The organism is Streptomyces sp. NPDC051105, assembly GCF_040682795.1.
In the GTDB taxonomy this organism is placed as follows: domain Bacteria; phylum Actinomycetota; class Actinomycetes; order Streptomycetales; family Streptomycetaceae; genus Streptomyces.
In genome coordinates, this window is sequence record NZ_JBFBBR010000008.1 from 286,960 (window position 1) to 343,056 (window position 56,097).

Below are 56,097 nucleotides of genomic sequence, written 5' to 3' on the forward strand. Positions count from 1 at the left end.
CACCTTCGACGGCCCCCGCGGCGCCACCCTCCTCGTCAACAACCACGAGCTGGCCGGACCCCGCGCCAACTGGACCCACCCGGTGCCGCTCACCGAGGGCCTCGTCTACGACCCCGCGGCCGCCGGCGGCTGCACGGTCGTCGAGGTACGCCACGACAAGGTCGCCGAGTGGGTCGGCATCGCCGGCACCGCCACCAACTGCGCGGGCGGCACCACCCCTTGGGGCACCTGGCTCACCTGCGAGGAGACCGAGGACAAGGCCGGCACCAACGGCTTCACCAAGGACCACGGCTATGTCTTCGAGGTCGACCCCGAGGACCGCCGGGCCAACCGGAACCCCAAGCCGATCAAGGCGCTGGGCCGGTACGCGCACGAGGCCGTCGTCGTCGACCCCAAGCGCGGCCACCTGTACCTGACGGAGGACGCGTCCAACCCGAACGGCCTGCTCTACCGCTGGACCCCGCCCGAGAACTTCCACCACGGCCGTGGCCGGCTGCGCACCCTCGCCGACGACGCGGGCACGCTCCAGGCCTTCAAGTGCTTCGACTCCGGCGGCGTCTTCGTCGACGACCTCTCCCGCGCCACCAAGATCGGCACCGTGTACGGCGTCGACTGGGCGGACGTCCCGGACCGCGACGCGAGGACCACCTCGGTCCGCAAGCAGTTCACCGCCGGCCAGGTCACCCGCGCCCGCAAGCTGGAGGGCATGTGGTGGGGCGACGGCGGCGTGTACATCGTCTCCTCCTACGCCCGCGCGGAGAGCCCCGTCCAGCACGACGGCGCCGTCTGGTTCTACGACCCCAAGCGCCGCACCCTCACCCTGAAGGTCCTCATCGGCGTCAACCCGGACCCGTCCGTGGACGGCGCCTTCGACGGCCCGGACAACATCACCGTCTCCCCGTACGGCGGCCTGGTCATCGCCGAGGACGGCGAGGGCATCCAGCACCTGTTCGGCGCCACCGACAGCGGCCGCACCTACCCGATCGCCCGCAACGAACTGAACGCCGGCACCGAAGAGGAGCCCGAATACAGCGAGTTCACCGGCGTCACCTTCTCGCCCGACGGCCGGACCCTGTACGCCAACATCCAGACGCCGGGCATCATGCTCGCGATCACGGGGCCCTGGAAGCGGCAGCAGCGCTGACAAGATCGAGTCGCTCGAACGAGTGACCCTGGATTCGATTTGCTGAATTCACCCCCGCCTCGAAATAGCGTTTGCATCTCGGGCTGGTTTGCGGTCGAGGCGGGGGATGGGTATGGGCACGGAATCGCGCGGAGGAATCGCCGAGGGCTCTCGGGTGTGGCTTCCCGATGGCTCGGTGCGTTCGATCGAGGAAGTGGTGGCGCGGCGCCTCCCTGTGCTTTCCTTCAACAAGGAATGGGACACAAGGCCCGTCCGGTACGGAGCGAACCAGGGGGCGCGGGATCATTCGGTTGGCGAGGTAGTTCCAGTAGTTCCCAGCATCTGGTTCGACGGCGCTGTCCGCGAGGTGCGCCGCATCGGCTTCGTTTCCGGCAGAGTGATCGAATCCGCACTTGATCAGCGATGGATGACGCAAAGGCGGACTGGGCGGCAGGCGTGGGAATGGAAAGCAACGGAAGCACTGGTGCTGGGTGATCGAGTGCCGCTCTCGTTGACTGCTGCTTACTTTGGGGCGGAGGGGCGGGCTCGCGAAGGGTATTTCGTCGGTGCCATGCTCGGCGACGGGGGTATGACGTCCTGCACGCCGGAGTTCCACGGTGATCCATTGGATGGCGCCGTGCAGTTCATGCGTGAGTTCGCGGTAGAAAATGGGTGCGGCGTACGAGAGATTCCACAGGGAGCGATCGTGCGTCTGCGCTTCCCGTTCAGGCTGGGGCATCGCAATCCGCTCACGGACCGCCTTCGACACTTCAGGGTGTGGGGGCAGCGGTGCGACGAAAAACAACTTCCTGACCTACAGCTGAGTCGTGACTTCTGGGTTGGCTGTCTCTCGGGGCTGATTGATACCGATGGTTGCGTTCGGCAGAGAGTGAATCCGAGGGGCACTCTGCATGGCTCCGTCGAGTTCGCCACCGTATCGCCTGTGCTGGCGAAGCAAGTGTCCGATGCGCTCATGCGGTTCGGGATCATCAGCAGGGTTCGCGTTGATCAGCGGCAGCAGAAGCGTGGCCACTTGGTCAACGGACACGTAGTCATGAGTCGACGGCCGATCTATATCGTGGAGGTTTCGCGGGCCACAGCGCTCGTCCGTCTCGCGAAAGTGCTGGACCTTCGTATCGGCTACAAGGCATTCAGGTTGAAGGAACTGGTGAACACGGTCCGGCATATTTCCCCGGCAAGCAGCGAAATGCACGGGTATGACGAGTCGGTGGGTTTGGATCGCGTAAAAAGCATTTCTCTGGCAGGCGCCCGACCTGTGTACGGCGTCACGACAAGCCCTTCCGGGCTGCTCCTGGTGGATGGTCTTGTTCTCGGTGCTGACTGAACGCCCTTCTGGCAGCGCTGCTGCTAAAGGGCGTTCAGAGGAGTCGCGCCTTGAGTTGACGTGCAGACGGCTGGTTACTTCTGGCGGCCAATCCACTTGAGGATTGCCCTGGAAAGGGCCTTGCGGCAACAGAACGCGGCCGCGATCAGCATGACGATGAGGTACGCCACGTTCCCCGATGCGTTGACATCAATTTCGAGCACGAGTGCCATCCAGATGTGTTGGAGGAGGGCCTCATGCCTGAGATCAGGGTGAGCTTGCCAAGCTCTGCGCACCAGCCATGAAGGTGAAGATCAAACCACGGAACAAGAAGTAGGCATGCCGGACGATACCAGACATCGCCCCGCCGACTTTCCCGGTCGGCTGGCGGTCTTGGTGGTCGCTCATCCACCTACCCTTGCCCGTGAGGCAAACTAACATCTAACATTTCAGTTCATGGAGGCCCTGCGACCCGTCCCCCGCCCCCTGCTACGCGACCGCGCCTACGCGGCCATCCGCGATGCCATCGTCGCCGGGGAGATCGAACCCGGTGCGGTGGTGCGGGACGCCGAGTTCGCGGAGCGGCTCGGGCTGTCCCGGGCGCCGGTGCGGGAGGCGTTCGCCCGGCTGGTCGACGAGGGGCTTCTGGAGAGCAAACCTCAGAGCTACACCCGGGTCACCCCGGTGGTGGCCGCCGACGTACGGGACGCGGCGGCCGTGGTCGGCGCCATGCACGAACTGGCCACCCGGGCCGCCGTACCCCGGCTGCGGGACGCCGACCTCGACGTGATGCGCGCGGCCAACGACCGGTTCGCCGCCGCCGTGGGCGCCGGTGACGTGGACGCGGCCCTGCGCGCCGACGACGAGCTGCACCACGTCCTGATCCAGGTGGCTGGCAATCGCGCGGCCGCCGCCACCGTCGCCCGCTACACCCCGCTGATCCGGCGGCTGGAGCGCCGCCGCTTCGGCGAGGGCGGCTCCTGCCGTTCGGCAGGCCTGCACGAACGGCTCATCGAGGCATGCGCGGACGGCGACACGGAGGCGGCGCTCCGGATCACGGCCGCCATCTGGCACACCCTCGCAGACCTGGTCGACGACACCACCGACTGACCGCCCCGCCGGGAGGCACCCCATGTCCCTTTCCTCATACGACCGTTACCCCCTCCTCTTCGGCCCCTCGCCCGTGCATCCGCTGGAGCGGCTCACCGCCCACCTCGGCGGTGCCGCGCTGTGGGCCAAGCGGGAGGACTGCAACTCCGGGATCGCGTACGGCGGGAACAAGACGCGCAAGCTGGAGTACCTGGTGGCGGACGCGCTCGCGAAGGGCTGCGACACGCTCGTCTCCATCGGCGGGGTGCAGTCCAACCACACCCGCCAGGTCGCCGCCGTCGCCGCCCGCGCCGGGCTCAAGTGCGTCCTGGTGCAGGAGAGCTGGGTCGAGTGGCCGGACTCCGTGTACGACAAGGTCGGCAACATCCTGATCAGCAGGCTGGCCGGGGCCGACGTACGTCTCGTCCGGGCCGGGTTCGGGATCGGGTTCAAGGAGAGCTGGGAAGGGGCGCTGCGCGAGGTCGAGGAGTCGGGCGGCAAGCCGTACGCCATCCCGGCCGGCGCCTCCGACCACCCGCTCGGCGGGCTCGGCTTCGCCAACTGGGCGTACGAGGTCGCCGAGCAGGAGGAGCAGCTGGGCGTCTTCTTCGACACGGTGATCGTCTGCTCGGTGACCGGGTCGACGCAGGCCGGCATGGTCGCCGGGTTCGCCGCGCTGGAAGAGGCGGGCGGCCGCGAGCGCCGGGTCATCGGCATCGACGCCTCGGCCAAGCCGGCCGAGACCCGCGAGCAGGTGGCTCGGATAGCCCGGCGCACCGGCGAACTCATCGGGGTCAAGGGTGAGTTGACCGTGGAGCTGGACGACCGTTACCACGCCGGCATCTACGGGATCCCGGACGACACCACCCTCGCGGCGATGCGGCTCGCCGCCCGCACCGAGGGCATGGTCACCGACCCGGTGTACGAGGGCAAGTCGATGGCCGGGATGGTCGACCTGGTCGAGCGGGGGGAGATCGCCGCCGACGCCACGGTGCTCTACGCCCACCTGGGCGGCCAGCCGGCACTGAACGCGTACAGCGCTTTGTTCTAGACGGTTTGCCGATCGTCCGGCCGGTGCGCGCCGGTTGTCGACTACGGGTGCGTTGTGGCTGGTCGCGCAGTTCCCCGCGCCCCTGAGGGGCGCCGGCGGAATCGGGGCGATAGGGATCCAAGCGGGTCCGGCGAAGTCCGCTGCGGTTCGCCAGCGCCCTGAAGGGGCGCGGGGCTGTATCGCTATGCGGTTCCGCCGCGGGGGCGCGACCAGCCACGACGGCGCCGCACCCGAGGCGGCATATCGCGGCGGTTCCAGCGGAGCGCTCAGTCTCCCTGCCGCCGCGGACTCGTGATCACGAACGCCGTCACCAGCAGCGCGGCGACCGCGACCAGCGCGCCGATACCGAAGGCACGTGCGGCCCCGTGGGTGAGGATCTCGGCCGGAGTGCCGGTCGCGTGCCTGGTCACCGTGCCGTACACGGTGACCAGGACGGCGAGTCCGAGGGTGCCGCCCAGCCACTGCAGCGTCTGCAGCAGGCCGGAGGCGGCGCCGGCCTCCCGGGACTCGATGCGGGCCAGGATGGTCGCGTTGAGCGGCATGAAACTCAGGCCGATGCCCACGCCGAGCAACAGCAGCGGGCCGAGCAGCCCGGTGACGTACCCGTCGCCGGGCCGCAGTCGCCAGAGCCAGCCGGCGGCGACGACCAGCAGGGTGATGCCGGTGAGCAGCACCGGCTTGGCTCCGGAGCGGGCCAGCAGCCGCGGCACCAGACGCACCGCCGTGAACATCGCCAGGGTCATCGGCAGGAACGCGAACCCGGCGCGCAACGGGCTGTATTCCAGGGCCTGCTGGCAGACGAGGGTGAGGAAGTAGAAGGCGCCGAACATGCCCGCTGGCAGCAGCATGATGGTGAGATAGCCGCCCGCCCGGTCGCGGTCGGCGAACAGCCGCAGCGGCAGGACCGGCTGGTCGGCCCGGGACTCGACCAGGGTGAAGCCGAGGAGCAGCGCGACCGCGCAGCCGAAGCCGGACAGGGCCTGGGTGTCGGACCAGCCCGCCTCGGAGACCCGGATGAACGCGTAGACGAGGGAGGTCATCCCGGCCGTTCCGGTCAGCGCGCCCGCCAGGTCGAAGCGGCCGGCGTGGCGCGGGGTCTCGGCGACGAAGCGGGGCAGGGCCAGGAACAGGGCGATGCCGATGGGCACGTTGATGAGCAGGGCCCAGCGCCAGGACGCCCACGAGGTGAGCATGCCGCCCAGGACCAGGCCGATGGAGCTGCCGATGCCGGCCATGGAGGAGTAGATGCTCAGGGCGTGGTTGCGGCGGGGGCCCTGGGGGAAGTTGGTGGTGATCAGGGCCAGGGTGCTGGGGGCGATAAGCGCAGCGCCGACGCCCTGCAGCGCGCGTGCCGTGAGCAGCCAGCCGCCCTCCGTGGCGACCCCGCCGAGCAGCGAGGTCAGTGCGAACAGCAGCGCTCCGGCGCCGAGCGTGCGACGGCGGCCGAGGATGTCGCCGACCCGCCCGCCGAGCAGTAACAGACCGCCGAAGGTGAGGGTGTAGGCGTTGAGCACCCAGGACAGGCCGGTCCGGCTGAACCCCAGGCCCTGCTGGATGTCGGGCAGCGCGACGTTGACGACGGTGGAGTCGACGCCGACCATCAGGTAGGCGGTGACGATGACGAGAAGAGCGGAACCGAGCCTGGCGGGGTGCGGAGGGGCCGATGAGGTGTCGGCCGCGGTGGACGGGCTGGACGGGGCGGACATGAGGTTCTCCCGGTCTGTGCGTCCCCGGCGCGGGCATGGTGAAGTACGGGCAGGCGGACTGCCCGTGGAGCACACGGCGATAAGTGGGGACTGTCTCCGTTTGGTGTTCGATAAGATACGGAGAGAGTCCCCGGTTCGCAAGGAGTAACTGGATGACGCAGGTCAGACCCATGCGTGCGGATGCCCGCCGCAACTACGAGCGACTGTTGCAGGTGGCCGCCGAGGCCTTCGCCGAGCACGGGGAGAACGCGTCGCTGGATGACATCGCCAAGCGGGCGGGCGTCGGCTCCGGCACGCTCTACCGGCACTTCCCGACGCGGCAGGCGCTGCTGGAGGCCGCGTTCGTGGGCCGGCTGGAGGGGCTGGCGGCGTTGGCCGACGAGTTCGCCGCGGAACTGCCGCCGAGCGCGGCGCTGACGGAGTGGCTGAACGAACTGTGCGTCGCCACCATCCAGGTACGCGGCCTGAAGGCGCTGCTGGGCTCGGCGGTCACGGACGGCAGCTCGGCCGCGGTCACCGCTTGCGGCACCACGGTCCGCGGCGCGGCGACCCGGCTGGTGGAGGCGGCGAAGGCGGAGGGCACCCTGCGCCCGGACATCGAGCCGATCGAACTCCTGCGCCTGGCACACGGACTGGCCACGGCATCGGAACTGGCCAACGGGCAGGGCAAGGAGATCCGGCGGTATCTGTCGCTGCTCACGGAGGGGTTGCGGCCGTAGTGCCCACGGCCGCGCGCTCCTCCCCGGATCTGCGTGAGCGAGCCTTCGTCAGAGTGCCTGCGCCCCCGGCTTCACCATGTTCCGTACCGTCCGGGCCTTCACGAACTCGCCCAGAGCCGTCATGTCCCACTCGCCGGAGAACTGGCGGACCAGCTTGGCCATCATCATGCCGGTCTGCGATTCCGCGTTGGTGAGGTCGAAGCGGACCAGTTCCTCGTCGGTCGCCGCGTCCAGGAGGCGGCAGTAGGCCTTGGCGACCTCCGTGAACTTCTGGCCGGAGAAGGAGTTGACGGTGAAGACCAGGCCGGTGACCTCCGGGGGGATCCGGCCGAGGTCGACCACGATCACCTCGTCGTCGCCGCCTCCCTCACCGGTGAGGTTGTCGCCGGAGTGCTTGATCGCGCCGTTGAGGATGGACAGCTTGCCGAAGTAGCAGCTGTCGACGTGGTCGCGCTGCGGGCCGTAGGCGATGACCGAGGCGTCCAGGTCGATGTCCTTGCCGCGGAACGCCGGCTCCCAGCCCAGGCCCATCTTCACCTGGGAGAGCAGCGGGCTGCCGCCCTTGACCAGGGACACGGTCTGGTTCTTCTGGAGGCTGACCCGGCCCTTGTCGAGGTTGATCTTCCCGGCGCCCGGGGCGGGCGGGGCCACGACCGGGGGAGCCGTCGGCTGCGGGGCCGCCGGCTGGGGAGCCGTCGGCTGGGGGGCCGGGGCGGCCGCCGGTTCCTCCACCGTGACACCGAAGTCGGTCGCGATGCCGGCCAGCCCGTTCGCGTACCCCTGGCCGACCGCGCGGGCCTTCCACGCGCCGTTGCGCAGGTAGATCTCGACGACCACCAGGGCCGTCTCGGCGCCCAGCTGCGGCGGCGTGAACGTGCCCAGCACCGAGCCGTCGTCCGCGTTGCGGATCGTCGCCGTCGGCTCGATGCCCTGGAAGGTCTGCCCTGCGGCGTCGGGGCTCGCGGTGACGACGATCTTCTCGATGCCCGGGGGCACGGCGGCCGTGTCGACGGTGATCGCGTCCGGGGACGCACCGCCGCCGGAGCGGTACGTCACACCCGGGCCGTTCGGCTGGTTGTAGAAGATGAAGTCGTCGTCGGAGCGCACCTTGCCGTCGCCGGTGAGCAGCAGGCCCGACACGTCGAGCCGCACCGGGGCGGCGACGTCCACCGCCACCCGGGAGACGGGGAGAGGGATGTTCGAGCCAGGGGTCATAGCTGTCATGCCCCGTGAACGAACGACCCCGCTTTACCGTTCCCTTACTGTTGGGCGGGCCCCGGAACCCCCCGATCGGCTCAAGGGGACGGGGACCACCCGCGGTCCGGCTCAGGGGACGACGACGATCTTCCGCCCCACCCCCGCCGCGAACTGCTCCAGCGCCTGCGGGTAGCTGTCGAGCGGGAGACGGTCGCTGATGAAGATCTCCGGGTCCAGGACCCCGTTCGCGAACAGCTCCGCCGCGCGTTCGTAGCTGTGCAGGACGGCCATGGAGCCGGTGATGGTGATCTCCTGGTTGTAGATGCGGTACGGGTCGATCGTCACCCGGGTCGCGTAGTCGGCGACGCCGAACTGGAGGAACGTCCCGGCCTTCGCCACCCGCTCCAGGCCGTCCTGAATCGCCGCCGCGTTGCCGGTCGCGTCGATCACCACCTCCCAGCCCCGAGGGCGGTCCAGCTCGTCCGCGTTCGCGGCGGTCGCCGAGACGCCCAGCTGCCGGGCGGTCTCCAGGCGGGCCGGATTCAGGTCGACCACGTCGACGCTGGCCGCGCCGGTCCGTTTGGCGAGTTCCAGCATCATCAGGCCCATGGTCCCGGAGCCGTAGATCAGGACGTGGGCGCCCAGCCGGGACTTGAGGACGTCGTAGCCGCGTACCGCGCAGGACAGCGGCTCGACCAGGGCCGCGTCCTGGGTGCGGACGTGCTCGGGGAGCTTCACGCAGTTGGCGACCGGGGCGACCGCGTACTGCGCGGCCCCGCCCGGCACGGTCACGCCGATCGCGGCCCACCGTTCGCAGAGGTTGTTGTGGCCGTCCCGGCAGTAGCGGCACTCGTGGCAGTACAGGGACGGGTCGACCGCGACCTGGTCGCCGATCGCCACCTCGGTCACCTGGGCGCCGACGCCGACCACCTCGCCGGCGAACTCGTGGCCCGGCACGATCGGCAGCTTGGGCGCGAACTCGCCCTGGAGGATGTGGAGATCGGTTCCGCACAGGCCGCAGGCGGCCACTTCCACCACGACCTCGCGGGGGCCCGGTGTCGGGTCGGGGACCTCGGTGACGACGGCACGGCCCACGGACTCGATGACGGCGGCCTTCATTTCACGGCTCCCAACGACAGGCCCTGGACCAGCTTGTCCTGGGCGGCGAACCCCGCGGCGAGCACCGGCAGGGAGACGACGAGCGACGCGGCGCACACCTTGGCCAGGAACAGGCCCTGGCTGGTGATGAAGCCGGTCAGGAAGACGGGGGCGGTCTCGGCGACCACGCCCGTCAGGACTCGGGCGAAGAGAAGTTCGTTCCAGCTGAAGATGAAGCAGATCAGGGAGGTGGCGGCGATGCCGGGCAGGGCGATCGGGGCGACCACGCGCGCGAGGATCGTCGGCAGGCGGGCGCCGTCGATCTGCGCCGCCTCGATCACCGCGACCGGGACCTCGGCGAGGAAGGACTGCATCATCCACACCGCGATCGGCAGGTTCATGGAGGTGTAGAGGATGACCAGGAACCAGATGTTGTCCAGCATCCCGGTGTTCTTCGCGAACAGGTAGATCGGCAGCAGGCCGGCCACCACCGGCAGCATCTTGGTGGAGAGGAAGAAGAACAGGACGTCCGTCCACTTCTTGACCCGCCGGATCGACAGCGCGTACGCCGCCGGGAAGGCCAGGACGAGGACCAGGAGGGTCGAGACGATCGAGGCGACCGCCGAGTTGACCAGCGCCGGCCAGGGGCTCGCGCCGCCGGCCGCCCCGAAGAACTCGCGGTAGCCGTCCAGGGTGAGGGCGGCGCCGAAGGAGGGCGGGTTGGTCGCCGCGTCCGCCTCGGAGTGGAAGGACGTCAGCGCCATCCAGGCGATGGGGAAGAAGAAGACGATGCCGACCAGCCAGGCCACCAGCCCGACGCTGCGGCCCCGGTGCTTCCTGACGTGTAGGGCGAGGCTGCTCATGCGCGGGACGCCTCCTCTCGGAACAGGGACGACACCACGCGCAGGGCGAAGGTCGCGATGATGATCGAACCGATGACGACCAGGACGCCGGCGGCCGAGGCGAGGCCGTTCTCGTGGGCCTGGTAGAAGCTCTGGTACACGGTGTAGGGAAGGTTGGCGGTGCCCAGGCCGCCGGACGTGATCGTGAAGACCGCGTCGAAGTTCTGGACGATGTAGATGCTGCCCAGCAGGGCGCCTAGCTCGAGATAGCGGCGCAGGTGCGGGAGCGTGAGATAGCGGAAGACCTGCCAGTCGCTGGCGCCGTCCACCCGGGCGGCCTCGATCTGCTCGGGGTCCCGGCTCTGCAGCCCGGCGAGCAGGATCAGCATCATGAACGGCGTCCACTGCCACACCAGGGCGGCCTCGACCGCCAGCAGCGGGGTGCTGGAGATCCAGTCCGGCTGAGGTCCGCCGACGTAGTGCAACAGACCGTTGAGCAGACCGTATTCGGGGTTGTAGAGGACGTGCTTCCAGAGCAGGGCGGCGGCCACCGGGACCACCAGGAAGGGGGCGATCAGCAGGGTGCGGACGATGCCCCGGCCGCGGAACCTGTTGTTCAGGAGCAGCGCCAGCGCGAGGCCGAGGACCAGGCTGACCAGCACCACCGTGACCGTGAGGAGCACGGTCGTCCACACCGAGTGGCGCAGGTCGGCGTCGGTGAGGACCTGGCGGTAGTTGTCGACGCCGGCGAAGTGGCGGGCCTTCGGGTAGAGGGCGTTCCAGTCGAAGAAGGAGATGACCACCGTGGCCACGAACGGTAGCTGGGTCACGACGATCATGAAGACCAGGGCGGGCAGGAGGGGGGCCCGGGTGGCCCAGGCGCGCAGGCGGGCGGAGGGCGGCCGCGTGGCGTGTACGGGTGTCGCTGCGTAGGGGGCTGTCGTCGCGGTCATCGTCCCTCGTACTCCTTGGAGATCTTCTCGGCCAGCTGCTGGGACTTCTTCAGGGCCGAGTCGACGGACTGACGTCCGGCGATGGCCGAACTGATCTCCTGGGAGACCTTGGTGCCGAGATCGGTGAACTCGGGGATGTCGACGAACTGGATGCCGGGCGCGGGGCGCGGCTGGACGCCGGGGTCGTTCGGGCGGGCGCTCTCGATGGCCTCCTTGGTCATCTCCTGGAACGCGGCGGCCGACTTCACGTAGTCGGGATTCGTGTACGTCGACGCCCGCTTGCCCGCCGGGACGTTGGACCAGCCGCTGGTCTGTCCGACCAGTTCCTCGTACTGCTTGCTGGACGCCCAGGACACGAACTTCCACGCCTTGTCGGGGTTGCGGGAGGCCTTCTGGATGCCCCAGGCCCAGGTGTAGAGCCAGCCGGCGGACTTGGTCTGCTCGACGGGGGCGGGGGCGTAGCCGAGCTTGCCCTTGACCGGGGAGCCGTTCGCCTCCAGGAGGCCGGCCGCGGAGGTGGCGTCGTACCACATGGCGACCTTGCCCTGGGTCATGTTGTTGAGGCACTCGGCGAAGCCGGACTGGGGGGCACCGGACTCGCCGTGCTTGCGGACGAGGTCGACATAGAACTTCGTCGCCTTCTCGAAGCCGGACCCGGTCAGCTGGGCCTTCCAGTCCTTGTCGAACCAGGTGCCCCCGTAGGTGTTCACGACCGTGGTCAGCGGTGCCATCAGCTCGCCCCAGCCGGGCAGGCCGCGCAGGCAGATGCCGCGCATGCCGGACTGGGCGCCGTCCACCTTGGCGGCGAGGTCGGCGACCTGCTGCCAGGTGGGGTGCGCGGGCATCGTCAGGCCCTTGGCCGTGAAGACGTCCTTGCGGTACATCAGGAAGGACGACTCGCCGTAGAAGGGCTCTCCGTAGAGCTTGCCGTCGTCGGCGGTCAGGGACTCGCGCATCGGCTGGAGGATGTCCTTCTGGTCGAAGTCCGGGTCCTTCGCGACGTAGGAGTCCATCTCGTGCAGCCAGCCGTTGCGGGCGTAGATCGGTATCTCGTAGTTGGACAGGGTGGCCACGTCGTACTGGCCGGCCTGGTTGGCGAAGTCCTGGCTGATCTTGTCGCGGACGTCGTTCTCGGGCAGGACGGTGAAGTTGACCTTGATGCCGGTCTCCTTGGTGAAGCGCGGGGCGAGCTTCTGGAGTTCCGTCATCTGGGGGTTGTTGACCATCAGCACGTTGATCGAATCGCCGCCGGACCCGGACCCGCCCGCACCGACCCAGCAGCCGGAGAGCAGCGGGGCGAGCAGCGTCCCTGCGGCGGCCATGGCGAGTGTGACTCGCGGCCTCCGTCGGCTCGGGGTTCGCATGGATCGCTCCTGGAGGAATCGTGATATATGGGGCACTGCGGGGTGGGGAAGAGCCCTTCGGGAAGGGCGTGGGTGTGTCGTCGGTGGGTCAGACCCGGATGACCTGCGGGCCCAGCAGGGCGTATCGGTGGGCCTCGGCGGCCGGCAGAAGGGTGCTCGTCACGATCGCCTCCAGGGCGCCGACCTCGGCGAAGCGGCAGAAGCTGACGGCTCCGAACTTGGTGTGCACGCCCGCGAAGACCGTCCGGCGGGCGGCACGCACGGCCTGCGCCTTGACCTCGCTGACGGCGGGGTCCGGAGTGGTCAGACCGTGCTCACGCGAGATGCCGTTGGCACCAATGTAGGCGAGATCGAGAACGAAACCGGCGAGCATCTTCGTCGTCCAGTGGTCGACGGTCGCCAGCGTGCCGGCCCGTACCCGTCCACCGAGCAGCAGTACGGACATGTTCTCGGTCTCGGCGAGCGCGCCCGCGACCGGCAGTGACGCCGTGACCACGGTCAGTGGCCGGTCGGTCGGCAGTGCCTCGGCGATGAGCTGCGGGGTGAAGCCCTCATCGACGAAGACGGTCTCGGCGTCGCCCACCAGATCCGCAGCGGCCGCGGCGATCCGCCGCTTCTCCGGGACATGGCTGGTCGAACGGAAGGCGAGCGTGGTCTCGAAACCGGCGCTCTCGACGGGATACGCGCCCCCGTGGGTACGGCGGACCAGGCCGTGGTCCTCCAGGGCGCGCAGGTCCCGCCGGATGGTCTCCTTGGCCACGCCCAGGGTGGCGGCGAGAGCGGTGACGTCGACCGAGCCGGTGACGCGCGCGGCCCGCACGATCTCGCGCTGGCGTTCTTCCGCCGTCCACGTGCTCATCTCGTCACCCACTTCCCTGTGGAACTGCCCGTTCGGGCCATGCAGCAAGTTCTACAGCGGGTGCCCGAGGCTGACCAGGTCTGTTGCGGGCCCGATACTGCCCGGGTGTGCCCGTTTGCCGGGTCGCCGTGCCCGCCTCGGACCTGCGCGGCTGCCGGGCGGGGGGTGGGAGCGGGCAGCCGGGATGCCCGAACGCGGCGGCGGGCGGGCCCGTTCGGTGCCCGCCCGCCGCCGTGGACGATCGTTCTCCGCCGCCTGGCGTGATGCCGTGTCCGGCCGGCTTCCGCCGTCTCGTGTCTCGTTCGGCTTCAGTACGGCCAGATGGGCGGGTCGTTGACGAACCGGCCGCCCAGGTGGGTGTGGGCCGGGTTCCGCGGGTCCAGCTCGCCGTGCTCGGCGATCAGCTTCTCCGCGAACTGCTCGGAGTCGTCCTGCGGCTCGTAGCCGAGCGCCCGGGCGCTGGTCAGGTCCCACCACAGGCGGGTGTTGGCGGAGGAGCCGTAGACGACGGTGTGGCCGACCTCCTCGGCGGTCAGGGCCGCGTGGAAGAGCCGGGCGCCGTCGGCGGGGCTCATCCACACCGAGAGCATGCGCACGTCGGCCGGCTCGGCGAAGCAGGAGCCGATGCGGACGGAGACCGTCTCCAGGCCGTGCCGGTCCCAGTACAGCTGGGCGAGGTCCTCGCCGAAGGACTTGGACAGGCCGTAGAAGGTGTCAGGGCGGCGCGGGGTGTCGATCGGGATCAGTGGGTCGCCCGCGCGCGGGGCCGGGGTGTAGCCGACGGCGTGGTTGGAGGAGGCGAAGACGATACGCGGCACGCCGGCCTCGCGGGCGGCCTCGTACAGGTTGTAGGTGCCCTCGATGTTCGAGCGGAGGATCTTGTCGAAGGGTGCCTCCAGGGAGATCCCCGCGAGATGCAGGACCGCGTCCACGTCCCGTACCGCTTCCCGCAGCGCGTCCTGGTCGCCGAGGTCGGCGGTGATCGCGTCCGGCTCGCCGTCGATCGGGCGGACGTCGAAGAGGCGCAGCTCGTAGCCGTACGCCGGGAGCAGGGACCGCATCAGGGTGCCGAGCCCGCCTGCGGCGCCGGTGAGCAGTAGCGTGCGGGGAGTGGGCATCCGCGGTCTCCTTCATTCGACGTCGATCGCGTACATGTACGACATTCACATTCGTGGACACGCTAGGGAGCTGGGGTGTGCTCAGTCAAGTGTGCCGTGGAGTGCGGTAATCCGCCTTCGTGTTCCCTGTTTCGCGGCTTGACCGGCGCCAACGGGGAATCGTAACGTGGTCGCGTTCATGAATATGGACACCGATCAGACACATGCATCAACAGGGAGCGCCCGTGACGCCAGCCCCTCTCGCCGCGCGGCTCCGTGACCCGCGCGGGCCGCTCTTCTTCCCCGTCACGGCCTACGGCCCCGACGGCTCCCTCGACCTCGACACCTACCGCGAGCATGTGCGCCGGGGCGTCGAGGCCGGCGCCGCGGCCGTGTTCGCCTGCTGCGGCACCGGGGAGTTCCACGCGCTGCTGCCCGAGGAGTTCGAGGCCTGCGTGGGCGCGGCCGTGGCGGCCACCGAGGGCCGGGTACCGGTGATCGCGGGGGCCGGTTACGGCACCGCGCTCGCCGTGCGCTACGCGCGTCTCGCCGCGGCCGCGGGCGCCGACGGCCTGCTCGCCATGCCGCCCTACCTGGTGGTGGCCGGCCAGGAGGGCCTGCTGCGGCACTACCGGGAGGTGGCCGCGGCGACCGGTCTCCCGGTGATCGTCTACCAGCGGGACAACGCGGTGTTCACCCCGCCCACGGTCGTCGAACTCGCCCGCACCGAAGGTGTCATCGGCTTCAAGGACGGCCTCGGCGACCTGGACCTGATGCAGCGCATCGTCAGCGCCGTGCGCACCGAGGTCCCCGGCGACTTCCTCTACTTCAACGGTCTGCCGACCGCCGAACAGACCCAGCTCGCCTACCGGGCCATCGGCATCACCCTCTACTCCTCGGCCGTCTTCTGCTTCGTCCCCGAGATCGCCCTCGCCTTCCACGCCGCCCTGCGCGAGGGGGACCGGCCGACGGTGGAGCGCCTGCTGGACGGCTTCTACCGTCCGTTCGTCGAACTCCGCGCCCAGGGCCGGGGATACGCCGTCTCCCTGGTCAAGGCGGGCGTACGGCTGCGCGGTCTGGACGTCGGCGAGGTGCGGCCCCCGCTGCACGAGCCGGGCGAGGACCATGTGAAGCAGCTCGCCCAGCTGATCGAGCGCGGCTACGCCCTGCTGGAGGAGGACCGGTGAAGGCGTCGGCGTTCGTCTACCCCTGGGACGTGAACGGGGATCCCGGGGCCCCGGAGCGGATCGCCGCGCTCGGCGTGGACCAGGTGACCCTCGCCGCCGCCTATCACTCCACCCGCGCGCTGACCCCCCGGCACCCGCGCCACCGCGTCGTCACCGCCGAGTACGCGGCCCTCTACTACCCGGCGGGCGACCGCTGGGCGGACCGTCGGCTCCGACCCCACCAGGCCGGCTACTGGGCCCCCGGCGACGCCTACGGAGAGGCGGCCGAAGCCCTGGCCGGCGCCGGTCTCGACGTCCACACCTGGGTGATCCTCGCCCACAGCTCCCGCCTGGGCGCCGAGCACCCGGAGACCTCGGTCGTCAACGCCTACGGCGACCGCTACCCCTGGGCCCCCTGCATCGCCCAGCCCGCCACGCGCGCGTACCTGATCGACCTCGCCGCCGAGGCCGCCGTCCGACCGGGCGCGGCCGGCACCGAGCTGGAGTCCCTCGGCTGGTACGGCCTCCAGCATCTGCACGCCCACGACAAGACCGCGGGCATCGCCCTCGGCGACGCCGGCCAGTACCTGATGGCGCTGTGCTTCTGCCCGACCTGCCGGGCCGGTTACGGCGAACAGGGCCTGGAAGCCGACGAGTTGGCCGCCACCGTCCGGGAGGCCCTGGAGCCGCTGTGGCGGGGCGCGACGGACGACGGCGGATGGCCGACGGTCGAGAAGCTGCTCGGCGAACCGGTGGCGGCGGCCACCCGCGCGTGGCGCGACGGGCGGGCCCGCACGCTCCAGGAGGCGGCCGTGGCCGCGGTGCGCGCGGCGGCCCCCGAGGGTTTCCAGGTGCTGCTGCACGCGGACCCGGTGGCCTACCACTGCGGCGCCAACGCGGGCGTGGACCCCGCGCACGTGCTGTCGGTCGCGGACGGTGTCGTGGTCCCCTGCGCGGGCGGTACGGCCCTGCTGGCGCCCTTCGCGGAGCACGCGCGCCAGGACACGGTCCTGGCCGCCAACTTCACGGTGGTCTCCGGGATGGGCGGCAACCCCGGCACCCTGGCGGCCGACGCGGCCCGGGCGCGTGCGCTGGGCGCGACCGAACTGCGGCTGTATCACGCCGGGTTGGCGTCCGACGGCGACCTGGCGGCGGTGCGGGAGGCGCTGCGCTGAGCCAGTGACCCGGCGATGGCCAGCAGCGCACCGCCGAAGACCGCCAGCAGCAGCCGGTGGTCGACGAGTTCGACGAGGGCGGCCCCGACGGCCAGTCCGATCACGTTCGGTGTGAACATCAGCGTGTCGGCGGTCGCGGTGGCCCGCCCCAGTGCCGCGGCCGGGATCTCGCGCTGTACGGCGGTGTAGGCGGCGATCAGCACACAGGGCAGCCCGAGCCCGCCCGCCGCACCGCACGCCAGCACCACGGCGTCGTACGGCACCGCCCGCGCGACCAGCGCGATCCCCGTCAGCGCGATGCCGTACGCGGCGAACCGGCGCTCGCCGAGCCGCCGCAGGGCGGGCCCGGAGACCAGCCCGACCGCGACCGAACCGGCCCCCTGGACGGCGTACATCACGCCGGTGTAGGCGGGGGAGTGGCCGAGGGCGTCCACCACCGCGTAGTTCAGGCTGCTGCCGAGCGAGGCGAGGCACATCGTGACGCCGCCGGCCCGCACCAGCGGACGCAGGTCCGGGTGCCCCCACAGCAGCCGGACGCCCTCGGCGGTCCCCCGCCGCCAGCTCCCGGTGGCCGGCCGCGGGCGTTCCTCGCGCACCCGGAGCAGCGCGCACACCCCCGCGGCCAGCACGAAGGTGCCGGCGTCCAGCGCCGCCACGCTCGGCCCGCCGTACGCCGTGTACAGCGCGGCGCCGGTCAGTGGGGCGACCAGCTTCATGCCCTCGCGGGCGGTCATCCGCAGCCCGTTGAAGTCGCCGAGGAGGGCCGGGTCGACGGCGGCGGCGACCAGGGCGGAGTTGGCCGCGTCCTCGACGACGCCGGCCGCGCCGTAGAGGACGAGGACGGTGAACAGGAGCCAGACGGAGGCGGTGGAGCCGACCGTCCACAGGGCGAGAAGGAGGCCGGCCAGACCGAGGTTGACGCCGATCAGCAGGGGTTTGCGACGGACGCGGTCGGCGAGGGTGCCGAGGACCGGGCCGAGGAGGGTGGGGGTCCAGAGGGCGGCGGCGCACAGGGCGGCGAGGCCGTCGGAGCCGGTGAGGTCCTTGACCCAGACGCCCGACACCAGCCAGAGCGCGGAGGTGCCGAAGCCGGACACCACGACACCGGTGAGGTAGAGGGCCGCGTTGCGGTCGCGCAGGAGGCGGGTCACGGTCCAGGAGGTGTTCATGCCTGGTCATCGTGGGCCTAAGGCGGGGGTGCTGGGATCGGGCAGGTGCCTTAGAAGGACGGCGGACGGCGTGCGAAACCGCCGGGGGCGTGCCGATGAGTTTCGGGAGTCGGCGGGGTCGACCGCCTGAACGAGATCTTCGGAACGGACTTGGGAGGCGACGGGAATGACCGGCACGACCATGATCGACATCGGCCCGCAGGCGCGGATCGTCGCGATGCTCGCGGAGCGGGTGACGGACGAACAGCTCGCGGCGCCGACCCCGTGTCCGGACTATGCGGTCGGCCACCTCCTGGGCCATGTGGCGGGACTGTCCGTGGCCTTCCGGGACGCGGCCCACAAGGATCTGGGGACCACGACCGACCACCGCCCCGATGGCACCGTGCCGGCACTCGGCCCGGGATGGCGGCAGGAACTGCCCAAGGCACTCGACGAACTGGCTCAGGCCTGGCGGGACCCGTCCGCGTGGCGCGGCATGACCCGGGCCGGCGGGATCGACCTGCCGGGAGAGGTGGCGGCGGCGGTCGCCGCCGACGAACTGGTCATCCACGGCTGGGACCTGGCCCGGGCGACGGGGCAGTCCTATGTCCCCGATCCGGCGGCGCTGGAGGCGGCGTACGGCTTCCTCCGGGCGGCGGCGGAGGGCGACCGGGGTCCGTTCGGCCCGGTCGTGCCGGTGCGGGAGGGCGTGCCGCTGCTGGACCGGGCGGTGGGGCTGAGTGGCCGGGATCCGGCCTGGAAGCCGTAAACGGACTCAAACGGTGAGCGGGCGGGGACCCGGATCCGTACTCTCCTCGCCATGGCACTGAGCCTCACGGTCCTCGGCACGGCCTCTCCGCACCCCCGGCCCGGCCGCCCGTGTTCCGGCTATCTGCTGCGGGGCGGGGGCGCCGAGGTGTGGGTGGACGCGGGGACCGGGACCTTCGCGGAATTGCAACGGCACACGGATCCGGCCCGGCTCACGGCGATCTGGATCTCGCACCTGCACGCGGATCACAGTGCGGATCTGCTGGCCGCCGCGTATGCCTACGCCTTCGGCGGGATGACGCCGGCCGTGCCGATACCGGTGTACGCGCCGCAGGAGTGCGCGCAACGGCTGGCGGGCTTCTTCGGGCGATCGGATCCGGGCTTCCTGGGCGGAGTCTTCGACTTCCGGCCCCTGTACGACGGGCACATGGTCCGGCACTGGAACCTGCGGCTCGGCGCGCGGGCGGTGGCCCACGACGTCGAGGCCTACGGGCTGCGCGCCGAATGCCAGGGGAGCGTTCTCGCGTACTCCGGGGACAGCGGACCCTGCGACGCGCTGACCGAGCTGGCATCGCGTGCGGACGTGTTCCTGTGCGAGGCGGACCTCGACGAGCATCGCGATGGCGAACGGGTCCATCTGACGCCGGAGGACGCGGGGCGGATCGCCCGGGACGCCGGGGTGCGGGAGCTGCTGGTCACCCATGTGGGGCCGACGCTGACCAGGGAGATGGCGGCGGCCCGGGCGGGGGCGGTGTCGGGACGGCCCACCGGCGTGGCACGGGAGGGCGAGGCCCGGGGCCTCTGAATCCGCCGGACCCGAGGTGGAACACCGAATCCGAGGCGGAACACCGGATCCGAGGCGGAACACCGAATCCGAGGCGGAACACCGGATTCGAGGCGGCCCGCGGGGCCGGCGGAGCACCTTTGTCAGAAGCATTGACGAAACACAGCCGTCCTCCTACCTTCATCCGCGTCGTACTTCGTACGTCATATATGAGACGCGATACGCGAGATCAGATACGTCAGATCGGCTCCCGGAGCTGATACGTGACCCCGAGAGGCGCGCATGACCTCTGTGCCCATGCCGATCCCGTCCCGCACGCAGTTTGTGCTGGACGCGATCAAACACCGCATCCTCACCGGGCAGTTGACGCCCGGTCAGGCTCTGGTGGAGACCGAGCTGGCCGCACAGTTCGGGGTGTCCAAGACCCCCGTGCGGGAGGCGCTCAAGACACTCGCCGGGACCGGGCTGGTCGTGATGAGCCAGTACAAGGGCGTCACGGTGCGCATGGTGGACGCGGAGATGGCGCGCGAGGTCTACGACGTACGGCTCCTTCTCGAACCCGAGGCGCTCCGCCGGGCCGTCCGGAGAGGCGCCTCCCTGGACGCCGCCCGCGACGCCCTCACCCGGGCCGACGACGCGACCGACACCGCCGAACGCTCCCTCGCCAACCGGGACTTCCACCGCGCCCTCTACCTCCCGTGCGGCAACCCGCTGCTCGGCCGGATGCTCGACGAGGTCCGCGACCAGGCCGCCCTCGTCTCCGCCGTCGCCTGGGCCGCCTCCCCGTCCTGGGAACAGGAGGCCGGTGAGCACCGCGAGATCCTGCGGCTGGCCCTGGCGGGCGACTCCGACGGCGCCGCCGGTGCCCTGCACGCCCACATCGCGTCCTTCGTCGAGCGTGCGTACCCCGAAGCCCAGGCAACGGAAGGACAGGAATGAGCGGCGTGGCGTTCGAGACCCAACGGGCGGCCCTGGCCGACGTCGTGGCCATCCCGGTGACTCCGTTCGCCGCGGACGGCGGCGTCGACCGGACCGCCCACCGGGCCCTGCTGCGCCGCCTCCTCGACGGCGGGATCCGCACCCTCACCCCCAACGGCAACACCGGCGAGTTCTACGCTCTCACCCCCGAGGAGCGGCGCCTCGTCACCGAGCTGACCGCCGACGAGGCCGGGGAGCGGGCCACCATCCTCGTCGGGGTCGGACACGACGTGCCGACCGCCGTCGCCTCCGCCCGGCACGCCCGGGAGTACGGCGCCCGGATGGTGATGGTCCATCAGCCCGTCCACCCGTACGTCTCGCAGGCCGGCTGGGTCGACTACCACCGCGCCATCGCCGAGTCCGTGCCCGAGCTGGGCGTCGTCCCCTACGTCCGCAACGCCCAGCTCCCCGGCGCCCGCCTCGCCGAACTCGCCGACGCCTGCCCCAACGTGATCGGCGTCAAGTACGCCGTCCCCGACGCCGCCAAGTTCGCCGCGTTCGCCCGCGACGCCGGTCTCGACCGCTTCGTGTGGGTCGCCGGTCTCGCCGAGCCCTACGCGCCCTCCTACTTCTCGGCCGGCGCCACCGGCTTCACCTCCGGCCTGGTGAACGTCGCCCCCGCCGTTTCGCTGAACATGATCGAAGCGCTTCGATCCGGCGACTACCCGGCCGCCATGAAGGTCTGGGAGCAGATCCGCCGCTTCGAGGAACTCCGCGCGGCCAACGGCTCCGCGAACAACGTCACCGTCGTCAAGGAGGCCCTCGCCTCCCTCGGCCTGTGCCGCCGCGACGTCCGCCCGCCCAGCAGGCAGCTGCCCGAGGAAGAGCGCGCCGAGGTCGCCGCCATCGCCTCCGGATGGTCCCTGTGAACGCGCCTCGCAGACAGCCGGAAGAACTCCGCAGCCACCAGTGGTACGGCACCGAAGGCCTCCGCTCCTTCAGCCACCGCGCCCGCACCCGCCAGCTCGGCTACCTCCCCGAGGAGCACCTCGGCAAGCCGGTCATCGCGATCCTCAACACCTGGTCGGACATCAATCCCTGTCATGTGCACCTCCGTGACCGGGCGCAGGCGGTCAAACGGGGCGTGTGGCAGGCAGGCGGCTTCCCGCTGGAGTTCCCGGTCGCCACGCTCTCCGAGACCTTCCAGAAACCGACCCCGATGCTCTACCGCAACCTCCTCGCCATGGAGACCGAGGAACTGCTGCGGTCGTACCCGGTCGACGGCGCCGTGCTCATGGGCGGCTGCGACAAGTCCACCCCCGCCCTCCTCATGGGCGCCGCCTCCGTCGACCTGCCGGCCGTCTTCGTGCCCGCCGGCCCGATGCTCCCCGGCCACTGGCGGGGCGAGGTCCTCGGTTCCGGCACCGACATGTGGAAGTACTGGGACGACAAGCGCGCCGGTCTGATCGGCGACTGCGAGATGACGGAACTGGAGAGCGGCCTGGCCCGCTCCCCCGGACACTGCATGACCATGGGGACGGCCTCCACCCTCACCGCCGCCGCCGAGGCGCTCGGCGTGACCGTCCCCGGCGCGTCCAGCATCCCGGCCGTCGACTCCGGGCACGACCGGATGGCCGCCAGGGCCGGGATGCGGATCGTCGAACTCGTCCACCGGGACCGGCGGCTCTCCGACATCCTCACCCAGGAGGCGTTCGCGGACGCCGTCACCACCGTCCTCGGCCTCGGCGGCTCCACCAACGCCGTCATCCACCTCATCGCCATGGCCGGACGGGCGGGCGTGCGGCTCACCCTGGACGACTTCGACCGCATCGCCCGCACCGTGCCCGTCCTCGCCAACGTCCGGCCCGGCGGCCAGACGTACCTCATGGAGGACTTCCACTTCGCGGGCGGCCTCCCGGGCTTCCTCTCCCGCATCCCCGACCTGCTCCACCTCGACCGGCCGACGGTGTCGCACGACACCTACCGCGAGCAGCTCGCCGGTGCCCGGGTGCACGACGACGACGTCATCAGGACCCGCGACAACCCGGTGGCCGCCGAAGGCGGAGTCGCCGTACTGCGCGGCAACCTCTGCCCGGACGGCGCCGTCATCAAGCACATCGCCGCCGAACCGCGGCTCCTCGAGCACACCGGGCCCGCCGTCGTCTTCGACGACTACCGGACCATGCAGCGCACCATCAACGACCCCGCCCTCGGCATCACCGCCGACAGCGTGCTCGTGCTGCGCAACGCCGGGCCCAGAGGCGGCCCCGGCATGCCCGAGTACGGCATGCTGCCCATCCCCGACCACCTGCTGAAGCAGGGCGTGCGGGACATGGTGCGGATCTCCGACGCCCGGATGAGCGGTACGAGTTACGGCGCCTGCGTCCTGCACATCGCGCCAGAGTCGTACATCGGCGGCCCGCTCGCCCTCGTCCGCACCGGAGACCCCATCACCCTGGACGTCGCGGCCCGCAGCCTCCGGCTCCACGTGGACGACGAGGAGCTGGCGCGCCGCCGCGCCGAGTGGACGCCGCCGCCCGTGCGCTACCGGCGTGGCTACGGCGCGCTCTACGACCAGCAGATCACCCAGGCCGACACCGGCTGCGACTTCGAGTTCCTGGCCCGGCCGGGCGAGGTCCCGGACCCGTACGCGGGCTGACCGCACCACCCACAACTGCCCACCACCGCCCCTGATGATCGTCGAAGCGCTTCAACCACATGCATCTAGCAAGCGCTTCCTGCACCCGCTGTAACCAAAGCGAACGGAGAACAGTCATGGCCCAAGCCGCAGCCGTGGCGAAACCGCCCGCGCCACCCCGGCGGCGCCGTGCCTCCGCGACGCCGCGCAGGCTGCCGTATCTGCTGATCGCCCCGGCGGCCCTGCTGATGCTGGGCTTCATCGCCTACCCCGTGCTCAGCGTCTTCTACTACAGCCTGCAGAACTACAACCCCACCAAGCCCTGGCGGAACGGCTTCGCGGGCCTCGGCAACTTCACCCAGGCCTTCGCGCACGACCCGCAGTTCTGGTCCACGCTGACCTTCAGCGCCCAGTGGGTCGTGGTGGAAGTCGGATTGCAGCTGCTGTTCGGTCTGGCGCTGGCGCTCATCGTCAACCAGACGTTCGTCGGGCGGGCGCTCGGCCGGGCGCTGGTCTTCTCGCCCTGGGCCGTCTCCGGCGTGCTGACCTCCGCGATCTGGGTGCTGCTCTACAACTCCCAGACGGGCATCACCCGTTACCTCGCCGACGCGGGCATCGGGGCGTACGGCACCAGCTGGCTCTCCGACACCTCGACGGTGTTCCCGGCGGCCGTGGTCGCCGACCTGTGGCGGGGCGTCCCGTTCTTCGCCATCCTCATCCTCGCCGATCTCCAGTCCGTGTCCAGAGACCTGTACGAGGCCGCCGAGGTCGACGGGGCCGGCCGGCTCAAGCAGTTCTGGCACATCACCCTGCCGCACCTCAAGGACGCCATCGTCCTCTCCACGCTGCTGCGCGCGGTGTGGGAGTTCAACAACGTCGACCTGCTCTACACCCTGACGGGAGGCGGTCCGGCGGGGGAGACCACGACCCTTCCCCTCTACATCGCCAACACCAGTGTCGACGCCCACAACTTCGGCTACGCCTCCGCGCTGACCACGGTGGCGTTCGTGATCCTGCTCTTCTGCTCGGTGGTCTACCTGCGGCTGAGCAAGTTCGGAGGCGAGGCCAAGTGATCACCGAGATCGCTCCCGCGGCCGAACCCGTCGTATCCGCGCCCGCCCGGCCGGGGAAGAAGCGCCGCGCCTGGGACGAGGCCCCCCGCTGGCAGATCTACCTCCCCCTCGGGATCTACCTCCTCTTCACCCTGATCCCCTTCTACTGGATCCTGCTCTTCGCCCTGCGCCCGGCCGGCTCCACCTCCCTCGTCCCCTGGCCGGTCACCTTCGACCACTTCCGGAAGGTATGGACCGAGCGCAGCTTCGCCACCTACTTCACCAACAGCGTCTACGTCGGCGTCGCCACCCTGGTGCTGACCACCGTCGTCGCACTGGCCGGCGGCTACGCCCTGGCCCGCTTCGACTTCCGGCTCAAGCGCGGCTTCATGCTGGCCCTGCTCTGCTCCCAGTTCGTACCGGGCGCGCTGCTCCTGGTCCCGCTCTTCCAGATCTTCGCCAAGCTCCAGATGATCAACTCGCTCGGCAGTGTCATCATCGCCGAGACCGTCTTCCAGCTGCCGTTGTCGATGATCCTGGTCAGCGGCTTCATCAGGAACGTGCCGTACTCCCTGGAGGAGGCCGCCTGGGTCGACGGCTGCAACCGGCTCACCGCCTTCCGGATCGTCGTCCTCCCGCTGCTGCGGCCCGGGTTGATCGCGGTCGGCTCCTTCGCCTTCGTGCACGCCTGGAACCACTTCCTGTTCGCCCTGATGTTCCTGTCCGACCAGAGCAAGCAGACCATCCCGGTCGGCCTCAACACCCTGATGAGCGCGGACAGCGTCGACCTGGGCGCACTGGCCGCGGGCGGGATCATCGCCGCCGTACCGGTGGTGATCGTCTTCGCCTTCATCCAGAAGTGGCTGATCACCGGCTTCAGCGCGGGGGCGGTGAAGGGATGAGACACCCCACGGGCCGACCGGGCCGGACGCTTACCCTGCAGGCAAAGATCGACAGCGCAGGGAGCATGCCGTGAACTCTTCGACCATCGACATCGTGCTGGCGGGGGCGCGCGGCCACGGTCGCTGGCACCTGGAGAACATTCGCCGCCTTCAGGAGAAGGGGGTCGTCCGGCTCGCCGGCGTCTGCGAGCTGACCCCGCTCGGCGCGGACGAGCTGCCGGAGGGCCTCGGCACGCCCGAGCAGTCCGCCGACTTCGGCGCCCTGCTCGACTCGACCGGCGCCCGGATCGCCGTGATCTGCACCCCGATCCCCACCCACACCGACCTCGCCCTGACCGCCGCCGAGCGGGGCGTGCACCTGCTGCTCGAGAAGCCGCCGGCGCCGTCCTACGCCGAGTTCCGGCGGATGGCCGACGGGGGCGCCAAGGCGGGCGTGGTCTGCCAGATCGGCTTCCAGTCGCTGGGCTCGGGCGCAGTGCCCGCGATCCGCAAGCTGCTCGCGGAGGGCGCCATCGGTGACGTGCTGGGCGTGGGTGGGGCCGGCGCCTGGGCCCGGCCCGAGTCCTACTTCCGGCGGGCGCCCTGGGCCGGCAAGCGGCGGCTGGGCGGCGTGGACGTCGTCGACGGCGTCCTCACCAACCCCTTCGCGCACTCCGTCGCCACCGGCCTCGCCCTGCTCGGAACCTCCCGCGCCGAGGACGTCACCGGCATCGAGACCGAACTGCTGCGCGCCAACGACATCGAGTCCGACGACACCTCCTGCGTTCGTGTCACCACCCCGCGCGGACCGCTCACCGTCGCCGCCACACTCTGCGCCGAGGTGCCCGGGGACCCCTATGTCCTGGTGCACGGCACCAGCGGCCGGATCACCTTCTGGTACAAGCAGGACCGCGTGCTGGTGCAGCGGGCGGGCCACGGCCCGCAGGAGACCGAGTACGGCAGCACGGACCTGCTGGAGAACCTCGCCGACCACCTCACCACCGGCGCCGAACTGCTGGTCGAACCGGACTCGACGGGCGCCTTCATGAGGGTCGTTGAAGCGATTCGACTGGCCGCCGACCCGGCCGCCCTGCCCGCCGACGCCTGGCACTTCCTGCCCGAGGAGGGCCGCCGGGTCGTCACCGGCATCGACGGGCTGGTAGCGGCCTGCGCCGACACCCTCGCCCTCTACTCCGAGCTGTCCGCCCCCTGGGCCCCACCGAAAGCGGTGAGCACATGACAGACACCCTGGTGTTACGGGTCGCGGGCCGCCCGGTCGCCCGCTACGTCACCCGGCCCGAACTGCCCGCCCGCCTCTCCCCGCGGCCCTACCTGCACCCCGTCACCACCCTGGCCGGCACGGCGGTCACCGAGCTGACCCCGGCCGACCACACCCACCACCTCGGCGTCGGTGTCGCCGTTCCCGACGTCGAGGGGTTCAACTTCTGGGGCGGGCGGACCTTCGTCCGGGACCAGGGTCCGACCGAGCTGGACAACCACGGCACCCAGCGCCACCTGGCCTTCCAGCTGCGCGACCCCGACGGGTTCGTGGAAGAGCTGCGCTGGGCCGCCGCCGGCACCGAGCTGCTGCGCGAGCGGCGCACGGTCGCCGCGACCGAACTCACCGACATCGCCTGGGCGCTGGACTTCACCTTCTCCCTCACCAACATCACCGAAGGCCCGCTCTCGATCGGCAGCGCCGCCACCAACGGACGCCCCGGCGCGGCCTACGGCGGCTACTTCTGGCGGGCCCGCAGGGAAGCCGCCGCCCCGGACGTCTTCACGGCGGACCGGGAGGGCGAGCCGGCGGTGCACGGGCGAAGCGCCGACTGGCTGGCGCTGACCGGCACCGACTGGACCCTCGTCTTCGCCGGGGCCACCGAGGACACCCGCCGCGACCCCTGGTTCGTCCGCACCGCCGAGTACCCGGGCGTCGGCTCCTCGCTGGCCCCCGTCGAACGGCTGCCGGTCCCTCCCGGCGGGACCGTCGTACGGCGCGTCGTCACCGTCGTCGCCGACGGGCGGCTCGGGCGGGGCGAGGCGGCCGCACTGGTCCGCAAGGCGGTGACCCGGTGACCGCCTCCGGGCGGGAGCGCGGCCCGGCGTTCGCCGCCACGCCCCGGCGCCGAGTAGCCGAACGTCCGCACCACCTCACATCTCCATTGGATCCAGAAGAAGAGAGCCGACCAATGAAGAGCAGCATCCGCAGAAGCAGGCGTGCGGCCGTCGCCGTCGCCCTGGGCTCCGTGCTCGCCCTGACCGCCACCGCCTGTGGCGACGACGGCAGCGGCAGCGCGGGGGACAAGGGCAACGAGGGCTCCGGCAAGGGCACGATCACCTTCTGGGACAACAACGGCGGTGTCCGCACCGACGTCTGGAAGCAGATCATCGCCGACTTCGAGAAGCAGAACCCCGGCATCAAGGTCGACTACGTCGGGGTGCCCGCCGCCAGTGTGCAGTCCAAGTACGACACCTCCATCCAGGGTGGCGGACTCCCCGACGTCGGCGGTGTCGGCACCGCGATGCTGGCGGAGGTCGCCGCCCAGGGTGCCCTTGAGCCGCTGGACGGCCGGCTCGCGAAGAGTTCCCTGAACGGCAAGCTCAACGAGAAGTTCCTGGAGAGCGTGAAAGCCGCCGGCGGTGACGGGAAGACCTATTCCGTGCCGACGTCGGCGAACAACGGCACGCTCTGGTACCGGACCGATCTGTTCGGTGCGGCCAAGCTGGACCCGCCGACCACCTGGACGAACTTCTTCGCGGCGGCCGACAAACTCACCGACAAGGGAGACAACAAGTTCGGGTACACCATCCGGGGCGGCGAGGGGTCGATAGCCCAGGCGCTGGACGCCATGTACGGACAGAGCGGGATCACCTCGTTCTGGAACGGCGACAAGACGACGGTGAACGATCCGAAGAACATCGCTGCTCTGGAGAAGTACGTCGGGCTCTACAAGAAGGACACCCCGTCCGCCGACGTCAACAACGACTTCACCAAGATGGTCGCGCAGTGGGACTCCGGCACGATCGGGATGCTGAGCCACAACCTCGGGTCCTACGCCGACCACGAGAAAGCGCTGAGCGGGAAGTTCAAGGGCATTCCCAATCCCACGCTCGACGACGGCACCCGGGTACAGGTGTCCAACCCGGTAGACGGTCTCGGGCTGTTCAAGTCCAGCAAGAACAAGGCCGCCGCCTGGAAGTTCATCGAGTTCGCGGCCTCCCACGAGGCCAACAGCGAGTGGAACGAGTCGGCGGGGCAGGTGCCGGCGAACAACGAGGCGGCGCAGGACGCGTGGGTGCGGGCGTCGGAGCCGACGAAGCTGGCCGCCGAGGCGCTCAACGGGGCGTCCACCAAGATCGTGCAGCTTCCCTACTACCTGCCGGACTGGAACACCGTTTCCAAGGCCGACAACGAGCCGAACTTCCAGAAGGTGTTGCTGGGGAAGCTGACGGCGAAGGAATTTCTGGACACGTTGGCCGATCAGCTTGATAAGGCGCAGGCGGACTGGAAGAAGAACCACTGAGACCGGGTGGTTGCGGTTGTGGGGGACTGCGGGTTTGCCGTGACTGGTCGCGCAGTTCCCCGCGCCCCTGAGCAGGTCATATTGCCCCCTGTTTGAAAGGTGACCCCGTGTCCCTCACGCGCAGACAGGTAACTTCGGCGGCCCTTGGTGCCGTTCCTCTTGTCGGTCGTTCTTCCGAGAAGAACCGTCGCACCCTTTACATCGCCGGTGATTCCACCGCCGCCCAGAAGTATGCCGACGCGGCCCCGGAGACCGGATGGGGAATGGCCCTCCCCTTCTTCCTGCGGAAGGAAATCGCCGTTTCCAACCAGGCGGTCAACGGCCGTAGTTCCAAGAGCTTCGTCGACGAAGGGCGGCTCGACGCCATCCTCGCCACCATCCGGCCGCGTGATCTCCTCCTCGTCCAGTTCGCGCACAACGACGAGAAGAGTGACGATCCCACCCGGTACACCGAGCCCTGGACCACCTACCAGGACTATCTGCGCCGCTACGTCGAAGGCGCCCGCGCGCACGGTGCCCGGCCGGTCCTCGCCACGCCCGTGGAGCGGCGGAGGTTCGACGCCGGCGGCAACGCCGTGCCGACGCACGGCGACTACCCGGCGGCGATGCGTGCGCTCGCCGCACAGGAACGTGTCCCGCTGCTCGACATCGAGGCGCTGTCGCTCGCGCTGTGGCAGTCCCTCGGGGTCGAGGCGACCAAGACGTACTTCAACTGGACCGACACCGAGCAGGACAACACGCACTTCAATCCGCCGGGGGCCATCGCCGTGGCCCGGCTCGTGGCGCGGGAGCTGCCGCGCAGCCGGGTCCTGGCCCGGCACGACGTCATCCGGCTGCACCAGGACATCCCCACGTCCTGGATCACCTGGCCACCCGCATAGCTGAGGAGACCCGCACAGTGCGTACCCATATATGTCATGGACGCGTCATATCGGCAGTCGTGGGCTGCACGGCCCTCGTGCTCGCCGTGACCGGGACCGCCCAGGCCGCCGCCCCGCACCGGGCCGCGCTCGACCGCCAGGTGCTGGGCGCGCACGACGGCTGGGCCGCCGCCACCACCGGGACCACCGGCGGGGCCGCGGCCGACTCCGCGCACGTCTACACCGTCACCACCTGGGACGGGTTCAAGGCCGCCCTGGCCGACGGGGGCAGCGCGCCGAAGATCATCAGAGTCAAGGGAGCCATCGACGCGGACGGGCCGAGCTGCGCCTCGTTCGCCGTGCCCGGCTACGACTTCGACGCCTACCTCGCCAGGTACTCACCCGAGGTCTGGGGGCACTCCACCAACCTGGACGGCGAGCCCGACGACAGCCCGGAGGGGCTGCGCCGGGCCTCCGCCGCCCACCAGGACGCCTACATCAAGGCGAACGTCCCGGCCAACACCACCATCGTCGGGGTCGGCAAGGACGCCGGTTTCACGGGCGCCAGCCTGCAGATCAAGGCGGTCGACAACGTCATCGTCCGCAACCTGAGCTTCGAGAGCCCCCTCGACTGCTTCCCGCAGTGGGACCCGACCGACACCGCCGCCGGCAACTGGAACTCCGAGTACGACAGCGCGGTGGTCTACGGATCGACCCATGTGTGGATGGACCACGACACGTTCACCGACGGCGACCACCCGGACAGCACCCTGCCCTCCTACTTCGGGCGGATCTACGAGCAGCACGACGGTGAGCTGGACATCGTCAAGGGCGCCGACTACGTGACCGCCTCCTGGAACGTCTTCGAGGACCACGACAAGACGATCCTCATCGGCAACAGCGACAGCGCGTCCACGGCCGCCGTCGACCGGGGGCATCTCAAGGTCACCTTCCACCACAACCTGTTCTCCAACCTGGTGGAGCGGGCGCCGCGGGTGCGGTTCGGTCAGGTCGACTCCTACAACAACCACTTCGTCGCCGAGGACGGCTACGGCTACAGCTACGGCATCGGCATCGAGTCCCAACTCGTCGCCGAGCACAACGCGTTCACCCTGCCCGACACCGTCGGGGCCGGCTCGGTCCTGAAGAAGTGGAACGAGTCGACGCTCACCGCCGACGACAACTACGTCAACGGTGAGCTGACGGATCTGATCGCCGTCCACAACGCGCAGATCCCCGCCGAGACCCTCCAGGCGGGCTCGACCTGGACGCCGACCCTGCGCACGAGGGTCGACCCGGCACAGGCCATACCGCGCATCGTCGACCGCGCGGCCGGGGCCGGCCGACTGCGCTGACCCCGTCACCTCCCCGGGCCGGGGCGCCCCACCGCCCCGGCCCCTCCCGCACCCGACCCGCACCGCGAGCCTCACCCGAGCCGCACCGCGAACCTTCCCCGAGCCGCACCGCGAGCCTCACCCGAGCCGTACCGCGAACCTCACCCGAGCCGCACCGCGAAGGAGCATCCGCATGCCCTCGCCCCATCCTCGACCTCCCCTGTCCAGACGGGGTTTCCTGATCGCGAGCGCCGGGGCGGGCGCCGCGCTCGGCCTCGCCGCCGATCCCGCGCGCGCCGCCGCCGGCCGCCGTCCGTTCGGGCGGTACGGGTCCCCCGAGCACCGCCGCACCCCGGGGACCCTGTACGTCGACCCGCACGGCCGCGGCGACTTCACCACCGTCCAGGCCGCCGTCACCGCCGCCACCGGCAGCGGCCGTACCCTCGTCCTCGCCCCGGGCGTCTACCGGGAGTCCGTCGCCCTCGACACCACCCGCACCGAGGCCACCTGGATCGGCGCCTCCGAGGACGCGCATGACGTCGTCATCGTCTACGACAACGCGGCCGGCACCGCCAAGCCGGGCGGCGGGACCTACGGCACCACCGGCTCCGCCACCACCACCGTGCAGGCCGACGGCTTCACCGCCCGCTGGATCACCTTCGCCAACGACTGGCTGCGCGCCGACCACCCGGACATCAGCGGCACCCAGGCCGTCGCCCTCAAGGTGCAGGGTGATCGGAGCGCCTTCCACCACTGCCGATTCCTCGGGCATCAGGACACCCTGTACGCCGACTCGACGGCCCTCGGCGTCTTCGCCCGCCAGTACTTCGCCCACTGCTATGCCGAGGGCGACGTCGATTTCGTCTTCGGGCGGGCGACCGCGGTGTACGAGGGGTGCCACTTCCGCACCCTGAACCGGACCGACCTCGCGGCCGTCCCGTACGGGTTCGTCTTCGCCCCCTCGACGGCGGTCCTCAACCCGCGCGGCTATCTGGTGACCAGGAGCCGTGTCACCGGCGAGGTCCCGCGCGCCTCCTACAAGCTCGCCCGCCCCTGGGTGCCCAGCTCCGACAGCACCGCCCGGCCCTCGCTCGTCGTCCGGGACAGCCGGCTCGGCCCCGGCATCGACGCGGTCGCGCCCTACACCGACATGTCGGACGCCTTCCCCTGGCAGAGCCAGCGCTTCGCCGAGTACCGCAACCTCGGCCCCGGCGCCGAGATCACGGTCCCCGCCAACCGGCCCCAGCTCACCGCCGAACAGGCCGAGTCCGCGACCCGGGAGGCCTATCTCGGCGACTGGACCCCGTGGAAGGAGCGCTGACGTGCTGTCGAGACGCGCTCTCCTCTCCGCCGTCGCCGGGGCCGCCGCGTCGGCCTTCGCCCCGGACCACGACCGCCGCGTCCTGCACGTCCGCCCCGGGGACTCCGTCCAGGCGGCCGTGGACGCGGTGTCCGGACCGGACTGGACGATCGTCGTGCACCCGGGGACGTACCGCGAGGTCGTCGACGTGCCCGCGGACAAGGTGCGGCTGACCCTGCGGGGCGCGCGCCGTGATCCCAGGGCCGCCGTCCTCGTCTACGACAACGCCAACGGGACGCGGAAGCCGGACGGTTCGGGGACCTACGGCACGGCCGGCTCCGCGACCTTCACCTCCGCGGCGGCCGGACTCGTCGTACGCGATCTCACCCTCGCCAACGACTGGCTGCGCGCCGACCACCCGGAGATCACCGGGACCCAGGCCGTCGCCGCGTATCTCACCGGGGACCGTACGCACTTCGAGAACGTACGGCTCCTCGCCCACCAGGACACCCTGTTCGCCGACACGACCGAACTCGGCTCCTTCGACCGGCACTTCTTCCACAACTGCCATGTCGAGGGTGATGTCGACTTCGTCTTCGGGCGGGCGACCGCGGTGTACGAGAACTGTCACTTCCGCACCCTGCGAAGGGAGGTGGACTTCACCCCCAAGGGCATGGTGTTCGCCCCCTCGACCGCCCGTGCCAATCCGCACGGGTTCCTCGCCGTCCGCTGCCGGTTCTCCTCCGGTGCGGAGGACGGGGCGTACAAGCTGGCGCGGCCCTGGGTGCCGACGTACGAGACCACCGCCTGGCCCTCGCTGGTCGTCCGGGACAGTCTCATCGGCCCCGGGATCGACCCCGTCGCGCCCTACACGAACATGCGGGACGCCTATCCCTGGCAGTCCATGCGGTTCCACGAGTACCGGAACCACGGGCCGGGCTCGGTGATCACCGTCCCCGGCAACCGGCCCCAGCTCAGCGCCGCCGAGGCCGCGTCGCACACCCCCGCCGCCTACCTCGGCGACTGGAAACCCGTCCACCAGCTCTGATCGACGAAAGGACCCGCACGTCATGCGTCGTATCAGCTCCTTCACCGCGCTCGCCGTGACCACGGCCTCGCTCGGACTCGCCGTGCTCGCCACCCCGGCGCACGCGGCCACCGTCGTGGTCAGCAACTCCACCGACCTGACCAACGCCATCAAGAACGCCACCGCCGGCACGGTCATCCAGGTCCGCGGCGGCACCTACTACCCGACCGCCACCCTCCAGTCCACCGCCAACGGCACCTCGTCGTCGCCGGTCACCCTCACCGCGTACGGCTCGGAGACCGTGAAGATCGACGGGTCCTCGCTGCCCTCCGGCTCCTGGATCTTCAAGCTGACCGCCGACTACTGGAACGTCTCCAACATCACCTTCCAGAACTCCCCGGACAGCGCGGTCGTCTGCCAGTCCTGCACCGGGACCAACTGGAACAACGTCAAGACCATCAACGGCGGCGACTCCGGCTTCACGCTCACCGGGGACGGGACCGTGAACAACACCGTCAAGAACATCGACTCCTACGGCAACTACGACGCCGCCACCCACGGGGAGAACGCCGACGGGATCGCCGTCAAGTTCGGCTCGGGGACCGGGAACCTGATCTCGGCGGCGCGGACGTACAACAACTCGGACGACGGGATCGACTTCTGGTCCTTCTCCTCGCCGGTCACCGTCGAGCACACCTGGTCCTTCGGCAACGGATACAACCGCTGGAGCGACTCCGCGTTCGCCGGTGACGGCAACGGCTACAAACTGGGCGGCGACGGCGAGGTGGTCGCGCACGTCGTCAACAACTCGGCCGCGTGGGGCAACGCCGGCAACGGGTTCACCGAGAACTCCAACACCGGCGCGATCGTCATCAACCGCACCACCGCCTACGCCAACGGCAACTGGGGCTACTACTTCGCCACCAGCGCCGCCCGGCTCGGCAAGAACCTCGCCGTGAGCAACGGGAGCGGCCTGGTCAGCAAGGGCTCCTCGGTCGTCTCGGCCGGCAACAACTGGGACAGCGGGATCGGCACCCCCGCGTTCAAGTCGACGGACGCGAGCAGTACGTACAACGCCCGCAGCTCCAGCGGCACGCTGCCCGCGACCACCTTCCTGACGACCGGCAGCACCACCATCGGGGCCACCATGGACTGACCCGGACATCCGGAACCAATCCCTCCAGGGCGCTTGACCCGGTTTTTGCCTGTGGATGAGATATCGATCAGGCAACGGGTCTCGCGCCCACCAGGGTGACGCGCGTAGAACTCCTGTCATGCATAAGACACTTCGTCTCGCGGCGATCGCCGCCGCCTGTGCGCTCGCCGGCGGCGCCCTCTACGGCGCCGGTGCCGCCACGGCCGGCCAGTCGACCGCGAACTCCACCCACGAGCCCTACAACATCGGGCTCCTGGTGAAGGACATCGACACCTACTACGGCACGGCCGCAGACGCCAACGGCGTCTACCAGGCTTCGCCGACCAGCCCGTACGCCAAGGACCTGGCGCGTCTCGACAAGGACGCCCAGCGGTACATCGACCGGGCCGCGCGCAAGGCCCACCGCAAGGGCGAGAAGCCCGCGGTCGTCTTCGACATCGACGACACGCTGCTGCTCAGCCTCGACTACGAGAAGCGCTACAACTACACGTACAACTCCGCCACCTGGGCGGCCTACGTCAACAAGGCCGACCGCCCGGGCGTCTTCGGCAGCGCCGAGCTGGTGCAGTACGCGAAGCAGAAGGGGGTGGAGGTCTTCTACAACTCCGGTCTCAGCGAGGCGCAGCGCACCGCCGCCGTCGAGAACCTGAAGAAGATCGGCGCCGACGTGAACCTCGACGCCGGGCACATGTTCCTGAAGGACGCGGCCAACCCGCCGTCGTACCTGAGCGGTTGCGCCACCGCGGGCAGCTGGACCTGCACCACCGTGCAGTACAAGTCCGGCACCCGCAAGCACATCGAGACGGACCTCGGGTACGACATCATCGCCAACTTCGGCGACCAGTACTCGGACCTGGACGGCGGCCACGCCGACCGCACGTACAAGCTGCCGAACCCGACGTACTTCGTGTCGTAGGTCGTAGGCCGTAGGCCTTGGTCGGCGGACGCGGCAACCCTTTCCGGCCGCGGCGGCGACTGGGAGAGAGAAACGGGCCGGGGCGGCCCCTCCGGCCCGTTTCGCTCCCCTCGTCAGCACGTCGTCATCGGCGACGTCAAGGAAAGGAACGGCCAGTGCGCTTCAGCACCGGACGCCACCGCAGGACCCGTACCCTCTCGATCGCCGCGGCGGTGGCCGTCGCGGCGGGCGCGGGCGGCGTCTACCTCGGCCTGTCGAACGGTGGTGCCCAGGCCGCCACCAGCACGGTCACCGTCGCCACCACCGCACAGCTGGAGTCGGCGGTCGCGAACGCCACCGCCGGCACCGTCATCCAGGTCCGCGCGGGCACTTACTACCCGACCGCCACCCTCAAGTCGACGGCCAGCGGCACGGGTGCGAACCGCATCACCCTCAAGGCCTACAGCGGCGAGAAGGTGAAGATCGACGGCTCCAAGCTGCCCGCGGGCTCCTGGCTCACCGGGATCTACGGCAGCTACTGGACCGTGCAGGACCTCACCTTCCAGAACTCCCCGGCCCAGGGCTTCGTCGTCACCTCGTCCACGGGCGGCGTCTTCAAGAACCTGGTCACCGCGGACAACGGCGACTCCGGGTTCACCCTGCGCGGCGACGGCTCCGTGAACAACCTCGTCCAGAACCTGGACAGTCACGGCAACTTCGACGCGGCCGGGCACGGCCAGAACGCCGACGGGATCGCCATCAAGTTCGGCTCGGGCACGGGCAACAAGGTGACCGGCGCCCGCCTCTACAACAACTCGGACGACGGGCTGGACCTCTGGCAGTTCTCCTCCCCGGTCACCATCGAGCACAGCTGGGCCTTCGGCAACGGAAAGAACCGCTGGAACGACTCCGCCTTCGAGGGCAACGGCAACGGGTTCAAGCTGGGCGGCGGGGGCGTCGCCGTCGCTCACGTCGTGAACGACGACGCGGCCTGGGACAACACGCTGAACGGGTTCACCGAGAACTCCAACACCGGCGCGATCGTGCTGAACCGCAGCACGGCCTACGCCAACGCCCAGGCGGCCTCCCCGGTCAACATGTGGGCGAGACGGGAGAGTTCGGCGTAGTGGCGTTCGAAGAAGACATGGAACTCCACGGAGGCGGCGTCGTCGACGACTGTGCCCACGGGTGACCTCTTCTGTCAGGGAGTCTGCGTCATGCGCGTCTCTGTCATGCGAATGACAGGTGTATCGGCATGAGAACGTCCGGAGGAACGTTCCGGCGAGATCCGGAGCGTAGCAGTGATCTTTTTGTGTGCGCCGGACGGGGGTTCGGTGGCGATCCGGTCGATCGGAGTCCGTCAGGCCTGATTCCGTAACACGGAGAAAACCTGAAACCGGTTCAACGCGGGAACAATCCAGCCAGCATCCGCACACGATCACTCAGGCAACGAGGAGTACGACCATGTCCGAGTCGCAGAAGGTGGCCGAGCGGCAGGGCGCCGCGCCACCTGCCGGGAACACCGTCGACCGGTTCTTCAAGATCTCCGAACGGGGGTCCACCTTCGGCCGGGAGATACGTGGCGGCTTCGCCACGTTCTTCACCATGGCCTACATCCTCGTCCTGAACCCCATCATCCTCGGCAGTGCCAAGGACAAGTTCGGTCACACCCTCGACACCGGCCAACTGGTCACCGCCACCGCGCTGGTGGCCTGTGTGATGACGGTCATCATGGGCGTAGGCGGCAACCTGCCGCTGGCGATCGCGGCCGGACTCGGCCTCAACGCCGTCGTGGCCTTCCAGCTGGCGCCGCTGATGAGCTGGTCCGACGCGATGGGACTGGTCGTCCTCGAAGGCATCCTGATCTGTGTGCTGGTGGTGACCGGCCTGCGCGAAGCGATCATGAACGCGATCCCGCAGGCGATGAAGCAGGCGATCGGGGTCGGCATCGGCCTGTTCATCGCCTTCATCGGCTTCGTCGACGCCGGGTTCGTCAGCCGGATCCCGGACGCCGCGAACACCACCGTGCCGGTGCAGCTGGGTGCCGTCGGCCGGCTCACCGGCTGGCCCGTACTGGTCTTCTGTCTTGGCGTGCTCCTGACCATCGCGCTGGTCGCGCGCAAGGTGAAGGGCGCGATCCTGATCAGCATCGTCACCATGACCGTCGTGGCGATCGTCATCGACTCGGTCGCCGACATCAAGAGCTGGGGCCTGACCACGCCGAAGGTGCCCGACAAGATCGTCGACGCCCCCGACTTCGGACTCGTCGGCCACTTCAGCCTGTTCGGCGGCTTCGCCGAGGCCGGTGTCCTCACCGCCGTCCTGCTGGTCTTCACGCTGATCCTGTCCGACTTCTTCGACGCCATGGGCACGATCGTGGGCATCAGCGCGGAGGCCGGGCTGCTGGACGAGAAGGGGCAGGTGCCCGGCATCGGACGGGTGCTGTTCATCGACGGCGCGGCGGCGGTGGCCGGCGGTGTGGGCTCGGCCTCCTCCAACACGGCGTACATCGAATCGGCGGCGGGAGTCGGCGAGGGGGCACGCACCGGCTTCGCCAACCTGATCACCGGTGGGCTGTTCGGGCTCGCGCTCTTCCTGACGCCGCTGCTGACGATCGTGCCGCTCCAGGCGGCGGCGCCCGCGCTGATCGCCGTGGGCTTCCTGATGATGACCCACGTCAAGCACATCGACTGGGACAAGTACGAGATCGCCATCCCGGCGTTCCTGACGATCGCCGCGATGCCGTTCACCTACTCGATCACCGACGGGATCGGGGCGGGGTTCCTGGCGTACGTGCTGATCAAGGCGGTGCTGGGGAAGGCGAAGGAGGTCAGCTGGCTGCTGTGGGTGGTGTCGGCGCTGTTCCTGGTGTACTTCGCGATCGATCCGGTGGAGCAGGTGCTGGGGGTGAAGTAGCACCGGAAGTGGGGCGTTCCGCAAGGGGCGCGGGGCGGTAGCCGATGTGCGGCTACCGCCCCGCGGGCGCGACCAGCCACGACGAAACCCGCAGCTGATCGCGGAGAACCGCTCAGTTCTTCAGCGCCGCCTGCATCATCGCCTTCGCCACCGGTGCCGCCAGCCCGTTGCCGCTGACCTCCGACCGTGCCGCGTCCGACTGCTCGACGAGGACCGCCACCGCGACCTCCTTGCCGGTGCTGTCGGACTTGCCGTACGACGTGAACCAGGCGTACGGGGTCTTGGAGTTGTTCTCGCCGTGCTGGGCGGTGCCCGTCTTGCCGCCCACCGTCACGCCGTCGATCCGCGCGTTCGTACCGGTGCCCTGCTCGACGACCGTCTGCATCGCGGACTGCAACTGCTCGGCCGTCCCGGAGCTGATGATCTGCTCGGCGCCGCTGTCGTCGTCGTAGTTCTTCAGTGTGTCGCCACCGCTGTCGGTGATCTGCGAGACCATGTGCGGCGAGACCAGCTTGCCGCCGTTCGCGATGGCGGCGGACACCATGGCCATCTGGAGCGGGGTCGCCGTGACGTCGAACTGGCCGATGCCGGAGAGGCCGGTCTGGGCCTTGTCCATGTCCGACGGGTAGACGCTCGCGTAGGCCCGCACCGGGATGTCCTGCTTGGCGTCGTTGAAGCCGAACTTCTCGGCCATCGCCCGCACCTTGTCCTGGCCGAGGTCGACGGCCATCTTGCCGAAGACGTTGTTGCAGGAGTAGCGCAGCGCCGTACGGATCGAGGCGTCCTCGCAGGGGGCCGTGCTGCTCTCGTTCCTCAGCGGGGTCGTCGTGCCCGGCAGGGTGTAGGGGTTCGGGCTGTCGGTCTTGTCGTCGACGTTCGCGTAGAGGCCGTCCTCCAGCGCCGCCGCCGCGACCACCAGCTTGAACGTCGAACCCGGCGGCAGCGGCTGGCGCAGCGCCCGGTTGGTGAGCGGCTTGTCCGCGTCGGCGTTCAGCTTCTTCCAGGCCGTACCGGCGGTGTTGGCGTCGGTGAGCGAGGAGGGGTCGTACGACGGGGTGGACACGACCGCGAGGATCCTGCCGGTCTTCGGGTCGATCGCGACCGCCGCGCCCTTCTTGTCGCCGAGCGCCTGGTACCCCGCCTTCTGCACGGCCGGGTCGATCGTCGTGATCACGTTGCCCGGGTCGGCGCGCTGGTCGGTGACCGTGTCCATGACCGTCTTCAGCCGGCTGTCGGTGCCGTTCAGCAGGTCCTGGTAGATGCCCTCCAGCTGGGTCGGGGCATAGCTCTGCGAGGCGTAGCCCGTCACGGCCGCGTACAGCCTGCCGTCCGTGTACGTGCGCTTGTACTTGAGGTCGCTGCTGCTCAGGGTCCGTGCCGAGCCGGTGATCGAGTCACCGGCCACGATGATGTTCCCGAGCGGCCGCGAGTACGTCTCGATCGCGTTGCGCCGGTTGTCCGTGTCGTCCGCGAGGGCCTGGCCGTCGTAGAACTGCACCCATGTCGCCCTGACCAGCAGAGCGAGCACGAGCAGCAGCGCGAAGACGGAGGCCCGCCTGATCGTCTTGTTCATCCCGCCCAGACAGACGAGCGAAGGCGGGTCGTCCGTTCCCTTGCGGGCGGATTTCTCATCGATCGCTCATGCGGTGCCGTCCTAGAGCCGTCGCGTCGCCAGCGTCAGGCGGTCCCGGGCGTCGAACAAAGCGTCCTTGATCATCTGTTCGTGGGCGGGGGTGAGGCGGGCCACCGGGACCGAGCAGCTGATCGCGTCGCGGGCCGGGGTGCGGTAGGGGATCGCCACGCCGAAGCAGCGCAGGCCGAGCGTGTTCTCCTCGCGGTCGATCGCGAAGCCCTGCTCGCGGATCTGGTGGAGCTCCTCGATGAGCTTCTCGCGGTCCGTGAGGGTGTGCTCGGTGAGCGCCGGGAGGGTCTCCGGGAGCAGCTTGCGGACCTGCTCGTCGGTGTGGGTGGCGAGCAGCGCCTTGCCGAGGGAGGTCGAGTGCGCGGGGAGCCGGCGGCCGACCCGGGTGAAGGGGCGCAGATAGTGCTGGGACTGGCGGGTGGCCAGGTAGACCACGTTCGTGCCGTCGAGGCGCGCCAGGTGGATGGTCTCCGTGGTGTCGTCGGAGAGCCGGTCCAGGGTCGGGCGAGCCGCCGCGACCACCTCGTCGCCGTCGATGTACGAGGTGCCGACCAGCAGGGCCCGGACCCCGATGCCGTACCGGGTGCCGGTCGCGTCCGTCTCCACCCAGCCCAGCTCCACCAGGGTGCGCAGCAGCATGTAGAGGCTGGACTTGGGATATCCGACGGCCTCCTGGACCGCCGCGAGGGAGTGCATACCGGGCCGGCCGGCGAAGTACTCGAGCAACTCCACGGTCCGTACCGCGGACTTGACCTGTGCCCCGCCGCCTGTCTCGCCTGCCGACATCGCCCTTGACCCCTTCGTTGGACGAGAAACCGAGGATATAGTCTCCGACATCGTATTCATCATCAGAGACAGCGTTCAGTATATCGAACATCCCTGGTGAGTGACCCGGATCTGCGGCAGAACGCACTACATGGAGGGACCCGCGGTGACAGCAGCACCAGTCTGGAGTGTCGACCCGCGCACCGGGAAGCAGCGGGAACAGGTTGCGGTGGAGGCCACAGCCCAGGAGGTGGACGCCACCGTCACCGCGGCGCATGCCGCACGCGGCTCCCTCGCCGACCGCACGGTCCGCGCGGCCTTCCTGCGGTCCGCCGCCGCCGGACTCGACGCGGCCAAGGACCACCTCGTGGAGGCCGCCGACGCCGAGACCGCGCTCGGCCCGGTCCGGCTCACCGGCGAACTCGCCCGCACCGCCTACCAGCTGCGCGCGTTCGCCGACATCGTCGACGAGGGCGCCTTCCTCGACGTCATCATCAACCACCCCGACGCCACCGCGACCCCGCCCGTCCCCGACCTGCGCCGCTACAAGGTCCCGCTGGGCGTCGTCGCCGTCTACTCCGCGTCCAACTTCCCCTTCGCCTTCTCGGTCGCCGGCGGCGACACCGCGAGCGCGCTGGCCGCCGGCAACCCGGTCGTCGTCAAGGCCCACCCCGACCACCCGGGCCTGTCCGAACTGGTCGCCAAGGTGCTGCGCCGGGCCGCCGCCCAGCACGGCATCCCCGCCGAGGTGGTCGGTCTGGTGCACGGCTTCGAGGCCGGTATCGAGCTGATCAGGCACCCGCTGATCGCCGCGGCCGGCTTCACCGGTTCGGTACGCGGTGGCCGTGCGCTCTTCGACGCGGCCGCCGCGCGTCCGGTCCCGATCCCCTTCCACGGCGAACTGGGCTCCCTCAACCCCGTCCTGGTCACGGAGGCCGCGGCCGCCGAGCGCGGCGGGGAGATCGGCACCGGGCTCGCCGGGTCGATGACGCTGGGCGTCGGCCAGTTCTGTGTGAAGCCGGGCCTGGTGCTGGTGCCGGCCGACGCCGCCGGTGACGGCCTGCTCAAGTCCCTCACGGACGCGGTCAGCGACACCGACGCGGGGGTGCTGCTCGACCACCGGATGCGGGACAACTTCGTCGCGGGGGTCGCCGAGCGCGCCGAACTCCCCGACGTGGAGAGCCCGGTGACGCCGGGGGCGGGCGGCGAGCACACCGTCAGCGCGGGTTTCCTCACGGTGCCGGCGAGCCGGCTGGCCGAGGAGGGAGCGTACGACCTGCTCCTGGAGGAGTGCTTCGGACCGGTGACCGTGGTGGTTCGGTACGCGGACCGGGGTGAGGCCACGGCGGTGCTGTCGCGGCTGCCGGGGAACCTCACGGCGACGGTGCACGTCTCCGCCGAGGAGGCCGCGGGGGAGGGGCTCGGGGCGGAGATCCTCGCGGAGCTCACGCCGCTGGCCGGTCGGGTGCTGGTCAATGGATGGCCGACGGGGGTTGCCGTGGCTCCGGCCCAGCATCACGGTGGGCCCTACCCTGCTACGACGTCTACGTCTACGTCGGTGGGCGGTACGGCCATCGAGCGGTGGTTGCGGCCGGTGGCGTATCAGGGGGTGCCGGAGGCTTTGCTGCCGGCGGAGTTGCGGGATGACAATCCGCTGGGGCTTCCTCGGCGGTTCAACGGCGTGCTGGAGCGGTAGCGGCGCGGGGGTGCGGGTGCGTCGCCGGGTGCCGGTTCGTTGTGGTTGCTCGCGCAGTTCCCCGCGCCCCTTCGGGGCGCGCCTGGCCGGGCGTAAGCCGAAAAGTTCTGCTGACACAATCTGACCATGGACGTGGAACTTCCCGAACTTCCCTTTCCCCTCCGTACCTACGGGCCCGACGGGCACTGGTTCTACGAGGACGGTGTGCTCACCGGGTGGGCCGGGGCCCGGCAGGACCGGTTCGTGTCGCCCACCGGGGAGGCCCTGGATCCCGCCTCGGACGCGCCCCGGCTGCTCGGGGCGCCCGAGGGGGACTTCCAGCTGATCGCCCGGGTCACCGTCGGCTTCGGTGCCGCCTTCGACGCCGGTGTGCTGTACGTCCACGTCGGCGACCGGGCCTGGGCCAAGCTCTGTCTGGAGAACTCGCCGGACGTCCCCACCGTCTGCACGGTGGTCACCCGGGGCCACTCCGACGACGCCAACGCCTTCACCGTGGAGGGGAGTTCGGTCTGGCTGCGGATCAGCCGGACCGGGCGGGCGCTCGCCTTCCACGCCTCCCGCGACGGGGAGAGATGGGTCTTCGTGCGGCTGTTCACGCTGGGCGGCGAGAAGGAGACCGAAGGCGCGCTGGTCGGCTTCATGACCCAGTCGCCGATAGGGGAGGGATGCGTGGTGACGTACGACCACATCGAGTTCAGGCCCGACTGGCCGGCCGACCTCCGCGACGGAAGCTGAGCGGGACGGCCACGGCCACAAGGACGGCCACGGCCACAAGGACGGCCACGGCCACAAGGACGGCCACGGCCACAAGGACGGCCCCACGGCCACAAAGGACGGCCACGGCCACAAGGACGGCCCCACGGCCACAAAGGACGGCCACGGAACCGGTGCGGCCGCGGTCACGTCCTCCGTTGCATGATCAGTGACCGTCTGAAGGGGCTGCGGGTGATCCGTACGGCCCTGCCCGCCGAGGCCGAGAAGATCGCCGCGCTGCACCACCGGGCCCGGTCCACGTACTACCCGGACGGTCTCCCGGAGGACGGCATGGACTGGACGGCGGCCTGGCGGGAGGCCGTCGAGCGGCCCGCCGGACAGGTGCTGTGCGTGGTGGAAGCGGGTGTGATCACCGCGGTCGCCTCCTTCCGCACGCCGGAGGGCGCCCCCGCGGAAACGGTCAAGCTGTTCCAGTTCCATGTCGACCCCGGCCACTGGCGGGCCGGTATCGGCACCGCCCTGCACACCGCCTGCCTGGAGCAGTGGCGGGCCGACGGCAGGCGGACGGCCGTACTGGACGTGCACATCGGCAACCGGCGGGCCCAGGCCTTCTACGCCCGCCAGGGCTGGGTGCCGGATCCGGAGCACCCGCCCGCCGACGGTGAGCATCACCTGTGTCTGCGGTACGCGGTGGGCGGCGGCGGAGGCGGGGAATGAAGCGGGCTGGTTGAAGGTTCAGGTAGTTGAAAAGCCTTCTACTGCCTGGAGAGCCGACAACATGCGCGTCGAGATCTGGTCCGATATCGCTTGCCCCTGGTGCTATGTCGGAAAAGCGCGTTTCGAGAAGGCGCTCGCCGCCTTCCCGCACCGCGACGAGGTCGAGGTCGTGCACCGCTCCTTCGAGTTGGACCCCGGCCGCGCCAAGGACGACGTCCAGCCGGTACTCGCCATGCTCACCAAGAAGTACGGCATGAGCGAGGCGCAGGCCCAGGCCGGCGAGGACAACCTGGGTGCCCAGGCCGCCGCCGAGGGCCTCGACTACCAGACCCGCGGCCGGGACCACGGCAACACCTTCGACATGCACCGGCTGCTGCACTTCGCCAAGGAGCAGGGCCGGCAGGACGAGCTGATCCAGATCCTGTACCGGGCGAACTTCGCCGAGGAGCGGTCGCTCTTCACCGAGGGTGCCGAGCGGCTCGTCGAGCTGGCCGTGGCGGCCGGGCTGGACGCGGAGGCCGCGCGCGGGGTGCTCGCCGACCCGGCCCGCTACGCCGACGACGTCCGCGCCGACGAGCGCGAGGCCGCCCAGCTCGGCGCGAACGGGGTGCCCTTCTTCGTCCTCGACCGGAAGTACGGGGTCTCCGGCGCCCAGCCCGCCGAGGTCTTCACGCAGGCGCTCGGTCAGGCCTGGGGCGCGCGTTCCCCGCTCCAGCTCATCGACGAGGGTGGCGCCGAGGCCTGTGGGCCGGACGGGTGCGCGGTCCCGCAGCACTGAGAAACCCCAGGTCAGGGCGGTCGTATAAGCAATGCTTAGCGGTTCTGCGTAAAAATCCGCAATGGACGGGGGGTTCCGTGGGCCGCAGAGTGGAGCCATGGAGACCACGGAGACGTTCGAGAGCCTCGTCCGCGCCGAGTTCGCCCCGAAGAGCACCTACCTCAACACCGCCAGCAACGGCCTGCTGCCCGCCCGCACCGTCGCCGCCCTGCACGAGGCGGCCCTGCTGCGGGCCGAGGGCCGGCCGCTGACCTCGCTGTACGAGGACGTGGAGGCCAGCCGGGCCGCGTACGCCCGGCTGGCCGGTGTCCCCGCGACCCGGGTCGCGGTGGGCGCCTCGGTCGCCGCGCACTCCGGTGTGATCGCCGCGTCGCTGCCCGCCGGCGCCGAAGTCCTCACCGCCGAGGAAGACTTCACCTCCGTACTGAACCCGTTCCACGTCCGCGGCGACCTCAAGGTCCGCGCCGTGCCGCTGGAGAGGATCGCCGAGTCGGTCCGCCCCGGCACCGCGCTGGTCGCGGTCAGCGCCGCCCAGTCCGCCGACGGCCGCCTCGCCGACCTGCCCGCTCTGCGGGAGGCCGCCCGCGAGCACGGGGCGCGTACCTACGTCGACTTCTCCCAGTCGGCCGGCTGGCTCCCGATGGACGCCGACGGTGACGACTTCTCGGCCGCGGTCTCCTTCAAGTGGCTGCTCGGCCCGCACGGCACCGCGTTCCTCGTGGTCCCCGAGGACTTCGGCGGGCTGACCCCGCTGCTGGCCGGCTGGGTAGCGGGCGAGGTGCCGTGGGACAGCTGCTACGGCCCGGTCACCGAACTCGCGCACTCCGCACGGCGGTTCGACCTGACCCACGCGCTGTTCACCTTCGCGGGCCTGCGCCGCTCCCTCGACCTGATCGAGGAGCTCGGGGTGGCCGCCGTCCACGCCCACGACGTGGCCCTCGCCGACCGGTTCCGGGCCGGACTCGCCGCCCTCGGTCACGCGCCCCTGCCCGCCCCGGGTTCGGCGATCGTCTCGGTGCCGGGACTCGGCGGCCGCCAGCCGGACCTGAGCCGCGCCGGCATCGAGGTCTCCGACCGGGCGGGCAACCTGCGGGCCGCGTTCCACCTGTACAACACCGCCGCGGACGTGGACCGGCTCCTGGACGTGCTCGACGGCTGACAGGACGCGGACACGACCGGGCCGGGACCCCGTCCCACGGGAGGTCCCGGCCCGGCCGGCTCAGGGGGAGATCACCGCACGGGCGTGAAGTCCCTGGCCCCGATGAACTCGGGCCGTCGTACCGGTGCCGCGAACGGTTCCACCGCCGTGTTCTCCACGCTGTTGAACACGATGAAGACGTTGCTGCGCGGGAACGGCGTGATGTTGTCGCCGGAGCCGTGCATGCAGTTGCAGTCGAACCAGGTCGCCGAACCGGCCCGGCCCGTGAACAGCTTGATGCCGTACTCGCCGGCCATCGCGGTCAGCGCCTCGTCCGAGGGCGTGCCCGCGTCCTGCATCTGCAGCGACTTCTTGTAGTTGTCCTCGGGCGTGGCGCCGGCGCAGCCCAGGAACGTCCGGTGCGAGCCCGGCATGATCATGAGCCCGCCGTTGGTGTCGTGGTTCTCGGTCAGCGCGATCGAGACCGACACGGTCCGCATGTTCGGCAGCCCGTCCTCGGCGTGCCAGGTCTCGAAGTCCGAGTGCCAGTAGAAGCCACTGGCCCCGAACCCGGGCTTGACGTTGATCCGCGACTGGTGGACGTAGACGTCCGAGCCGAGGATCTGCCGGGCCCGGCCGACCACCCGCTGGTCGCGCACCAGGTTCGCGAACACCTCGCTGATCCGGTGCACCTCGAAGACCGAGCGGATCTCCTTGGACTTCGGCTCGACGATCGAGCGCTCGTCGGCCCGGATCGCCGGGTCGGCGACCAGCCGCTCCAGTTCCTCCCGGTACACGGCGACCTCGTCGTCCGCGAGGAGGTGCTCGTCGGCGAGGAAGCCGTCCCGCTCGAACGCCTCCAGCCGGTCCGTGGCGATCGGCCCGGCCGCACCGGGTGCCGACCAGACGACCGGGTCCTTGCGGGGTACGGAGACCTCGACCGGGCCACGGCTCGGGTACAGGTCGGTGATCGTGGTCATGGTCAGCCCTCCTCCGTCAGCAGGGGATAGACGCCGTTCTCGTCGTGGTCCTCCCGGCCGGTGACCGGCGGATTGAACACGCAGATGCAGCGGAAGTCCTCCTTGACGCGCAGCGTGTGCCGCTCGTGGCCGTCGAGGAGGTACATGGTGCCGGGCGTGATCGTGTACGACGTCCCGGTCTCGCGGTCGGTCAGCTCGGCCTCGCCCTCGACGCAGACCACGGCCTCGATGTGGTTGGCGTACCACATCGACGTCTCCGTGCCCGCGTAGAGGATCGTCTCGTGCACCGAGAAGCCGACCCCCTCCTTGGCGAGGACGATGCGTTTGCTCTCCCAGGTCCCGGACGCGGCCTTGACATGCCGGTCGGTGCCTTCGATCTCCTTGAACGAACGGACGATCACGGTGGTGTACAGCCTCCTTGCTAGATCCTGGTCAGACGGTCTCCCGGACGGCACGGGCGAGGATGCTCAGCCCCTCGTCCAGCTCGTCCGGGGTGATGGTCAGGGCGGGCAGCAGCTTGACGACCTCGCTCTCCGGCCCCGATGTCTCGATGAGCAGCCCCAGTTCGAAGGCGCGCCTGGCGACCCGCCCGGCCCGCGCCTTCTCGTGGAACTCCATCCCCCACACCAGACCCCGGCCCCGGTACTCCCGCACGTCGGCGAGGTTCTCCTCGACGATCGCGATGAGTCCCTGCTCGACCTGCTCGCCCTTGGCCCGCGTCTGCTTCTCCATCGCCGGGCCGTCGGTCCAGTAGCTCTCCAGGGCGGCGGCGGCGGTGACGAAGGCGGGGTTGTTGCCGCGGAAGGTGCCGTTGTGCTCGCCCGGCTCCCACACGTCGAGCTCGGGCCGGAACAGGCACAGCGACATGGGCAGCCCGTAGCCGCTGATGGACTTCGACACCGTGACGATGTCGGGGACGATCCCGGACTCCTCGAAGGAGAAGAAGGCGCCGGTGCGTCCGCAGCCCATCTGGATGTCGTCGACGATCAGCAGCATGTCCTGCCGCTCGCACAGCTCCTTGAGGGCGCGCAGCCACTCGGGCCGGGCGACGTTGATGCCGCCCTCGCCCTGCACGGTCTCCACGATCACCGCGGCGGGCTTGTTGAGGCCCGACCCGTGGTCCTCGAGCAGCCGCTCGAACCAGAGGAAGTCCGGGACGGTCCCCTCGAAGTAGTTGTCGAACGGCATCGGCGTCCCGTGCACCAGCGGGATCCCGGCCCCGGCCCGCTTGAACGCGTTGCCGGTGACGGCCAGCGACCCGAGGGACATCCCGTGGAAGGCGTTGGTGAACGACACGATCGCCTCGCGCCCCTTCACCTTCCGCGCCAGCTTCAGCGCGGACTCCACGGCGTTGGTGCCCGTCGGCCCCGGGAACATCACCTTGTACGGCAGGTCGCGCGGCCGCAGCACCAGGTCCTGGAAGGCCTGGAGGAACGACCGCTTGGCGGTGGTCGACATGTCGAGGCCGTGGGTGACCCCGTCGCGTTCCAGGTAGTCGAGCAGCGCCCGTTTCAGCACCGGGTTGTTGTGGCCGTAGTTGAGGGACCCGGCGCCGGCGAAGAAGTCCAGGTACTCGTGGCCGTCCTCGTCGTACATCCGGCTGCCCCGGGCCCGGTCGAACACGGTCGGCCAGGCCCGGCAGTAGCTGCGGACCTCGGACTCCAGGGTCTCGAAGACACTCAGGTCGGGCTGGGTGATGGTCACAGGAGGCTCCTCAGTGCGATGTGGGGGTCAAGGGGCCGATGCGGTACAGGACTTCGGGATCGTGCGGACCGTCGGGGAACTCGCCGGCCTCGAACAGCACGGTGCGCTCGACGGTGGCGCCGTGCCGGGCGGCGTACGAGGTGAACAGCCGCTCGGAGGCGGTGTTCCCGGGCGTGATGGTGGTCTCGACGGCGGTGAGCGGCCGTTCGGCGGCCACCCGGGCCGTCAGGCCGTCCAGCAGCTGCGCGGCGACACCGCGCCCGCGCTGTGCGGCGTCCACGGCGACTTGCCAGACGAGCAGCGTGTCCGGGCGGTCCGGCCGGGTGTATCCGGTCACGAATCCGACGGGCTCGCCGTCCGCGCCGCGCGCCACCGCCGACGTGCCGGCGAAATCCCGGCACCACAGCAGATAGCTGTACGAGGAGTTCAGATCGAGGCTTCCGGAATCCTTTGCGATACGCCACAGGGCGGCGCCGTCGGTCACCATCGGGTGCTCGACGATCAGGTCTGCTTGTGGTGCGGTCATGCGGACTGAATTTAGCGAGGCAAATGCAAAAATGCACGGCGGGTGCTGTTGCCAGCCCAATCCGCCGTGCCTTTATGTGCCGATATCACCCACCACAAACCGGGCAAATGGCCCGGCTGTGTGGAGTGTGTCACAGGGTTGAAACCCGGCTGAAATTCCCCCGGTTTAGCTCCGCAAAAAGCGGGCAGAAGATCTCGGGTGAGCCATCGTTCAAAAAGGAATTCGGAATTGCTTTGAATTCAGGCGCTCTTAACGCTTTCGATATGCCGTCGACGACGGGGTCGGGTTCCTCGGCGGGGGTGGCACCGGCGGTGGCGCCACCCGACCCTTTCCGGCCCCTATTCCCAGACGGACTCGACCGCCCGCCGGGCCCCCTCCAGGTCCACCGTCCGACCCTGCTTCGCCAGCCCCGCGCCGAGCGCCGCCAGGCTCGACCGGACCGCGCCCACCGTCGCGTCCGCCCCGTAGTGGTTCACCCGGATCATCTCCGTGGCCAGCGCGCCCCCGCCCGCGGCCAGCGGCAGCGTGCCGTCGTCCGCGAGCGCCTCGGCGACCAGCTCCGAGGCCACCACCCCCGAGGGCACCCGCAGTGTCGTGGCGACCGGCGCCGCGTCCGACTCCTCGTGCACATACGGCTCCAGACCGCCGCCCAGGGCCACCGCCCCGGCCCGGGTCGCCAGCGCGGCCGTACGGTGACGGCGCATCACCGTCTCCAGCCCCTCCGCCTCGATCCGCTCCAGGCACGCCTCCAGGGCGAGCATCTCCAGCTGCGCCGGCGCGTGCGGCAGTACCTTGCGGCCGCCGTCGACCCAGCGCTCCTTCCAGTCCAGCAGCGACAGGTACGACCGGCGCGGGGCCTGCGGGTTGGCCGCCATCCGGGCCCACGCCCGCTCGCTCACCGACACCGCCGAGACGCCGGCCGGACCGCCCATCGCCTTCTGTGCCCCGATCACGCACAGGTCCACGCCCCATGCGTCCGGCAGCACCGGCTCGGCTCCGACCGAGGCGACCGCGTCCAGATAGAAGAGGGCGCCCTGCTCCCGTACCACCGCGCCGATCTCCGCGACCGGGTTGGTGTTGCCGGTCGCCGCCTCCGCGTGCACCAGGGACACGAAGTCGATCTCCGGGTGCTCGGCGAACGCCTCCCGGATCTGCGCGGCCGTCACGGCCGTGTGGAACGGCACCGTGAGGTCGATCACCGTCGCGCCGCAGTCCCGGAGCCAGTTCCCGAAGGTCTGCCCGTAGGGGCCGGTGATCACGTTCAGCGCGGTCGTCCCCGGCCCGGCCGCCGCCCTGATCGCACCCTCCAGCGGCAGCAGTGCCTCGCCCTGCGTGATCACGACGGTCTCCCGGGTGCCCAGCAACCGGGCCACGCGGTCCTCGATGGCGGCGAAGTGCGCGGCGCTCAGCGGGGGCAGGTCGAGGAAGGGGTGGGTCACGGCGGTGCTCTCTTCGCTCACGGAGGGGCAGATCAGCATGAGCGTAACCGGCACCCGCCGTAGCCCATTGACCGGCTGTGACCGGCCGTGACCGGCGACTTCTTAGGCCGGACGGCCTCACGGCCATCGGTTTGGTTTGAGATACCCAAACATTTCCTTATAATCGGAAGCCGCAGAACCGGAATCCCAAGCTCCCTCACAGCCTCGCGGGGAGCCCCACAGACCTACGGGAGGTCTCGTGACCACGCTCCTCGGGCGCCGCCGGGCTCGCGCCCTGGCCGCCGTCACCGCCGCGGCCGGGCTGGCCCTCGTGGCCGGCTGCACGTCGAGCGGCAACGGCTCCAGCGCCTCCAGAACGGCCGCGGGCGGGGTCGAACTCGTCAAGGCCGGCCAGCTCACCACCTGCACCCACCTGCCGTACCCGCCGTTCCAGTCGGAGATCGGCGGCAAGGTGCAGGGCTTCGACGTGTCGATGATCGACCTGGTCGCCAAGGACCTCGGCGTGAAGCAGCAGATCCTCGACACGCCGTTCGAGAACTTCAAGACCGGCGCCTTCCTCAACTCCGGCGAGTGCGACCTGGCCGCGGCCGGCATGACCATCACCGCCGAGCGCAAGAAGAACGTCGACTTCTCCGACCCGTACTTCGACGCCACCCAGGCCCTCCTGGTCGCCAAGGACAGCGGTATCACCTCGCTCGCCGACGCCAAGGCGAAGAAGGTCCAGCTGGGCACCCAGGCGCAGACCACCGGCGAGGACTACGCGAAGGCGCAGGGCTTCGACCCGGTCTCCTTCGAGTCCTCCGACGCCGTCCTCAACGGCCTGCGCACCGGCCAGGTCAAGGCCGTCGTCATCGACTACCCGGTGGTCCAGGGCTGGCTGAAGGACAAGGCCAACGCCGCCGCCTTCCAGGTCGCCGGGCAGATCAACACCGGTGAGCAGTACGGCTTCACGGTCAAGAAGGGCAACACCAAGCTCCTCGCCGCCGTCAACAAGGCGATCGCGGACGCCAAGGCCGACGGCACGTACAAGAAGCTGTACGAGAAGTGGATCGGTCCGTACGACGCGGCGGCCGCGTCCCCGGCCGCCTCATGACCCTCGGCACGGACACCGAACTCCAGCCTCGCAGGAAGGGCCTGTCCCGGCGGCAGAAGCGCCGGCTCTCGCGCGGTGTGCAGTACGTCGTCTTCGTCGCCGCCGTGGTCGCCTTCGCGGTCGGCGCCGACTGGGGGCGGCTGCAGAACCAGTTCGCCCAGTGGGACATCGCCCGGCAGATGTTCCCGGACGTCATCACGCTGGCGCTGAAGAACACCGTGCTCTACACGGTGTCCGGCTTCGTCGTCGGCCTGGCGCTCGGCATGCTGATCGCGCTGATGCGGCTGTCCTCCGTCGGCCCCTACCGCTGGCTGGCCGGCGTCTACATCGAGATCTTCCGCGGCCTGCCCGCCCTGCTGATCTTCATCTTCATCGGGGTCGCGGTCCCGCTCGCCTTCCCCGGCACGGAGATCATCGGCGGCACCTACGGCAAGGTGGCCCTGGCCCTCGGCCTGGTCGCCGCCGCCTACATGGCCGAGACCATCCGCGCCGGCATCCAGGCGGTCCCCAAGGGCCAGCTGGAGGCGGCCCGTTCGCTGGGCTTCTCGCCGGCCCGCGCGATGATCTCGATCGTCATCCCGCAGGCGTTCCGCATCATCCTCCCGCCCCTGACCAACGAGTTGGTCCTGTTGTTCAAGGACTCCTCCCTGGTCCTGTTCCTCGGCGTCACCCTGGAGGAGCGCGAACTGTCCAAGTACGGCCGTGACCTGGCCAGTACGACCGCCAACTCCACGCCGATCCTCGTCGCCGGCCTGTGCTACCTGCTGGTCACGATCCCGCTCGGCTTCGTGGTGCGCCGCATGGAGGCGAAGGCCCAGGAGGCCGTCAAATGAGCCGACCCGAGATCGAGGTCAGGGACCTGCACAAGTCCTTCGGCGACAACGAGGTGCTGCGCGGCATCGACCTGGAGATCGGCCAGGGCGAGGTCGTGTGCGTCATCGGCCCGTCGGGCTCCGGCAAGTCCACGTTGCTCCGTTGCGTCAACCTGCTTGAAGAGCCCACCAAGGGCCAGGTGTTCGTCGGCGGCACGGAGTTGACGGACCCCGATGTCGACATCGACGCCGTACGCCGCCGTATCGGCATGGTCTTCCAGCAGTTCAACCTCTTCCCGCACCTCACGGTGACCGAGAACCTCACGCTGCCGCAGCGGCGGGTGCTCCGGCGGGACAAGGCGCGGGCCGCGCGCGTGGCCGCCGAGAACCTGGCCCGCGTCGGCCTCTCGGAGAAGGCGAACGCCTACCCCGCCTCCCTCTCCGGCGGCCAGCAGCAGCGCGTGGCGATCGCCCGCTCGCTGTCGATGGGCCCCGAGGTGATGCTCTTCGACGAGCCGACCTCGGCCCTCGACCCGGAGCTGGTCGGGGACGTGCTGGCGGTGATGCGGATGCTGGCCCGGGAGGGCATGACCATGATGGTCGTCACCCACGAGATGACCTTCGCCCGCGAGGTCGCCGACCGGGTCGTCTTCATGGACGGCGGGGTGATCGTGGAGGACGGCGCCCCCGACCGGGTCATCGGCAACCCGCAGCACGAGCGCACGCGCCATTTCCTGTCGCGCCTGCTGGATCCGGCGATGGCGGACGTGGAAGAGGGCCAGGACAGCGCCCCGTAAAAGGCGCGGGGCTGTGTTCGATGTGCGGCTTCGCCGCGCGGGCGCGACCAGCCACGACGCACCCGCACCCGACGAACTATCGTGCGTCCCATGAGCGATCAAGCGGTGCTGCACGTAAGGGGACGGATCCTTGTCGGCCCCGACGATGTCCGCGACGAACTGTGGGTCCTCGGCGGACGCATCTCCTACGACCGCCCCTTCGGCACCCAAGACATCCGGACCGTCGAAGGCTGGGCCCTCCCCGGCCTGGTGGACGCTCACTGTCATGTCGGCCTCGGCCCACAGGGGCCGGTCGACCCGGCGACAGCCGAGTCGCAGGCCCTCACCGACCGCGAGGCCGGCACGCTGCTGATCCGGGACGCCGGGTCGCCCTCCGACACCCGCTGGGTCGACGACCGCGAGGACCTTCCGAAGATCATCCGGGCCGGCCGGCACATCGCCCGCACCCGCCGCTACATAAGGAACTTCGCCCACGAGATCGAGCCGGCGGACCTGGTCGCGTACGTCGCCCAGGAGGCCCGGCGCGGCGACGGCTGGGTCAAGCTGGTCGGCGACTGGATCGACCGCGACCTCGGCGACCTGGCCCCCAGCTGGCCGCGGGACGCGGTGGAGGCGGCGATCACGGAGGCGCACCGGCTGGGCGCCCGGGTCACCGCCCACTGCTTCGCCGAGAACTCGCTCCAGGACCTGGTCGAGGCCGGCATCGACTGCATCGAGCACGCGACCGGCCTGACGGAGGAGCTGATCCCCCTCTTCGCCGCGCGCGGTGTCGCCATCGTCCCCACCCTCGTCAACATCGCCACCTTCCCCGACCTCGCGGCGGGCGGCGAGGCCAAGTTCCCCCGCTGGTCGGCCCATATGCGCCGGCTCCACGAGCGCCGCTACGACACCGTCCGCGCCGCCTACGACGCCGGCATCCCGGTGTACGTCGGCACGGACGCCGGCGGCAGCCTCGCCCACGGCCTGGTCGCGGGCGAGGTCGCCGAGCTGGTCACCGCCGGGATCCCGCCCGTCGACGCGCTCGCGGCGACCAGCTGGGCGGCCCGCGCCTGGCTCGGCAGGCCCGGTCTGGAGGAGGGCGCACCGGCGGACCTGGTGGTGTACGAAAGCGACCCGCGCGCGGACGTACGCGTCCTCGCGTCCCCCCGCCGGGTGGTGCTGAACGGGCAGGTCGTCGAGTAAAGGAACGCCTGTGCCCGGCGACTCGAATGTATTCGCGGAAAGTCCACTAATGAGTGAAGTAGCGGAGGATTGCCGCCTGTTCACCCACAGTGCGTAATTCTTGGCGGGTCCCGAGCAAGTTTCCTCTGGGGGTCCCACCGCCTTGAACAGCGACACATTCCGCATGCCCGCACGCCGTCTCGCGACCGTCGCGACGGCCACCGCCCTGGTCGCCGGTCCCGCGGCCCTGGCCGGCGCGGGCACCGCACACGCGACCACCGGGCAGGGCCGCGCGAGCGCGGTCGTCCTCCGCACCGGCCTGGACGTCTCCCTCCTCGAAAAGACCGTGAACGTCCCGCTCGCGGTCTCCCTGAACGAGGTCCAGGCACCGCGGAGCGCCGACCGCACCGCGCTGACCGCCACGCTCGACGGAGTGGACGGCGGCAAGCCGTTCAGCGTCCTCCGCGCGGACGTCGCCTCCGCGAAGGCGACGGTCTCCGAGAACCTGGCCGAGGGCTCGGTCCGCCTCGCCCACGCCCGGCTGCACCTGCCGGGCCTGCCCCTGCTGTCCCTCGTCGAACTCGACACGGTCACCTCCAAGGCCACCTGCGAGACCGGCAGACAGCCGGTGGCCTCCGCGAACGTGCTCGGCGCCGTCACGGTCCTCGGCAAGCGGGTGACGCTGAGCGCGGGCGGCCCCACCGACGTCAAGGTCCCCGGCGTCGGTGAGGTCCGCCTGGACCTCTCCCAGCGCGAGACGACGTCGCACACGGCGGCGGCCAGCGCCCTCGAACTCAAGATCTCCGTGAACCCGCTGAAGCTGAACGTGGCCGACGTGGAAGGAACGTTGACCCTGGCGAAGGCGACCTGCGAGACACCTCCGGACCCGGCCGGCCCGGTGACCGACGTCAAGCCCCAGGGCGCCCCGGCGAAGGAGACCAAGCTGGCGGAGACGGGCGGGAGTTCGGTGACGCCGTACGTGGTGGGCGGCGCGCTGGCGTTGCTCCTGGCGGGCGCAGGAACGGTCTTGCCGGCTCGCCGCAAGCGCTCTTAGCGACGCTCACCGGGACGCGCCCCACAGGGGCGCGGGGAACTGCGCGCCCAGCCACGGACAACCGGCACTCGACAACGGCGCGCAGTCCCCCCTCTTCAGCCTCGGACCAGATTCAGCGCCTGATCCAGCGCCAGCAAGAACCCGTTCACCGTCCCCCGGTCCCGCACCGCGACCCGCACCCACTCCTCGTCCAGCCCCGGAAACGTGTCCCCCCGCCGCACCGCGTACCCCAACACCCGCAGCTGCCGCCGCACCGCGGCCGCCCCGGCCATCCGGACGAGCACGAACGGCCCCTCCGCGGGCCCCGCCACCCGTACCCCCTCCGGCGCGAACTCCTCCAGTCCGGCCACCAGATGGGCCCGGTCGGCCGCCCCCCGGTGCGCCGCATGCGCCGCCTCCGCCAGCGCCCGCGGCGCCACACACGCCTCGGCCGCCACCAACGCCGGCGCCGACACCGGCCACAACGGCTGCGCCCGCGCCAGCTCGGCGACGATCTCCGGCGCGGCCAGCACATAGCCGACCCGCAAGCCGGCCAGCCCCCAAGTCTTCGTCAGACTGCGCAGCACCACCAGCCCCGGCACATCGGTCCGTCCGGCCAGCGCCTCCCGCTCACCCGGCACCGCGTCCATGAACGCCTCGTCGACCACCAGCGTCCGTCCGGGCCGGGCGAGCCGGACGATCGCCTCGGCGGGATGCAGTACCGACGTGGGGTTGGTCGGATTGCCGATCAGCACCAGGTCGGCGTCCTCCGGCACGGCCGCCGGATCGAGCCGGAATCCGTCCGACTCCCGCAGCAGCACCCGGTCCACGGTGTGCCCCGCGTCCCGCAGCGCCGCCTCCGGCTCGGTGAACTGCGGATGCACCACCACCGGCCGGCGCACCTTCAGCGCACGCGCCAGCAGCACGAACGCCTCCGCCGCACCCGCCGTCAGCAGCACCCGCTCCACCGGCAGCCCGTGCCGCGCCGCGACCGCCGCCCGCGCCGCCCGCCCGTCGGGATAGGCCGCGAGACCGGCCAGCGATCCGGCGATCCGCTCCCGCAGCCAGGCCGGGGGAGTGTCTGCCCGTACGTTGACCGCGAGGTCGATCAGCGCGGAACCGTCGTCACGGACCTCGG

At 70.3% G+C, this 56,097-nt stretch carries 53 protein-coding genes and 2 pseudogenes (2 of these 55 cut by a window edge); 35 read left to right on the forward strand and 20 right to left on the reverse strand.

Annotation, left to right across the window (positions count from 1 at the left end; all coding sequences use genetic code 11):
* Both AB0N16_RS21755 and AB0N16_RS21760 read left to right on the forward strand, forming a co-directional pair.
* On the forward strand, window positions 1-1,144 hold the 3' portion of the coding sequence (locus AB0N16_RS21755; RefSeq protein ID WP_365799037.1) for an alkaline phosphatase PhoX. 302 nt of this gene lie to the left of the window's left edge; 1,144 of the gene's 1,446 nt are visible here — the last part of the coding sequence; its start codon lies off the left edge, out of view; it ends in the stop codon at window positions 1,142-1,144.
* 112 nt (window positions 1,145-1,256) lie between these two features.
* Window positions 1,257-2,468 carry an LAGLIDADG family homing endonuclease gene (locus AB0N16_RS21760; RefSeq protein WP_365799039.1) on the forward strand — a complete coding sequence of 404 codons (1,212 nt, stop codon included), beginning with the start codon at window positions 1,257-1,259 and terminating at the stop codon, window positions 2,466-2,468.
* Window positions 2,469-2,542: 74 nt separating this feature from the next.
* On the opposite strand, the gene AB0N16_RS21765 is transcribed toward AB0N16_RS21760, so the two are convergent.
* Window positions 2,543-2,680: a hypothetical protein gene (locus AB0N16_RS21765; protein WP_365799041.1), complete on the reverse strand. Its 138-nt coding sequence runs from the start codon at window positions 2,678-2,680 to the stop codon at window positions 2,543-2,545.
* Between the two features lie 34 nt (window positions 2,681-2,714).
* Window positions 2,715-2,855, reverse strand: coding sequence for a hypothetical protein (locus AB0N16_RS21770; protein ID WP_365799043.1), 141 nt, complete (start codon window positions 2,853-2,855; stop codon window positions 2,715-2,717).
* 48 nt (window positions 2,856-2,903) lie between these two features.
* Between AB0N16_RS21770 and AB0N16_RS21775 the strand changes: the two genes are divergently transcribed.
* A complete protein-coding gene (locus tag AB0N16_RS21775; RefSeq protein WP_365799045.1) occupies window positions 2,904-3,557 on the forward strand; it encodes a GntR family transcriptional regulator in 654 nt (217 codons plus the stop codon).
* A 22-nt stretch (window positions 3,558-3,579) separates the two neighbouring features.
* Entirely contained in the window at window positions 3,580-4,587 is a 1,008-nt protein-coding gene (locus AB0N16_RS21780; protein ID WP_365799047.1) for a 1-aminocyclopropane-1-carboxylate deaminase, read from the forward strand.
* Between the two features lie 266 nt (window positions 4,588-4,853).
* On the opposite strand, the gene AB0N16_RS21785 is transcribed toward AB0N16_RS21780, so the two are convergent.
* The gene (locus AB0N16_RS21785) at window positions 4,854-6,293 is read right to left on the reverse strand and encodes an MFS transporter (RefSeq protein WP_365799049.1); all 1,440 of its coding nucleotides are present in this window, start codon (window positions 6,291-6,293) and stop codon (window positions 4,854-4,856) included.
* 152 nt (window positions 6,294-6,445) lie between these two features.
* Between AB0N16_RS21785 and AB0N16_RS21790 the strand changes: the two genes are divergently transcribed.
* Window positions 6,446-7,012, forward strand: a complete 567-nt coding sequence (locus tag AB0N16_RS21790; protein WP_365799051.1) for a helix-turn-helix domain-containing protein — start codon at window positions 6,446-6,448, stop codon at window positions 7,010-7,012.
* 48 nt (window positions 7,013-7,060) lie between these two features.
* On the opposite strand, the gene AB0N16_RS21795 is transcribed toward AB0N16_RS21790, so the two are convergent.
* From AB0N16_RS21795 to AB0N16_RS21825, 7 genes are all read right to left on the reverse strand, one after another.
* Window positions 7,061-8,227, reverse strand: coding sequence for a TerD family protein (locus AB0N16_RS21795; protein ID WP_365799053.1), 1,167 nt, complete (start codon window positions 8,225-8,227; stop codon window positions 7,061-7,063).
* 111 nt (window positions 8,228-8,338) lie between these two features.
* A complete protein-coding gene (locus AB0N16_RS21800; protein WP_365799055.1) occupies window positions 8,339-9,328 on the reverse strand; it encodes a zinc-dependent alcohol dehydrogenase family protein in 990 nt (329 codons plus the stop codon).
* Window positions 9,325-10,170, reverse strand: a complete 846-nt coding sequence (locus tag AB0N16_RS21805; RefSeq protein ID WP_365799057.1) for a carbohydrate ABC transporter permease — start codon at window positions 10,168-10,170, stop codon at window positions 9,325-9,327. The genes AB0N16_RS21800 and AB0N16_RS21805 overlap by 4 nt, the downstream gene beginning before the upstream one ends.
* Entirely contained in the window at window positions 10,167-11,102 is a 936-nt protein-coding gene (locus AB0N16_RS21810) for a sugar ABC transporter permease (RefSeq protein ID WP_351694810.1), read from the reverse strand. The genes AB0N16_RS21805 and AB0N16_RS21810 overlap by 4 nt, the downstream gene beginning before the upstream one ends.
* A complete protein-coding gene (locus tag AB0N16_RS21815) occupies window positions 11,099-12,466 on the reverse strand; it encodes a sugar ABC transporter substrate-binding protein (protein ID WP_365799059.1) in 1,368 nt (455 codons plus the stop codon). The genes AB0N16_RS21810 and AB0N16_RS21815 overlap by 4 nt, the downstream gene beginning before the upstream one ends.
* A gap of 88 nt (window positions 12,467-12,554) precedes the next feature.
* Window positions 12,555-13,325: a DeoR/GlpR family DNA-binding transcription regulator gene (locus AB0N16_RS21820; RefSeq protein ID WP_365799061.1), complete on the reverse strand. Its 771-nt coding sequence runs from the start codon at window positions 13,323-13,325 to the stop codon at window positions 12,555-12,557.
* A 308-nt stretch (window positions 13,326-13,633) separates the two neighbouring features.
* A complete protein-coding gene (locus AB0N16_RS21825) occupies window positions 13,634-14,443 on the reverse strand; it encodes an NAD(P)-dependent oxidoreductase (protein WP_365799063.1) in 810 nt (269 codons plus the stop codon).
* 224 nt (window positions 14,444-14,667) lie between these two features.
* Between AB0N16_RS21825 and AB0N16_RS21830 the strand changes: the two genes are divergently transcribed.
* Both AB0N16_RS21830 and AB0N16_RS21835 read left to right on the forward strand, forming a co-directional pair.
* Complete coding sequence (locus AB0N16_RS21830) at window positions 14,668-15,609, forward strand: 5-dehydro-4-deoxyglucarate dehydratase (RefSeq protein WP_365799065.1); 942 nt, start codon at window positions 14,668-14,670, stop codon at window positions 15,607-15,609.
* On the forward strand, window positions 15,606-16,763 hold the full coding sequence (locus AB0N16_RS21835) for a hypothetical protein (protein ID WP_365799067.1): 1,158 nt from the start codon (window positions 15,606-15,608) through the stop codon (window positions 16,761-16,763). The genes AB0N16_RS21830 and AB0N16_RS21835 overlap by 4 nt, the downstream gene beginning before the upstream one ends.
* Here the strand turns inward: AB0N16_RS21835 and AB0N16_RS21840 are convergent.
* On the reverse strand, window positions 16,706-17,932 hold the full coding sequence (locus AB0N16_RS21840) for an MFS transporter (protein WP_365799069.1): 1,227 nt from the start codon (window positions 17,930-17,932) through the stop codon (window positions 16,706-16,708). The two genes, AB0N16_RS21835 and AB0N16_RS21840, sit on opposite strands and share 58 nt — an antisense overlap.
* A 166-nt stretch (window positions 17,933-18,098) precedes the next feature.
* Here AB0N16_RS21840 and AB0N16_RS21845 point away from each other — a divergent pair, with 166 nt between their 5' ends.
* From AB0N16_RS21845 to AB0N16_RS21925, 17 genes and pseudogenes are all read left to right on the forward strand, one after another.
* Window positions 18,099-18,680 (forward strand): TIGR03086 family metal-binding protein, encoded by a 582-nt coding sequence (locus AB0N16_RS21845; protein WP_365799070.1) that lies wholly within the window; start codon window positions 18,099-18,101, stop codon window positions 18,678-18,680.
* 51 nt (window positions 18,681-18,731) lie between these two features.
* Window positions 18,732-19,484, forward strand: a complete 753-nt coding sequence (locus AB0N16_RS21850; RefSeq protein WP_365799072.1) for an MBL fold metallo-hydrolase — start codon at window positions 18,732-18,734, stop codon at window positions 19,482-19,484.
* 261 nt (window positions 19,485-19,745) lie between these two features.
* Entirely contained in the window at window positions 19,746-20,402 is a 657-nt protein-coding gene (locus AB0N16_RS21855; protein ID WP_365799074.1) for a GntR family transcriptional regulator, read from the forward strand.
* On the forward strand, window positions 20,399-21,310 hold the full coding sequence (locus AB0N16_RS21860; protein ID WP_365799076.1) for a dihydrodipicolinate synthase family protein: 912 nt from the start codon (window positions 20,399-20,401) through the stop codon (window positions 21,308-21,310). The genes AB0N16_RS21855 and AB0N16_RS21860 overlap by 4 nt, the downstream gene beginning before the upstream one ends.
* Window positions 21,307-23,040: an L-arabinonate dehydratase gene (gene araD, locus AB0N16_RS21865; protein ID WP_365799078.1), complete on the forward strand. Its 1,734-nt coding sequence runs from the start codon at window positions 21,307-21,309 to the stop codon at window positions 23,038-23,040. The genes AB0N16_RS21860 and araD overlap by 4 nt, the downstream gene beginning before the upstream one ends.
* 116 nt (window positions 23,041-23,156) lie before the next feature.
* A complete protein-coding gene (locus tag AB0N16_RS21870) occupies window positions 23,157-24,092 on the forward strand; it encodes a sugar ABC transporter permease (protein WP_365799080.1) in 936 nt (311 codons plus the stop codon).
* Window positions 24,089-24,973, forward strand: a complete 885-nt coding sequence (locus AB0N16_RS21875; protein ID WP_365799082.1) for a carbohydrate ABC transporter permease — start codon at window positions 24,089-24,091, stop codon at window positions 24,971-24,973. The genes AB0N16_RS21870 and AB0N16_RS21875 overlap by 4 nt, the downstream gene beginning before the upstream one ends.
* Before the next feature lie 70 nt (window positions 24,974-25,043).
* On the forward strand, window positions 25,044-26,192 hold the full coding sequence (locus tag AB0N16_RS21880) for a Gfo/Idh/MocA family oxidoreductase (protein ID WP_365799084.1): 1,149 nt from the start codon (window positions 25,044-25,046) through the stop codon (window positions 26,190-26,192).
* Window positions 26,189-27,028: a PmoA family protein gene (locus AB0N16_RS21885; protein WP_365799086.1), complete on the forward strand. Its 840-nt coding sequence runs from the start codon at window positions 26,189-26,191 to the stop codon at window positions 27,026-27,028. Before AB0N16_RS21880 ends, AB0N16_RS21885 begins: the two co-directional genes overlap by 4 nt.
* A 113-nt stretch (window positions 27,029-27,141) precedes the next feature.
* Window positions 27,142-28,476 (forward strand): sugar ABC transporter substrate-binding protein, encoded by a 1,335-nt coding sequence (locus AB0N16_RS21890; protein ID WP_365799088.1) that lies wholly within the window; start codon window positions 27,142-27,144, stop codon window positions 28,474-28,476.
* Window positions 28,477-28,583: 107 nt separating this feature from the next.
* The gene (locus AB0N16_RS21895) at window positions 28,584-29,357 is read left to right on the forward strand and encodes a rhamnogalacturonan acetylesterase (RefSeq protein ID WP_365799090.1); all 774 of its coding nucleotides are present in this window, start codon (window positions 28,584-28,586) and stop codon (window positions 29,355-29,357) included.
* 59 nt (window positions 29,358-29,416) lie between these two features.
* Window positions 29,417-30,691: a pectate lyase gene (locus tag AB0N16_RS21900; protein WP_365799092.1), complete on the forward strand. Its 1,275-nt coding sequence runs from the start codon at window positions 29,417-29,419 to the stop codon at window positions 30,689-30,691.
* Between the two features lie 172 nt (window positions 30,692-30,863).
* Window positions 30,864-31,991: a pectinesterase family protein gene (locus AB0N16_RS21905; protein ID WP_365799094.1), complete on the forward strand. Its 1,128-nt coding sequence runs from the start codon at window positions 30,864-30,866 to the stop codon at window positions 31,989-31,991.
* Between the two features lie 4 nt (window positions 31,992-31,995).
* Window positions 31,996-33,018 carry a pectinesterase family protein gene (locus tag AB0N16_RS21910; RefSeq protein WP_365799310.1) on the forward strand — a complete coding sequence of 341 codons (1,023 nt, stop codon included), beginning with the start codon at window positions 31,996-31,998 and terminating at the stop codon, window positions 33,016-33,018.
* 22 nt (window positions 33,019-33,040) lie between these two features.
* Complete coding sequence (locus AB0N16_RS21915) at window positions 33,041-34,153, forward strand: chondroitinase-B domain-containing protein (protein ID WP_365799096.1); 1,113 nt, start codon at window positions 33,041-33,043, stop codon at window positions 34,151-34,153.
* 118 nt (window positions 34,154-34,271) lie between these two features.
* Window positions 34,272-35,069: an HAD family acid phosphatase gene (locus AB0N16_RS21920; RefSeq protein WP_365799098.1), complete on the forward strand. Its 798-nt coding sequence runs from the start codon at window positions 34,272-34,274 to the stop codon at window positions 35,067-35,069.
* 155 nt (window positions 35,070-35,224) lie between these two features.
* Window positions 35,225-36,121 (forward strand): annotated as a pseudogene (locus AB0N16_RS21925) (right-handed parallel beta-helix repeat-containing protein); the annotation flags it as partial.
* 8 nt (window positions 36,122-36,129) lie between these two features.
* Here the strand turns inward: AB0N16_RS21925 and AB0N16_RS21930 are convergent.
* Window positions 36,130-36,234: pseudogene (locus AB0N16_RS21930) on the reverse strand (SigE family RNA polymerase sigma factor); the annotation flags it as partial.
* A gap of 278 nt (window positions 36,235-36,512) precedes the next feature.
* On the opposite strand from AB0N16_RS21930, the gene AB0N16_RS21935 reads away from it, so the two are divergent.
* Complete coding sequence (locus AB0N16_RS21935) at window positions 36,513-37,964, forward strand: NCS2 family permease (protein WP_365799100.1); 1,452 nt, start codon at window positions 36,513-36,515, stop codon at window positions 37,962-37,964.
* A 112-nt stretch (window positions 37,965-38,076) separates the two neighbouring features.
* Here the strand turns inward: AB0N16_RS21935 and AB0N16_RS21940 are convergent, their stop codons facing one another.
* Both AB0N16_RS21940 and AB0N16_RS21945 read right to left on the reverse strand, forming a co-directional pair.
* Entirely contained in the window at window positions 38,077-39,537 is a 1,461-nt protein-coding gene (locus tag AB0N16_RS21940) for a penicillin-binding transpeptidase domain-containing protein (protein ID WP_365799102.1), read from the reverse strand.
* An 81-nt stretch (window positions 39,538-39,618) separates the two neighbouring features.
* Window positions 39,619-40,392 carry an IclR family transcriptional regulator gene (locus tag AB0N16_RS21945; protein ID WP_351694752.1) on the reverse strand — a complete coding sequence of 258 codons (774 nt, stop codon included), beginning with the start codon at window positions 40,390-40,392 and terminating at the stop codon, window positions 39,619-39,621.
* Between the two features lie 145 nt (window positions 40,393-40,537).
* Between AB0N16_RS21945 and AB0N16_RS21950 the strand changes: the two genes are divergently transcribed.
* The 5 genes from AB0N16_RS21950 (at window position 40,538) to AB0N16_RS21970 (ending at window position 45,435) form a co-directional block, all read left to right on the forward strand.
* Window positions 40,538-42,067: an aldehyde dehydrogenase (NADP(+)) gene (locus AB0N16_RS21950; protein ID WP_365799104.1), complete on the forward strand. Its 1,530-nt coding sequence runs from the start codon at window positions 40,538-40,540 to the stop codon at window positions 42,065-42,067.
* A gap of 126 nt (window positions 42,068-42,193) precedes the next feature.
* A complete protein-coding gene (locus AB0N16_RS21955; RefSeq protein ID WP_365799106.1) occupies window positions 42,194-42,802 on the forward strand; it encodes a DUF1349 domain-containing protein in 609 nt (202 codons plus the stop codon).
* 180 nt (window positions 42,803-42,982) lie between these two features.
* Window positions 42,983-43,498, forward strand: a complete 516-nt coding sequence (locus tag AB0N16_RS21960; RefSeq protein ID WP_365799108.1) for a GNAT family N-acetyltransferase — start codon at window positions 42,983-42,985, stop codon at window positions 43,496-43,498.
* 61 nt (window positions 43,499-43,559) lie between these two features.
* Window positions 43,560-44,276, forward strand: coding sequence for a DsbA family oxidoreductase (locus AB0N16_RS21965; RefSeq protein WP_365799110.1), 717 nt, complete (start codon window positions 43,560-43,562; stop codon window positions 44,274-44,276).
* Between the two features lie 97 nt (window positions 44,277-44,373).
* A complete protein-coding gene (locus AB0N16_RS21970; protein WP_365799112.1) occupies window positions 44,374-45,435 on the forward strand; it encodes an aminotransferase class V-fold PLP-dependent enzyme in 1,062 nt (353 codons plus the stop codon).
* A gap of 71 nt (window positions 45,436-45,506) precedes the next feature.
* Here AB0N16_RS21970 and thpD read toward each other — a convergent pair whose 3' ends face one another.
* The 5 genes from thpD to AB0N16_RS21995 all read right to left on the reverse strand — a co-directional run bounded on the left by thpD (window position 45,507) and on the right by AB0N16_RS21995 (window position 50,063).
* Window positions 45,507-46,394: an ectoine hydroxylase gene (gene thpD, locus AB0N16_RS21975; RefSeq protein WP_365799114.1), complete on the reverse strand. Its 888-nt coding sequence runs from the start codon at window positions 46,392-46,394 to the stop codon at window positions 45,507-45,509.
* Between the two features lie 2 nt (window positions 46,395-46,396).
* A complete protein-coding gene (locus AB0N16_RS21980) occupies window positions 46,397-46,795 on the reverse strand; it encodes an ectoine synthase (protein WP_365799116.1) in 399 nt (132 codons plus the stop codon).
* A gap of 31 nt (window positions 46,796-46,826) precedes the next feature.
* Window positions 46,827-48,098 carry a diaminobutyrate--2-oxoglutarate transaminase gene (gene ectB / locus AB0N16_RS21985; protein ID WP_365799118.1) on the reverse strand — a complete coding sequence of 424 codons (1,272 nt, stop codon included), beginning with the start codon at window positions 48,096-48,098 and terminating at the stop codon, window positions 46,827-46,829.
* A gap of 10 nt (window positions 48,099-48,108) precedes the next feature.
* A complete protein-coding gene (ectA, locus tag AB0N16_RS21990) occupies window positions 48,109-48,624 on the reverse strand; it encodes a diaminobutyrate acetyltransferase (RefSeq protein ID WP_365799120.1) in 516 nt (171 codons plus the stop codon).
* Between the two features lie 338 nt (window positions 48,625-48,962).
* Complete coding sequence (locus AB0N16_RS21995) at window positions 48,963-50,063, reverse strand: aminotransferase class V-fold PLP-dependent enzyme (RefSeq protein ID WP_365799311.1); 1,101 nt, start codon at window positions 50,061-50,063, stop codon at window positions 48,963-48,965.
* A gap of 238 nt (window positions 50,064-50,301) precedes the next feature.
* Between AB0N16_RS21995 and AB0N16_RS22000 the strand changes: the two genes are divergently transcribed.
* From AB0N16_RS22000 to AB0N16_RS22020, 5 genes are all read left to right on the forward strand, one after another.
* Entirely contained in the window at window positions 50,302-51,156 is an 855-nt protein-coding gene (locus tag AB0N16_RS22000) for an ABC transporter substrate-binding protein (RefSeq protein ID WP_365799122.1), read from the forward strand.
* Window positions 51,153-51,989 carry an amino acid ABC transporter permease gene (locus tag AB0N16_RS22005; protein ID WP_365799123.1) on the forward strand — a complete coding sequence of 279 codons (837 nt, stop codon included), beginning with the start codon at window positions 51,153-51,155 and terminating at the stop codon, window positions 51,987-51,989. The genes AB0N16_RS22000 and AB0N16_RS22005 overlap by 4 nt, the downstream gene beginning before the upstream one ends.
* Window positions 51,986-52,765 carry an amino acid ABC transporter ATP-binding protein gene (locus AB0N16_RS22010; protein ID WP_365799125.1) on the forward strand — a complete coding sequence of 260 codons (780 nt, stop codon included), beginning with the start codon at window positions 51,986-51,988 and terminating at the stop codon, window positions 52,763-52,765. Before AB0N16_RS22005 ends, AB0N16_RS22010 begins: the two co-directional genes overlap by 4 nt.
* A 90-nt stretch (window positions 52,766-52,855) precedes the next feature.
* The gene (locus AB0N16_RS22015; RefSeq protein ID WP_365799127.1) at window positions 52,856-53,947 is read left to right on the forward strand and encodes an amidohydrolase family protein; all 1,092 of its coding nucleotides are present in this window, start codon (window positions 52,856-52,858) and stop codon (window positions 53,945-53,947) included.
* A 142-nt stretch (window positions 53,948-54,089) separates the two neighbouring features.
* The gene (locus AB0N16_RS22020; RefSeq protein WP_365799129.1) at window positions 54,090-54,980 is read left to right on the forward strand and encodes an SCO1860 family LAETG-anchored protein; all 891 of its coding nucleotides are present in this window, start codon (window positions 54,090-54,092) and stop codon (window positions 54,978-54,980) included.
* A 95-nt stretch (window positions 54,981-55,075) separates the two neighbouring features.
* Here AB0N16_RS22020 and cobC read toward each other — a convergent pair whose 3' ends face one another.
* Window positions 55,076-56,097: the 3' portion of an Rv2231c family pyridoxal phosphate-dependent protein CobC gene (cobC, locus tag AB0N16_RS22025; RefSeq protein WP_365799131.1), read on the reverse strand. 55 nt of this gene lie beyond the right edge of the window; the window shows 1,022 of its 1,077 coding nt (coding positions 56-1,077); the start codon falls outside the window, past its right edge; it ends in the stop codon at window positions 55,076-55,078.

Bases quoted from the DNA above. Each gene is read 5' to 3' on its own strand.
- AB0N16_RS21760 (WP_365799039.1), top strand. From the start codon at position 1,257: ATGGGCACGGAATCGCGCGGAGGAATCGCCGAGGGCTCTCGGGTGTGG.
- AB0N16_RS21765 (WP_365799041.1), bottom strand. From the start codon at position 2,680: ATGGCACTCGTGCTCGAAATTGATGTCAACGCATCGGGGAACGTGGCG.
- AB0N16_RS21770 (WP_365799043.1), bottom strand. From the start codon at position 2,855: ATGAGCGACCACCAAGACCGCCAGCCGACCGGGAAAGTCGGCGGGGCG.
- AB0N16_RS21775 (WP_365799045.1), top strand. From the start codon at position 2,904: ATGGAGGCCCTGCGACCCGTCCCCCGCCCCCTGCTACGCGACCGCGCC.
- AB0N16_RS21780 (WP_365799047.1), top strand. From the start codon at position 3,580: ATGTCCCTTTCCTCATACGACCGTTACCCCCTCCTCTTCGGCCCCTCG.
- AB0N16_RS21785 (WP_365799049.1), bottom strand. From the start codon at position 6,293: ATGTCCGCCCCGTCCAGCCCGTCCACCGCGGCCGACACCTCATCGGCC.
- AB0N16_RS21790 (WP_365799051.1), top strand. From the start codon at position 6,446: ATGACGCAGGTCAGACCCATGCGTGCGGATGCCCGCCGCAACTACGAG.
- AB0N16_RS21795 (WP_365799053.1), bottom strand. From the start codon at position 8,227: ATGACCCCTGGCTCGAACATCCCTCTCCCCGTCTCCCGGGTGGCGGTG.
- AB0N16_RS21800 (WP_365799055.1), bottom strand. From the start codon at position 9,328: ATGAAGGCCGCCGTCATCGAGTCCGTGGGCCGTGCCGTCGTCACCGAG.
- AB0N16_RS21805 (WP_365799057.1), bottom strand. From the start codon at position 10,170: ATGAGCAGCCTCGCCCTACACGTCAGGAAGCACCGGGGCCGCAGCGTC.
- AB0N16_RS21810 (WP_351694810.1), bottom strand. From the start codon at position 11,102: ATGACCGCGACGACAGCCCCCTACGCAGCGACACCCGTACACGCCACG.
- AB0N16_RS21815 (WP_365799059.1), bottom strand. From the start codon at position 12,466: ATGCGAACCCCGAGCCGACGGAGGCCGCGAGTCACACTCGCCATGGCC.
- AB0N16_RS21820 (WP_365799061.1), bottom strand. From the start codon at position 13,325: ATGAGCACGTGGACGGCGGAAGAACGCCAGCGCGAGATCGTGCGGGCC.
- AB0N16_RS21825 (WP_365799063.1), bottom strand. From the start codon at position 14,443: ATGCCCACTCCCCGCACGCTACTGCTCACCGGCGCCGCAGGCGGGCTC.
- AB0N16_RS21840 (WP_365799069.1), bottom strand. From the start codon at position 17,932: ATGAACACCTCCTGGACCGTGACCCGCCTCCTGCGCGACCGCAACGCG.
- AB0N16_RS21845 (WP_365799070.1), top strand. From the start codon at position 18,099: ATGACCGGCACGACCATGATCGACATCGGCCCGCAGGCGCGGATCGTC.
- AB0N16_RS21850 (WP_365799072.1), top strand. From the start codon at position 18,732: ATGGCACTGAGCCTCACGGTCCTCGGCACGGCCTCTCCGCACCCCCGG.
- AB0N16_RS21855 (WP_365799074.1), top strand. From the start codon at position 19,746: ATGACCTCTGTGCCCATGCCGATCCCGTCCCGCACGCAGTTTGTGCTG.
- AB0N16_RS21860 (WP_365799076.1), top strand. From the start codon at position 20,399: ATGAGCGGCGTGGCGTTCGAGACCCAACGGGCGGCCCTGGCCGACGTC.
- AB0N16_RS21870 (WP_365799080.1), top strand. From the start codon at position 23,157: ATGGCCCAAGCCGCAGCCGTGGCGAAACCGCCCGCGCCACCCCGGCGG.
- AB0N16_RS21885 (WP_365799086.1), top strand. From the start codon at position 26,189: ATGACAGACACCCTGGTGTTACGGGTCGCGGGCCGCCCGGTCGCCCGC.
- AB0N16_RS21890 (WP_365799088.1), top strand. From the start codon at position 27,142: ATGAAGAGCAGCATCCGCAGAAGCAGGCGTGCGGCCGTCGCCGTCGCC.
- AB0N16_RS21905 (WP_365799094.1), top strand. From the start codon at position 30,864: ATGCCCTCGCCCCATCCTCGACCTCCCCTGTCCAGACGGGGTTTCCTG.
- AB0N16_RS21915 (WP_365799096.1), top strand. From the start codon at position 33,041: ATGCGTCGTATCAGCTCCTTCACCGCGCTCGCCGTGACCACGGCCTCG.
- AB0N16_RS21920 (WP_365799098.1), top strand. From the start codon at position 34,272: ATGCATAAGACACTTCGTCTCGCGGCGATCGCCGCCGCCTGTGCGCTC.
- AB0N16_RS21935 (WP_365799100.1), top strand. From the start codon at position 36,513: ATGTCCGAGTCGCAGAAGGTGGCCGAGCGGCAGGGCGCCGCGCCACCT.
- AB0N16_RS21940 (WP_365799102.1), bottom strand. From the start codon at position 39,537: ATGAACAAGACGATCAGGCGGGCCTCCGTCTTCGCGCTGCTGCTCGTG.
- AB0N16_RS21945 (WP_351694752.1), bottom strand. From the start codon at position 40,392: ATGTCGGCAGGCGAGACAGGCGGCGGGGCACAGGTCAAGTCCGCGGTA.
- AB0N16_RS21955 (WP_365799106.1), top strand. From the start codon at position 42,194: ATGGACGTGGAACTTCCCGAACTTCCCTTTCCCCTCCGTACCTACGGG.
- AB0N16_RS21960 (WP_365799108.1), top strand. From the start codon at position 42,983: ATGATCAGTGACCGTCTGAAGGGGCTGCGGGTGATCCGTACGGCCCTG.
- AB0N16_RS21965 (WP_365799110.1), top strand. From the start codon at position 43,560: ATGCGCGTCGAGATCTGGTCCGATATCGCTTGCCCCTGGTGCTATGTC.
- AB0N16_RS21970 (WP_365799112.1), top strand. From the start codon at position 44,374: ATGGAGACCACGGAGACGTTCGAGAGCCTCGTCCGCGCCGAGTTCGCC.
- thpD (WP_365799114.1), bottom strand. From the start codon at position 46,394: ATGACCACGATCACCGACCTGTACCCGAGCCGTGGCCCGGTCGAGGTC.
- ectA (WP_365799120.1), bottom strand. From the start codon at position 48,624: ATGACCGCACCACAAGCAGACCTGATCGTCGAGCACCCGATGGTGACC.
- AB0N16_RS22005 (WP_365799123.1), top strand. From the start codon at position 51,153: ATGACCCTCGGCACGGACACCGAACTCCAGCCTCGCAGGAAGGGCCTG.
- AB0N16_RS22010 (WP_365799125.1), top strand. From the start codon at position 51,986: ATGAGCCGACCCGAGATCGAGGTCAGGGACCTGCACAAGTCCTTCGGC.
- AB0N16_RS22015 (WP_365799127.1), top strand. From the start codon at position 52,856: ATGAGCGATCAAGCGGTGCTGCACGTAAGGGGACGGATCCTTGTCGGC.